At 60.8% G+C, this 57,671-nt stretch carries 46 protein-coding genes and 1 pseudogene (1 of these 47 running past the window's edge); 16 read left to right on the top strand and 31 right to left on the bottom strand.

The features are described from left to right. From JFT87_RS23975 to JFT87_RS23945, 7 genes are all read right to left on the bottom strand, one after another. Positions 1 to 440, bottom strand: the 5' portion of a protein-coding gene (locus JFT87_RS23975) for an exonuclease domain-containing protein (protein ID WP_201205435.1). The gene continues 103 nt to the left of window position 1, outside the view; only the first 440 of its 543 coding nucleotides appear in the window; its start codon is at positions 438 to 440; its stop codon lies off the left edge, out of view. 125 nt (positions 441 to 565) lie between these two features. Further along, positions 566 to 2,527, bottom strand: a complete 1,962-nt coding sequence (locus JFT87_RS23970; protein WP_201205433.1) for an acetyl/propionyl/methylcrotonyl-CoA carboxylase subunit alpha — start codon at positions 2,525 to 2,527, stop codon at positions 566 to 568. A 119-nt stretch (positions 2,528 to 2,646) separates the two neighbouring features. Next, positions 2,647 to 3,444: an enoyl-CoA hydratase/isomerase family protein gene (locus JFT87_RS23965; protein WP_201205431.1), complete on the bottom strand. Its 798-nt coding sequence runs from the start codon at positions 3,442 to 3,444 to the stop codon at positions 2,647 to 2,649. Continuing rightward, positions 3,441 to 4,598 (bottom strand): citronellyl-CoA dehydrogenase, encoded by a 1,158-nt coding sequence (gene atuD / locus JFT87_RS23960; protein WP_201205429.1) that lies wholly within the window; start codon positions 4,596 to 4,598, stop codon positions 3,441 to 3,443. Before atuD ends, JFT87_RS23965 begins: the two co-directional genes overlap by 4 nt. Positions 4,599 to 4,628: 30 nt before the next feature. Then, the gene (atuC, locus tag JFT87_RS23955) at positions 4,629 to 6,245 is read right to left on the bottom strand and encodes a geranyl-CoA carboxylase subunit beta (RefSeq protein ID WP_201205427.1); all 1,617 of its coding nucleotides are present in this window, start codon (positions 6,243 to 6,245) and stop codon (positions 4,629 to 4,631) included. A gap of 3 nt (positions 6,246 to 6,248) precedes the next feature. Continuing rightward, entirely contained in the window at positions 6,249 to 7,118 is an 870-nt protein-coding gene (locus tag JFT87_RS23950) for an SDR family oxidoreductase (protein WP_201205425.1), read from the bottom strand. 12 nt (positions 7,119 to 7,130) lie between these two features. Further along, on the bottom strand, positions 7,131 to 8,921 hold the full coding sequence (locus JFT87_RS23945) for an acyclic terpene utilization AtuA family protein (protein ID WP_201205423.1): 1,791 nt from the start codon (positions 8,919 to 8,921) through the stop codon (positions 7,131 to 7,133). A 190-nt stretch (positions 8,922 to 9,111) separates the two neighbouring features. Between JFT87_RS23945 and JFT87_RS23940 the strand changes: the two genes are divergently transcribed. The 3 genes from JFT87_RS23940 to JFT87_RS23930 all read left to right on the top strand — a co-directional run bounded on the left by JFT87_RS23940 (position 9,112) and on the right by JFT87_RS23930 (position 11,728). After that, complete coding sequence (locus JFT87_RS23940) at positions 9,112 to 9,738, top strand: TetR/AcrR family transcriptional regulator (RefSeq protein WP_201205421.1); 627 nt, start codon at positions 9,112 to 9,114, stop codon at positions 9,736 to 9,738. A 94-nt stretch (positions 9,739 to 9,832) separates the two neighbouring features. Then, entirely contained in the window at positions 9,833 to 10,627 is a 795-nt protein-coding gene (locus JFT87_RS23935) for a substrate-binding periplasmic protein (protein WP_201205419.1), read from the top strand. 87 nt (positions 10,628 to 10,714) lie between these two features. Beyond that, a complete protein-coding gene (locus JFT87_RS23930; protein WP_201205417.1) occupies positions 10,715 to 11,728 on the top strand; it encodes a GNAT family N-acetyltransferase in 1,014 nt (337 codons plus the stop codon). 126 nt (positions 11,729 to 11,854) lie between these two features. Here the strand turns inward: JFT87_RS23930 and JFT87_RS23925 are convergent, their stop codons facing one another. Continuing rightward, complete coding sequence (locus JFT87_RS23925; protein WP_201205415.1) at positions 11,855 to 12,403, bottom strand: RNA polymerase factor sigma-70; 549 nt, start codon at positions 12,401 to 12,403, stop codon at positions 11,855 to 11,857. Positions 12,404 to 12,772: 369 nt separating this feature from the next. Here JFT87_RS23925 and JFT87_RS23920 point away from each other — a divergent pair, with 369 nt between their 5' ends. Beyond that, a complete protein-coding gene (locus JFT87_RS23920) occupies positions 12,773 to 25,756 on the top strand; it encodes a non-ribosomal peptide synthetase (protein WP_201205414.1) in 12,984 nt (4,327 codons plus the stop codon). 173 nt (positions 25,757 to 25,929) lie between these two features. Further along, complete coding sequence (locus tag JFT87_RS23915) at positions 25,930 to 26,745, top strand: alpha/beta fold hydrolase (protein WP_201205413.1); 816 nt, start codon at positions 25,930 to 25,932, stop codon at positions 26,743 to 26,745. A gap of 162 nt (positions 26,746 to 26,907) precedes the next feature. Here JFT87_RS23915 and dsbG read toward each other — a convergent pair whose 3' ends face one another. The 4 genes from dsbG to JFT87_RS23895 form a co-directional block, all read right to left on the bottom strand. Then, on the bottom strand, positions 26,908 to 27,678 hold the full coding sequence (dsbG, locus tag JFT87_RS23910) for a thiol:disulfide interchange protein DsbG (protein ID WP_201205412.1): 771 nt from the start codon (positions 27,676 to 27,678) through the stop codon (positions 26,908 to 26,910). Then, a complete protein-coding gene (locus tag JFT87_RS23905) occupies positions 27,654 to 28,520 on the bottom strand; it encodes a TlpA disulfide reductase family protein (protein ID WP_201205411.1) in 867 nt (288 codons plus the stop codon). The genes dsbG and JFT87_RS23905 overlap by 25 nt, the downstream gene beginning before the upstream one ends. Continuing rightward, the gene (gene dsbD / locus JFT87_RS23900; RefSeq protein ID WP_201205410.1) at positions 28,520 to 30,256 is read right to left on the bottom strand and encodes a protein-disulfide reductase DsbD; all 1,737 of its coding nucleotides are present in this window, start codon (positions 30,254 to 30,256) and stop codon (positions 28,520 to 28,522) included. The genes JFT87_RS23905 and dsbD overlap by 1 nt, the downstream gene beginning before the upstream one ends. Before the next feature lie 124 nt (positions 30,257 to 30,380). Further along, positions 30,381 to 31,088 carry a hypothetical protein gene (locus tag JFT87_RS23895; RefSeq protein WP_201205409.1) on the bottom strand — a complete coding sequence of 236 codons (708 nt, stop codon included), beginning with the start codon at positions 31,086 to 31,088 and terminating at the stop codon, positions 30,381 to 30,383. Between the two features lie 270 nt (positions 31,089 to 31,358). On the opposite strand from JFT87_RS23895, the gene JFT87_RS23890 reads away from it, so the two are divergent. The 5 genes from JFT87_RS23890 to JFT87_RS23870 all read left to right on the top strand — a co-directional run bounded on the left by JFT87_RS23890 (position 31,359) and on the right by JFT87_RS23870 (position 35,920). After that, entirely contained in the window at positions 31,359 to 32,039 is a 681-nt protein-coding gene (locus JFT87_RS23890) for a response regulator (protein ID WP_201205408.1), read from the top strand. Next, positions 32,036 to 33,361 carry an ATP-binding protein gene (locus tag JFT87_RS23885; RefSeq protein ID WP_201205407.1) on the top strand — a complete coding sequence of 442 codons (1,326 nt, stop codon included), beginning with the start codon at positions 32,036 to 32,038 and terminating at the stop codon, positions 33,359 to 33,361. Before JFT87_RS23890 ends, JFT87_RS23885 begins: the two co-directional genes overlap by 4 nt. Positions 33,362 to 33,568: 207 nt before the next feature. Beyond that, the gene (locus JFT87_RS23880) at positions 33,569 to 34,054 is read left to right on the top strand and encodes a GNAT family N-acetyltransferase (RefSeq protein ID WP_201205406.1); all 486 of its coding nucleotides are present in this window, start codon (positions 33,569 to 33,571) and stop codon (positions 34,052 to 34,054) included. Between the two features lie 143 nt (positions 34,055 to 34,197). Next, on the top strand, positions 34,198 to 35,610 hold the full coding sequence (locus JFT87_RS23875; protein ID WP_201205405.1) for an aspartate aminotransferase family protein: 1,413 nt from the start codon (positions 34,198 to 34,200) through the stop codon (positions 35,608 to 35,610). A gap of 82 nt (positions 35,611 to 35,692) precedes the next feature. Next, positions 35,693 to 35,920, top strand: coding sequence for an MbtH family protein (locus tag JFT87_RS23870; protein WP_201191179.1), 228 nt, complete (start codon positions 35,693 to 35,695; stop codon positions 35,918 to 35,920). 187 nt (positions 35,921 to 36,107) lie between these two features. On the opposite strand, the gene JFT87_RS23865 is transcribed toward JFT87_RS23870, so the two are convergent. The 11 genes from JFT87_RS23865 to soxR all read right to left on the bottom strand — a co-directional run bounded on the left by JFT87_RS23865 (position 36,108) and on the right by soxR (position 44,907). After that, positions 36,108 to 37,013 (bottom strand): metal ABC transporter substrate-binding protein, encoded by a 906-nt coding sequence (locus tag JFT87_RS23865; RefSeq protein WP_201205404.1) that lies wholly within the window; start codon positions 37,011 to 37,013, stop codon positions 36,108 to 36,110. Further along, positions 37,014 to 37,913 (bottom strand): metal ABC transporter permease, encoded by a 900-nt coding sequence (locus JFT87_RS23860; RefSeq protein WP_201205395.1) that lies wholly within the window; start codon positions 37,911 to 37,913, stop codon positions 37,014 to 37,016. After that, positions 37,913 to 38,671, bottom strand: coding sequence for a metal ABC transporter ATP-binding protein (locus JFT87_RS23855; protein WP_201206731.1), 759 nt, complete (start codon positions 38,669 to 38,671; stop codon positions 37,913 to 37,915). The genes JFT87_RS23860 and JFT87_RS23855 overlap by 1 nt, the downstream gene beginning before the upstream one ends. An 86-nt stretch (positions 38,672 to 38,757) precedes the next feature. After that, positions 38,758 to 39,684 (bottom strand): metal ABC transporter substrate-binding protein, encoded by a 927-nt coding sequence (locus JFT87_RS23850; protein ID WP_201205393.1) that lies wholly within the window; start codon positions 39,682 to 39,684, stop codon positions 38,758 to 38,760. A gap of 35 nt (positions 39,685 to 39,719) precedes the next feature. After that, on the bottom strand, positions 39,720 to 40,295 hold the full coding sequence (locus JFT87_RS23845; RefSeq protein ID WP_201205391.1) for a DUF6162 family protein: 576 nt from the start codon (positions 40,293 to 40,295) through the stop codon (positions 39,720 to 39,722). Between the two features lie 2 nt (positions 40,296 to 40,297). Beyond that, on the bottom strand, positions 40,298 to 40,627 hold the full coding sequence (locus JFT87_RS23840; protein ID WP_201205389.1) for a hypothetical protein: 330 nt from the start codon (positions 40,625 to 40,627) through the stop codon (positions 40,298 to 40,300). Next, positions 40,624 to 41,166: a thiamine pyrophosphate-binding protein gene (locus tag JFT87_RS23835; protein WP_201205387.1), complete on the bottom strand. Its 543-nt coding sequence runs from the start codon at positions 41,164 to 41,166 to the stop codon at positions 40,624 to 40,626. The genes JFT87_RS23840 and JFT87_RS23835 overlap by 4 nt, the downstream gene beginning before the upstream one ends. Further along, positions 41,163 to 42,365 carry a PepSY-associated TM helix domain-containing protein gene (locus tag JFT87_RS23830; protein WP_201205385.1) on the bottom strand — a complete coding sequence of 401 codons (1,203 nt, stop codon included), beginning with the start codon at positions 42,363 to 42,365 and terminating at the stop codon, positions 41,163 to 41,165. Before JFT87_RS23830 ends, JFT87_RS23835 begins: the two co-directional genes overlap by 4 nt. A 366-nt stretch (positions 42,366 to 42,731) precedes the next feature. Next, positions 42,732 to 43,607, bottom strand: a complete 876-nt coding sequence (locus JFT87_RS23825; RefSeq protein WP_201205383.1) for an alpha/beta fold hydrolase — start codon at positions 43,605 to 43,607, stop codon at positions 42,732 to 42,734. Between the two features lie 243 nt (positions 43,608 to 43,850). Continuing rightward, entirely contained in the window at positions 43,851 to 44,309 is a 459-nt protein-coding gene (locus JFT87_RS23820; RefSeq protein ID WP_201191158.1) for a VOC family protein, read from the bottom strand. 145 nt (positions 44,310 to 44,454) lie between these two features. Beyond that, positions 44,455 to 44,907, bottom strand: a complete 453-nt coding sequence (gene soxR, locus JFT87_RS23815; RefSeq protein ID WP_201205381.1) for a redox-sensitive transcriptional activator SoxR — start codon at positions 44,905 to 44,907, stop codon at positions 44,455 to 44,457. 93 nt (positions 44,908 to 45,000) lie between these two features. On the opposite strand from soxR, the gene JFT87_RS23810 reads away from it, so the two are divergent. Beyond that, the gene (locus tag JFT87_RS23810; RefSeq protein WP_201205379.1) at positions 45,001 to 45,372 is read left to right on the top strand and encodes an antibiotic biosynthesis monooxygenase; all 372 of its coding nucleotides are present in this window, start codon (positions 45,001 to 45,003) and stop codon (positions 45,370 to 45,372) included. 4 nt (positions 45,373 to 45,376) lie between these two features. Here the strand turns inward: JFT87_RS23810 and JFT87_RS23805 are convergent, their stop codons facing one another. From JFT87_RS23805 to msuE, 4 genes are all read right to left on the bottom strand, one after another. After that, a complete protein-coding gene (locus JFT87_RS23805) occupies positions 45,377 to 46,480 on the bottom strand; it encodes a sigma-54 interaction domain-containing protein (protein WP_201205377.1) in 1,104 nt (367 codons plus the stop codon). Between the two features lie 25 nt (positions 46,481 to 46,505). Further along, a complete protein-coding gene (locus JFT87_RS23800; protein WP_201205375.1) occupies positions 46,506 to 47,693 on the bottom strand; it encodes an acyl-CoA dehydrogenase family protein in 1,188 nt (395 codons plus the stop codon). A gap of 122 nt (positions 47,694 to 47,815) precedes the next feature. After that, positions 47,816 to 48,955, bottom strand: coding sequence for an FMNH2-dependent alkanesulfonate monooxygenase (gene ssuD, locus JFT87_RS23795; protein WP_201205373.1), 1,140 nt, complete (start codon positions 48,953 to 48,955; stop codon positions 47,816 to 47,818). A 10-nt stretch (positions 48,956 to 48,965) separates the two neighbouring features. Further along, a complete protein-coding gene (gene msuE, locus JFT87_RS23790) occupies positions 48,966 to 49,529 on the bottom strand; it encodes an FMN reductase (protein WP_201205371.1) in 564 nt (187 codons plus the stop codon). A 389-nt stretch (positions 49,530 to 49,918) separates the two neighbouring features. Here msuE and JFT87_RS23785 point away from each other — a divergent pair, with 389 nt between their 5' ends. The 4 genes and pseudogenes from JFT87_RS23785 (at position 49,919) to JFT87_RS23770 (ending at position 54,141) form a co-directional block, all read left to right on the top strand. Next, positions 49,919 to 50,188: a hypothetical protein gene (locus tag JFT87_RS23785; RefSeq protein WP_201205369.1), complete on the top strand. Its 270-nt coding sequence runs from the start codon at positions 49,919 to 49,921 to the stop codon at positions 50,186 to 50,188. Between the two features lie 101 nt (positions 50,189 to 50,289). Then, positions 50,290 to 50,904 carry a LysE family translocator gene (locus tag JFT87_RS23780; RefSeq protein ID WP_201191143.1) on the top strand — a complete coding sequence of 205 codons (615 nt, stop codon included), beginning with the start codon at positions 50,290 to 50,292 and terminating at the stop codon, positions 50,902 to 50,904. A gap of 205 nt (positions 50,905 to 51,109) precedes the next feature. Beyond that, a pseudogene (locus JFT87_RS23775) lies at positions 51,110 to 52,266 on the top strand (aminotransferase class V-fold PLP-dependent enzyme). A gap of 66 nt (positions 52,267 to 52,332) precedes the next feature. Next, a complete protein-coding gene (locus JFT87_RS23770) occupies positions 52,333 to 54,141 on the top strand; it encodes an aminopeptidase P family protein (RefSeq protein ID WP_201205367.1) in 1,809 nt (602 codons plus the stop codon). 43 nt (positions 54,142 to 54,184) lie between these two features. Here the strand turns inward: JFT87_RS23770 and JFT87_RS23765 are convergent, their stop codons facing one another. After that, positions 54,185 to 54,787, bottom strand: a complete 603-nt coding sequence (locus JFT87_RS23765) for a 2-hydroxychromene-2-carboxylate isomerase (RefSeq protein ID WP_201205365.1) — start codon at positions 54,785 to 54,787, stop codon at positions 54,185 to 54,187. Between the two features lie 37 nt (positions 54,788 to 54,824). Further along, positions 54,825 to 55,553, bottom strand: a complete 729-nt coding sequence (locus JFT87_RS23760; protein ID WP_201205363.1) for an SDR family oxidoreductase — start codon at positions 55,551 to 55,553, stop codon at positions 54,825 to 54,827. Between the two features lie 92 nt (positions 55,554 to 55,645). Here JFT87_RS23760 and JFT87_RS23755 point away from each other — a divergent pair, with 92 nt between their 5' ends. Then, positions 55,646 to 56,224, top strand: coding sequence for a TetR/AcrR family transcriptional regulator (locus JFT87_RS23755; RefSeq protein WP_201205361.1), 579 nt, complete (start codon positions 55,646 to 55,648; stop codon positions 56,222 to 56,224). On the opposite strand, the gene JFT87_RS23750 is transcribed toward JFT87_RS23755, so the two are convergent. Together JFT87_RS23750 and rhtA are read right to left on the bottom strand one after the other, a co-directional pair. Beyond that, on the bottom strand, positions 56,211 to 56,492 hold the full coding sequence (locus JFT87_RS23750; RefSeq protein WP_201205359.1) for a hypothetical protein: 282 nt from the start codon (positions 56,490 to 56,492) through the stop codon (positions 56,211 to 56,213). The two genes, JFT87_RS23755 and JFT87_RS23750, sit on opposite strands and share 14 nt — an antisense overlap. 168 nt (positions 56,493 to 56,660) lie before the next feature. After that, complete coding sequence (gene rhtA / locus JFT87_RS23745; RefSeq protein WP_201191129.1) at positions 56,661 to 57,548, bottom strand: threonine/homoserine exporter RhtA; 888 nt, start codon at positions 57,546 to 57,548, stop codon at positions 56,661 to 56,663. Positions 57,549 to 57,671: the final 123 nt, after the last annotated feature.

Genomic DNA, 57,671 nt, shown 5'->3' with positions numbered 1-57,671 from the left:
CCGTTGAGCCCCAGCGGTCGATCCAGTCGACGCGCCTTGGCGAATCGCTGCTTGAGGTTCATGTGCGGCACTTGGCTCAAAAAGCTGTCGAGTTGCAGGCGTTGCCATTCCTGAACCAATTGTTGGCGGTCGTAATCGCCCCAGCTGGCCCAGCCTTCCAAGCGCGAGTGATGCTGGGTGAGCCAGTGCTCGAACGCGTCCCAGACCTCGACCAACGGCTGCGCCGCATCGATGTTGGCCTGGGTGATGTGGGTCAGTTCCCGGCAAAACGGCGTCAGCAAAGGCCGGCGCGTCGGGCGTACGAAACGCTGGAACTGATCCAGTTCTCGACCTTTTCGGTCCACCAGGGTGGCACCGATTTCGATGATTTCCATTTCTGTGACTGGCCAGCCGCCCTCATCGGTGGTGGCTTCCAGATCAATGACCAACCAGTGAGGCATCGCAGGGTTCCTGGTATCCGCGTCCCGATAGGGCTTGAGCGTAGCCAAACCCGGCGGATCCGCCTAGGGGGCGTTCTCAATTAGTTTCCGCGCGTGGAAACTAATTGAGAACGCCCCCTGGCACCTTATTCGACCTCCAACAAAATCTGACGATTTTTAACCTGATCGCCAACCCTGACTTGCAAGCGTTTGAGCACGCCGTCGATCCCGGATTTGAGCGGATGCTCCATTTTCATGGCCTCCAGCACCACCAGCAATTGCCCCTTGCTGACCGTGCTGCCCTCGCTGACCAATACGTCGATGATCGCCCCGTCCATCGGTGCCTTGAGCGTGCCGGAGCCGACGCTAGCCTGGCTGCTGACCGGCAACTGAGTGCGATCCACCAGCCGCAGGCTGCCGGGGCGGGTGAACAGCCAGAGTTGCCCGGCGTCGAGGCGATAGGCGTGACGCTGGCGGATGCCGTCGATTTCCAGGGTGGTCCAACGGCTGTCGCAGTGGATGAGCTTCAATTCGAGCGTCCGGTCGCCGATCCGAAGCCGGAAGGGCGCGTCAGGCACCGCGTTCAGTTCTACGGTCCAGTCCTGGTCCTCTACACCGATGCGATAGTGCAATGGCACGCTGGCGTTGTTGCGCCAACCGGCCAAAGGGGCCGCGTGATGTTGCGCTGATGCCTGATAGAACAGCGCCGCCGCGATGGCCAGTTCTTCGGCGCTCGGGACGTGGGCATGCAGGCAGGGGTGGTCGGCGAAGTGCGTCGGGATAAAACCGGTGCTGAATTCGCCACGGATGAATTGCGGATGCTCCAGCAGGCTGGCGAGCAGGCGTTGATTGCTCTGAATGCCCAGCAGCACGCTGTCCTGCACCGCCCGCAATAACTTACGCCGGGCTTCTTCGCGAGTGGCGCCGTGGGCGATGAGTTTGCCCAGCATCGGATCATAAAAGACGCTGACGTTCTGGCCTTCGATCAGGCCATGGTCGATTCGTACGCCGTGTTGCAGCGCCGGCTCCCAGGCGTCGATATGCCCGGTCTGCGGCAGGAATCCTTGGGCAGGGTCTTCGGCGTACAGGCGCACTTCAATGGCATGCCCATTGAGCTGCACCTGATCCTGACGCAGCGGCAGCGGCAGGCCTTCAGCGACGTGCAGTTGCCAGGCAACCAGGTCCAGGCCGGTGATCAGTTCGGTCACTGGGTGTTCCACCTGCAGTCGGGTATTCATCTCCAGAAAGTAAAACTGCCCGCGAGCATCGAGCAGGAACTCCACCGTGCCAGCGCCCACATAATTCACCGCTCGCCCGGCCTTGAGCGCCGCTTCGCCCATGGCTTGGCGCAGTTCGACGGTCATGACCGGGCAGGGCGCTTCCTCGATGACTTTCTGATGCCGGCGCTGGATTGAACAGTCGCGCTCGCCAAGGTAGATCAGGTTGCCGTGCTGATCACCGAACACCTGAACCTCAACGTGACGCGGATCGATCAGCGCCTGTTCGAGGATCAGCTCATCGCTGCCAAACCCGTGCAGGGCCTCGGAACGTGCGGTGCGCAGTTGCTCCAGCAGATCACCCGCGTCGTGTACCAGGCGCATGCCGCGTCCGCCACCACCGGCGCTGGCCTTGATCATCAGCGGATAGCCGATGCGTTCGGCTTCACGGATCAGGGTCGCGTCGTCCTGTTTGGCACCCTGATAGCCTTTGATGCAGGGAACGCCCGCGTCGATCATGGCGAGTTTTGACAGGCGCTTGCTGCCCATCAGCTCGATGGCTTCGGGGCTCGGGCCGATGAAGGTGATGCTGGCTTGCTGGCAGGCGAGGGCGAAGCCGGCGTTTTCCGAAAGGAAGCCGTAGCCGGGGTGTATCGCATCGGCGCCAGTGCGGCGGGCGGCATCGATGATTGCCGGGATGTTCAGGTACGACTGCTGTACAGGCGCCGGGCCGATGTTCACGGCTTCGTCGGCGATTTGCACGTGCAGGGCATCAGCGTCGGCGTCGCTGAAGACGGCGACCGTGCGGTAGCCCAGGGTCTGGGCGGTGCGCTGGATGCGGCAGGCGATTTCACCGCGGTTGGCGATCAGGATTTTGCTGAATCCGGGCATGGGGCGTTCCCTTTTGTTGTGCGGTGAATGTGATGGCCTCTTCGCGGACAAGCCTCGCTCCTACAAGGTTTGTGAACGACACATAACCCCTGTGGGAGCGAGGCTTGCCCGCGAAGCTTTTAAGAGGCCCACCCCGGTTTACGTTTTTGCACGAATGCCATGGTCCCTTCGATACCCTCGTCCCCGGTCACCGCCTCGCTAAACCACTCGGCCGCCTGATCCAGCAGCGCATCGCAAGTCGGTCCGGCACTTGCCAGCAAGAGCTTTTTGGTCAGCGCATTCGCCCCCGGCGCGCAGCACAACACATGGGCCAGCACTTCATCAAGACGCTCGGCCAGGGCTTGCGCGTCATGCTCGACAAAATGCACCAGGCCCATTCGCCGGGCGTGGGTGCCGTCGAATCGCGCTGCGGTCAGGGCCAGTCTTCGGGTCTGGGTCAGACCGATGCGTTGGACCACGAACGGTGCGATCTGCGCCGGTAGCAGGCCGAGGCTGGTTTCCGGCAAGCCGAACTGCGCTTGATGGTCGGCCAGCGCAACGTCGCTGACACAGGCCAGCCCCAAGCCACCGCCCAACACTGCGCCTTGCAGCACCGTGATCACCACTTGCGGAGCATGTTGCACTTCTTGCAGCAGCGCACCGAACGCTCGATTCAGGTCGCGATAAGCGCTCGGGCCTTGAGCCCGGGCGTTGGCCATGTCCTTGATGTCGCCGCCCGCGCAGAAGTGTCCGCCGGCACCGCCGATCACCAAGGCGCGAACGGTTCGGTCCTCGCTCACCGCCGCCAGCACCGCGCGCAGTTCGGCGACCATCTGCAAGCTCATGGCGTTGCGGCTTTCCGGGCGATTGAGAGTGATGTGCAGCACGCCATTGTGGGACTCGAGCAGCAGTGTCTGGCAAACCGGCAGGCTGTTCATTTCTTTTTCCCGGGCAGGGTGCCCATGAGTTTGCAGATGATCCCGAGCATGATTTCGTCAGAGCCGCCGCCGATCGACACCAGCCGCACGTCGCGGTAGGCCCGGGCTACCGGGTTGTCCCACATGAAACCCATGCCGCCCCAATATTGCAGGCAGCTGTCGCTGACTTCCCGGCCGAGCCGGCCAGCCTTGAGTTTGGCCATCGAAGCCAGGCGCGTGACGTCCTGACCTTTGATGTACTGCTCGGTCGCCTGATAAACCAGCGCCCGCAGGCATTCGATTTCGGTTTGCAGCTCAGCCAGGCGAAAGTGAATGACCTGGTTGTCGATCAGCGCATTGCCAAAGGTTTTGCGCTCCTTGCAGTACTCGATGGTGCTATCGACGCAGTACTCCAGGCCTTTGATCATGTTCGCCGCGCCGAACAAGCGTTCCTCCTGGAACTGCAACATCTGCATCATGAAACCCGCGCCTTCATGGCCGATGCGATTGCGTTGCGGCACGCGTACGTTGTCGAAAAACACCTGGGCGGTTTCCGAACTGCGCATGCCGAGCTTGTCCAGGTGCGAACTGAGGCTGATCCCGGGTGCATTCATCGGCACCATGATCAGCGACTTGTTGATGTGTGGTTTATCGTCCGAGGTGTTGGCCAGCAGGCAGATGAAATCAGCACTCGGTGAGTTGGTGATCCACATCTTGCTGCCGTTGATTACGTAGTCGTCGCCATCCTTTCGGGCGGTGGTTTTCAACCCGGCGACATCGGAACCGGCGCCGACTTCCGAGACGCCGATGCAGCCGACTTGTTCGCCGGTGATCGCCGGGCGCAGGAACTCTTCACGCAGTTCATCGGAGCCGAAGCGGGCGAGGGCCGGGGTGCACATGTCGGTCTGCACGCCGATGGACATCGGGACCCCGCCGCAATGGATGGTGCCGAACTCTTCGGCGGCGACGATCGAATAGCTGTAGTCGAGGCCCATGCCACCGAATTTTTCCGGTTTGGAGATGCCCAGCAGGCCAAGATCGCCAGCCTTGCGGAAGATCTCGTGGATCGGAAAGCGCCCGGATTTTTCCCATTCCTTGACGTGCGGGTTGATCTCGTGATCGACGAATTGGCGAACGGTACGGCGCAGGGCTTCGTGTTCCGGGGTGAAGATCATTGTTATTGTTCTCCGAGAGGTCCGAGGCGGTCAGAACCGGCTGACGCCGAAGCTGTTGGGTTGCAGGTTGCGCATGTCCGCTTCTTGGCAGATATCCAGCAAATACCCGAGCAAGGTGCGGGTATCCCGCGGATCGATCAGCCCGTCGTCCCACAAACTGGCGCTGCCGTAGAGCGCGGTGGATTGGCTGTCGAGTTTTTGCGCGGTGACTTGCTCCAGCATGTCGAGCATTTTCGGGTCCGGCACCAGGCCATCCTTGAGCTGCTTGGCCTCGGTGACGATCCGCAGCACCTTGCCGGCCTGAGCGCCACCCATGACTGCAGTGCGGCTGTTGGGCCAGGCGAAGATGAACCGCGGATCGAGGCCACGGCCGCACATCGCGTAGTTGCCGGCACCGTAGGAGCCACCGACGACGATGGTCAGTTTCGGCACTCGGGCGTTGGCCACCGCTTGAATCATCTTCGCGCCGTGCTTGATCACCCCTTGCTGTTCCGATTCGGTGCCGACCATAAACCCCGTGGTGTTGTGGAAAAACAGCAGCGGCGTCTGGCTCTGGTCGCAGAGCTGAATAAACTGCGCCGCTTTGCTCGCACCCTTGGGCGTGATCGGACCGTTGTTACCGATAAAGCCGCAGGCGCGGCCCTGAATGTGCAGGTGGCCGCAAACAGTCTGCTGATCGAACTCTCCCTTGAATTCGAGGAAGTTCGAGCCGTCAGCAATCCGGGCGATGATTTCACGCACGTCGTAGGGTTTTTTCGGATCATCCGGGATCAGCCCCAGCAGTTCGTTGATGGGGTAGAGCGGTTCTTTCCACTGACGTTCGGGTAACCATTGCAGTTGATCGTTCCACGGCAACAGACTGAGAATTTCGCGCACCTGGCGCACGCCGTCGGCATCGTTCTCGGCCAGGTATTCGGCGGTGCCGGCGGTTTGCGCGTGCATCTCGGCGCCACCCAGTTCCTCATCGCTGGCGACTTCACCGGTGGCGGCCTTGAGCAGCGGCGGGCCGGCGAGAAACAGCTTGGCTTTGCCGCGCACCACCACCACGTAATCCGACAACCCCGGCTGATAGGCACCGCCCGCCGTGGCCGAGCCGTGGACCACGGTGATCTGCGGTAAACCCATGGCCGACATCCGCGCCTGATTGGCAAAGCTGCGGGCGCCTTCGACGAAAATCTCGGCGGCATAATTGAGGTTGGCGCCACCGCTCTCGGCGAGGGTGATCACCGGCAGTTTGTTTTCCATGGCGATCTGTTGCAGGCGCAGGGACTTTTTCAAACCGCTGGGGGAAATGGTCCCGCCCTTGATCGCACTGTTGTTCGCCACCACCAGCACCCGCACGCCGGAGACGTAGCCGATCCCGGCAATCAAGCCGCCGCCGGCGGAACTGCCGTCCTTGTCGTCGTGCAATTTGTAGCCGGCCAGGCTCGCCAGTTCGAGGAACGGTGCACCGGGGTCGAGCAGCAGATTGAGGCGCTCACGGGGCAGCAACTGCCCGCGTTTGTCGAATTTTGCCTTGGCTTCGGCGGCCTTGTTCAGCAGGTTTTGTTCGAGCTGGCGGACGTGCTCGATGCCGACCAGCATCGCCGCTCGATTGCGGGCGAACTGTTCACTGAAAGGGTCGATTTGCGACTGGATAACCGGCATGGCTTATTCCTTGTCCTTGAGCACGTCCGGCAAATACGCCCGGTGAAAGCCGTTATACGATTCGCTGTTTTGTGCCTTGTGGATCGGCCACGCCCGACCGCCAAGGCTCGCGGCACCGTCGATGCGCAAGGTGCTGCCGCTGACAAACGCCGCTGCGGGGCTGAGTAGAAAAACAATCGCTGCACTGACTTCCGATTCGGTGCCGATGCGCTTGAGTGGCACATGTTCGCGCAGGGTCGGAATCACGGCCTTGAACGCGCCTTCGTAAGTGTCCATGCCGCTGGACGCGATCCAGCCCGGCGCCACGGCGTTGACCCGCACCCCGGCATAACCCCATTCGAACGCAGCAGTCTTGGTCAGATTGTCCATGCCCGAGCGCGCCGCGCCCGAGTGGCCCATGCCGGGCATGCCGCCCCACATGTCGGCGAGCATGTTGACGATGCTGCCGCCGTGCTTGCTCATGGACTGGTTGAAGACTTCTCGGGCCATCAGGAAACCGCCCACCAGATTGGTGCGCATCACGGTTTCGAAACCCTTCTGGTTGATCGAGGCCAAGGCCGACGGGAACTGCCCGCCGGCATTGTTGACCAGGCCGTGAATCGGTCCGTATTGGCGGATCAACTCACTGACCAGATGCTTGACCGCGTCTTCCTCACGAATGTCGCAGACCTTCCAGTCAGCCTTGCCACCGTCTTCGATAATCTCGATGGCAACGCTTTTGAGTTTCTCGGCCTTGCGTCCCACCAGCAGCACATGGGCGCCGAGCGCTGCCAGTTCGTGGGCGGTGCAACGGCCAATGCCGCTGCCGCCGCCGGTGACAATGATGGTCTGGCCAGCGAACAGGTCGGGTTTGAAAATCGAGTCGTAAGCCATGGCAGCGGTCCTCTAATTGACCTGGTCGGCGATGCTCTGGGGCACCGGAATCTGGATCTCCAGCAGTTGCTGGGCGAAGGCCTTGCCTTGCGGGTCGATCCGCAGACTGGCCACGCCACCACCGCCGAGGGCGTTTTCCAGCAGAAAATTCAAACTGTGGGTGCCGGGCAGGTACCAGCGCCCGACACGTCCGTGGACCGGGTCGAGCACGTGGCTCATCCAGTCGACGATCACCGCCGGCGTCAGTGCCTCGGCGATCCATGGCAGGTATTCGGGCTTGCGCGGCAGCACGCCGATGTTGCTGTGGTTGCCCTTGTCACCGGAGCGCGCCACAGCCAGTTTCACCAACGGCACACTGGCGTCGGCACGTCCTTGCGGTTTTGGTGGCGCCTGAGCAATCGGCAAATCTGCGCTGTCCAGAACAGCCAAAGCGGGCAGGGCACAAGGATGGCGCTCACCGGCCATATCGATCTGCAAGGTGCAGGTACTTTTGTCGATCAGGAACGAAAACAGCCGGATCAGCGGATACACCGTCGGACGCCCGCCGACGATCCCGGTAAGCCCCGGTGCCATGCCAGTGGCGGCCTGGGCGATTTCCCGGGAAAACACAATCAACGCTTGTTTGCTTGGATGGCGCACGGCGAGTTTGATCACCACTTCGCGGCTGTCCTGGCGCTGGCCGTGGGGCCCGTAGGTGGCCTCGGTGCCGAGCAGTTCGATGTTCACTTCGCTGTAGGGTGCCCAGCCGCGCTGGCTGAAGATCTCTGAAGTCTTGTTGATGATCGCTTCGCTGACACGCCGGGCCTTGTCCACCGCATCGATCCCGGCGATCAGGCAACTGGCGGTGCAGCGGAAACCGTCCGGGTAAGTGGCGCTGACCTTGTACTGATCGGTGGGCGGCAAGCCTTTGGCGCCGTGCACCTGAACCGCATTTTTACCCTGTTGCTGAAGTTTGACCTGACTGAAGTCGCAGACCACGTCCGGTAGCAGATAGGCCCGCGGGTCGCCGATTTCATAGAGCATCTGTTCGCCGACGGTCAGTGGCGTGACCAGCCCACCGGAGCCTTCGGGTTTACTGACGATGAACTGGCTGTCGGCGCTGACTTCGACGATGGGGAAACCGATGTGCTCGTAGTCCGGCACCTCGCGCCAATCGGTGAAGTTGCCGCCGGTGCACTGGGCGCCGCATTCGATGATGTGCCCGGCCAGTGCGGCCTGGGCCAGTTTGTCGTAGTCGTGCCAGGACCAGCCGAATTCATGTACCAGCGCAGCGCTGACCACGGCGCTGTCGACCACCCGCCCGGTGATGACGATATCGGCGCCCAGGCGCAGGGCTTCGACGATGCCCGGCGCGCCGAGGTAAGCGTTGGTCGACACACACATCGGCGGCAATGGCGCGTCGCTGAACATTTCGTGAATGCCTTGACTGCTCAGCTGTTTGAATTGCGGTTGCAGGTCATCACCCAACAGCACGGCGATTTTCAGCGCCACACCGGCCTTGTCGCACGCCGCTTGCAGGGCTGCCGCGCAGGCTTGCGGATTAACCCCGCCGGCATTGCTGATGACGCGAATTTTATGTTCGGCGAGTTGAGTGAGGAGGGGGCTGAGCACTTCAATGAAGTCACTGGCGTAACCGGCCTGGGGATCTTTCATCCGTGCGCCGGCCATGATCGACAGGGTGATCTCGGCCAAATAATCGAACACCAGGTAGTCCAGGCGCCCGCCTTGCACCAGTTGCGCGGCGGCGGTTGAGGTGTCGCCCCAGAAGGCACTGGCACAACCGATGCGGATAGTTTTTGGCACGGTCAACTCCATGGTCATGTCCGACAGAAGTGGCTTGAGACTACCAAGCAAGCGCTTGGTTTGTAAACGCCTGAAATATCTTCTTCCCAAGCGCTTGCTTGGTCGCCCCGCCCAGCTTAAATTGCCCGCGCAACCCCGCTGTTTTAACGGCGAGTAGCGTATTTGACTGAACGACTGTAGGAGAGAACGGGTGGACGAGCAAAAAGCCCTGAGGGTGATGCGCGAATTGGTCGATAACGGCCAATTGACCGACCCGGACAGCGCCCGTGGCAAACTGCTGCAAGTGGCGGCTCACCTGTTCCGCAACAAAGGCTTTGAACGCACCACCGTGCGCGACCTGGCCGGCGCGGTGGGCATTCAGTCGGGCAGTATTTTTCATCACTTCAAAAGCAAGGACGAGATCCTGCGCGCCGTGATGGAGGAAACCATTCGCTACAACACCGCGCTGATGCGCGCCGCCCTGGCCGACGCGGCCAACGTGCGTGAACGGGTGCTGGCGCTGATTCGTTGCGAGTTGCAGTCGATCATGGGCGGTAGCGGCGAAGCCATGGCGGTGCTGGTCTACGAATGGCGGTCGTTATCCGAAGAAGGGCAGGCCCAGGTACTGGCGCTGCGGGACATTTATGAAGACATCTGGTTGCATGTGCTGGGTGAGGCCAAGGACGCCGGTTTTATTCGCGGTGATGTGTTCATCACTCGACGGTTCCTGACGGGCGCCTTGTCCTGGACCACCACCTGGTTTCGCGCCGGTGGCAGCATGAGCCTTGATCAATTGGCTGATGAAGCGTTGATTCTGGTGCTTGAGGAGAAGCCATGAGACGTCTATCTCAACAATAAACTGGATAAACAGGCGAAACCGCCTAGCTTGAATGAATTGATGGGTATTTTTTTTCGGGGAGTGGGTTTTTTTGATGTCTTCGCCAATTTGGACGGTCTCGCGGTTATTGCTGACGGCACTTGCGGTGGTCTGGGTAATGCCTTCCCAGGCTGCGCAACAGGTGCGGGTCGGTGCGGCGCATTTCCCGCCTTACACCGTGCGCCCGGAGTCCGGGGCCGACACCGGTCTGCTGCCGCAACTGGTCGAAGCCTTGAACCAGTTGCAAACCGATTACCAGTTTGTACTGGTGCCCACTTCCATTCCCCGGCGTTTCGGTGATTTCAAGCAAGGTCGCGTCGACATGGCGATCTTCGAGAACCCGGATTGGGGCTGGAAGGACATTCCTCACACTACCGTCGACATGGGTCTGGAAGACGCCGAGATTTTCGTTGCGCAACGCGAACCTGATCGTCGTGAAAGTTACTTTGCCGACCTCGCCGGCAAGCGCCTGGCCCTGTTCAGCGGTTATCACTACGAATTCGCCAACTTCAATGCCGACCCGAAATTCCTCGCGCAGAACTACAACGCCACGCTGACCTATTCCCACGACAGCAACCTGCTGATGGTGCTGCGCGGGCGCGCGGACATTGCCTTGGTGACGCGCTCTTACCTGTTCGATTACCTGCTGCGCAACGAGAAGGTCGCCGATCAGTTGCTGGTGTCCCAGCGCATCGATCAGGTCTATCACCATTACGCACTGCTCAGTCCGGCTGCACCGATCAGTGGCCCGGCGTTTAGCAAGTTGTTGCAAGGCTTGCGCGATAACGGCCAGATGCTGAAGATTTTCGAGCCGTACAAGATAGCGGTAGTGCCGGTGCCTCGTCATTGAGGCACTGATTTCTCCTCGAAGCCTAAATTTCTCCTCTCGGCTCACGTCCCATCGTTGAACTGTCGACGATTACTGTGAGCCCGACCCATGTCCAATCTGAATGACCTGACTACCCTGGCCTTGCCGTCAGGGCGCAGTCTTGTAGCCGATGAAACCGAAAGCCGCCTGAGCCTCAGCCTGGAAGGGCAGCCGCTGATCCGCTTGCGTCTGAGCCGCGAGCCCAAGTTGCACATCGAAGTCGATGAGCGCTTTGGTTTGCCTGCCAGTCAGGCGTTCTGGGCCGCTTGCTATTGGTTGTTTGCCCGTGACCCGGGCTGCCAGCAGTTGACCTGGCGTCTGGATGAAGCACCGACCGAAGCCTTGCTCAGCGGTTTGCTGATCCCGACGGACGTGGTTGGCGAGTATCGCTGTGAGCGCACCTTGTTCTGGCAGTTGCCGCAGCCGTGGTTGGGGCAATCACTGACCGGCAGCTATCCGCAGCAGATGGTCATCAGCGGTGGCAAGCGTCATCCATTACGCCCGGCCAAACCACGTGGCGAGGTCTATCGACGTTTCGATGCGCGACTCGGTGCGTGGGTTTCCTTGCGTACAGTGGAAATCGAAAATGACCTGACGCGGTTTAATCGCTGGCAGAACAGCCCGCGGGTGGCGAGTTTCTGGGAAGAAGAGGGCAGCCTCGAGAAGCATCGCGAGTACCTGAGCAAACTCGATGCCGACCCGCACACCTTGACGCTGATCGGTTGTTTTGATGATCAGCCATTCGCTTACTTTGAAGCCTACTGGGCCAAGGAAGATCGCATCGCGCCGTTCTACGACGCCGGCGATTACGACCGCGGCATTCACATGCTGGTGGGGGAAGACGCGCATCGCGGCCCGCATAAAGTCGCGAGTTGGTTATCGGCGCTGGTGCATTACCTGTTTCTCGACGATCCACGCACCCAGCGCGTGGTTGCCGAGCCTCGCGCCGACAACGCGAAGATGATCGGGTATATGCACAACCAGTGTTTCCACTGCGAAAAAGAGTTCGACTTCCCGCACAAGCGCGCGGCGTTGATGGTGTTGGGGCGTGAGCGGTTTTTTGATCGGTGCAAATTGGCGTGAGGTGTAGGACTCAAGATCCGTTGCGATCTTGAGTCCGCCATCGCGAGCAGGCTCGCTCCCACAGGGATTGCGCTGAACCTGTGGGAGCGAGCTTGCTCGCGATTGGGGGCGATGAAATTTCGGATCTTACCGACGGGCAAACGTATCCGCACGACTGCCCGACACTTTGCGGCAGTGCACCAACGCATCCCGAATCATGAAATTCACCAGGGTCGGCGAGACGCCGAGTTCCTTGGCGATGTCCTTTTGCGGCACGCCGTGCAGGCGGTACATCTCGAAGGCGTAGCGCGTGCGGCTCGGCAGTTCGGTCAGCGCGTCGGCGATGTGTTCCAGGGTCGAGAAGTTGATGTGCGAGGTTTCCGGCGAAGCGCCCTGAATCACCACGTTCAGACCTTCTTCTTCTGGGCCCGAGTACTTCAGCTCCAGCGCCTGTTTGCGGTAGTGGTCGATCGCCAGGTTACGCACGATCTGGAACAGGTAGCTCAGCTGGGCCTTGAACGAAGAGGTGATCTGCGGCGCCGATTGCAGCCGGAAGAACGCGTCTTGCACCACGTCTTCAGCCCGCGACCGGCAGCCGGTAATGCGGGCTGCAATTTTGACCAGAATCAGTCGGTTGTCGACAAAGGCCTGAAGTAGCGGTGAATCGCACCTGCCTGTGGATACTTGTTCCGTCATGGAAATCACCTTGCTGCAAATAGGGTTGTGGGACGACAAGCGTTTCGGAGCCGTCCTACACATCGAGCGCCAAATTATGTTGAATGATAATGATTGTCAATTGAGAAAGAGAATTAATGCTCCACAAAAGTGCAGAGTGCGAACTGCGACACGCAGGCAAGCCCGGCCCGGTTGGGTTCAAGCCTGCGGACTAATTATTTAAAGACATCAATCGTTCTCATTGGTGAATGGGTCCGGATACGTTCCGGCCACAACAGCATTCTCAAGCCTTGCGCGGTCGGCGAAGACCGCGTCCTGCACGCCCTCTAAATGAGCGTGACGTACGAAAACCGATTTCAACTTGCAAGCCGAATTCAGGCAGGAAACCTCATGACCGACGCGTTCGAACTCCCCAGCACACTGGTCCAAGCCCTTCAGTGCCGCGCGGCCCTGACGCCGGACCGCGTGGCTTTGCGGTTTCTCGCTGAAACCCCGGATCAGGCCGTAGTGCTCAGTTATCGCGAGCTGGATCAGCGGGCGCGGACGATTGCCGGCGCGTTGCAGGCTGAGGCTGCATTGGGTGATCGCGCGGTGCTGCTGTTTCCCAGCGGCCCGGATTACGTCGCGGCGTTTTTTGGTTGCCTGTATGCCGGAGTGATTGCGGTGCCGGCCTATCCGCCGGAGTCGACCAAGCGTCATCACCAGGAACGTCTGCTGTCGATCATCAGCGATGCCGAGCCGCGCTTGCTGCTGACCAGCGTCGGCCTGCGCGATGCCTTGCTGCAAATCGACGGGGCGCCACCGTTGCTCTGCGTCGATACCCTCGACGCTGCGCTGGCTGATGGTTGGATTGCGCCGGACCTTGAAGACGACCACATCGCCTTCCTGCAATACACCTCCGGTTCCACCGCGTTGCCTAAAGGTGTGCAAGTCAGCCACGGCAATCTGGTGGCCAATGAACTGCTGATCCGCCATGGCTTCGGCATTGATCTGAATCCGGACGATGTGATCGTCAGCTGGTTGCCGCTGTACCACGACATGGGCCTGATTGGCGGCCTGTTGCAGCCGGTTTTCAGTGGCGTGCCATGCGTGTTGATGTCGCCGGCCTACTTCCTCGGCCGGCCGTTGCGCTGGCTCGAAGCGATCAGCGAATACGGCGGCACCATCAGCGGCGGGCCGGACTTTGCCTATCGGCTGTGCAGCGAGCGGGTCAGCGAATCGGCGCTGGAACGCCTCGACCTGAGCGGCTGGCGCGTGGCGTATTCCGGGTCCGAGCCGATTCGTCTTGATACGCTGGAACGCTTCGCCGAGAAGTTCGCGACGTGCGGCTTCACCCCGGACAGCTTCATGGCGTCTTACGGTTTGGCGGAAGCCACGCTGTTCGTGGCCGGCACGCCTCGCGGTCAAGGCATCGGTAACCTGAAGGTGGACGATCAGGCCTTGGCACAAAACCGTGCCGAACCGGGCGAGGGCGCAGCGATCATGAGTTGCGGCGTCAGCCAGCCGGATCACGCGGTGCTAATCATCGATCCGCTTGTGCTCACCGAACTGGCGGATAACGCCGTTGGCGAAGTCTGGGCCACCGGGCCGAGCATCGCCCACGGCTACTGGCGCAACCCCGAGGCCAGCGCCAAAACCTTCGTTCAGTATGCCGGCCGCACCTGGCTGCGCACCGGTGACCTGGGCTTTATGCGTGACGATGAACTGTTTATCACCGGGCGCCTGAAAGACATGCTGATCGTTCGCGGCCACAACCTGTATCCGCAAGACATCGAGCGAACCATCGAGCGCGAAGTGGAAGTGGTGCGCAAAGGTCGCGTCGCTGCATTCGCCGTCAATATCGACGGCCAGGAAGGCATCGGCATTGCTGCGGAAATCAGCCGCAGCGTGCAGAAAATCCTCCCGCCCGAGGCGCTGATCAAAGCCATCCGCCAAGCGGTGGCCGAGGCGTATCAGGAAGCGCCGAGCGTGGTGGTGCTGCTCAATCCGGGTGCGTTGCCGAAGACCTCCAGCGGCAAACTGCAACGCTCGGCGTGCCGCAATCGTCTGGCGGACGGCAGCCTCGACAGCTATGCGTTGTTCCCGTCGGCAAACATTGAAAGCGAGTCCTCAGCGCAATCCGCTTCCGAGATGCAAAGCCTGATCTCGAAGATCTGGTGCGAGCAACTCTGCGTCAAACAGGTCAACGCCGACGACCACTTCTTCCTGCTCGGCGGTAACTCCATCGCCGCCACCCAAGTGGTTGCGCGTTTGCGTGAAGAACTCGGCCTGGAGCTGAACCTGCGCCTGCTGTTCGAGGCCCCGACCCTCGGCGCCTTCGCTGATGCTGTCGCTCGACTGCAACAGGACGGCGGCCTCGCCCAAGGCACGATCACCGCGTTGTCGCGCACCGAAGCGATGCCGCAATCCCTGGCGCAAAACCGTCTGTGGATCACCTGGCAACTTGATTCGCAGAGCAGCGCCTACAACATTCCCGGCGCCTTGCGTCTGCGTGGCGAGCTGGACGAAGACGCGCTGCGTGCCAGTTTCCAACAGTTGATCGAACGCCACGAATCCCTGCGCACGCGCTTCTTCGAGCGTGCCGGCGTGGCGCTGCAAAAGGTCGATGCGGCCGGTGAATTCAACCTGCAATTGATCGACATCAGCGACCTGCCCGCTGCCGAACGAGAGGCTCGTGCGCAACAAATTCGTGAGGACGAAGCGCACACCCAGTTCGACCTGGAAAAAGGCCCGCTGCTGTGGGTAACCCTGGTGCGCCTCGACGACGAGGACCATCAGTTGCTGGTGACGATGCACCACATCATCGCCGACGGCTGGTCGCTGAACGTATTGATCGACGAGTTCTCGCGCCTGTACGCAGCGGCATCCCAAGGGCAAAAAGCGACCCTCCCGGCATTGCCGACTCAATACGCCGACTACGGCAGTTGGCAGCGCCAATGGCTGGCGCAAGGCGAGGGCGAGCGGCAACTGGCCTACTGGAAAAACCAGTTGGGCGATGAATATCCGGTGCTGAACCTGGCCACCGATCATCCACGTTCCGCGCAACAGACACACAGCGCCGCGCGGCATACCGTGCGTTTGGGCGTGAGCTTGAGCGAGGCGATCCGCCAGACTGCCCAGGCCCACGAAGCCACGCCATTCATGCTGTTGCTCAGTGCGTTCCAAAGTCTGCTGCACCGCTACAGCGGCCAGCGTGACATTCGCATTGGCGTGCCGAACGCCAACCGTCCGCGCCTGGAAACCCAAGGGCTGATCGGCTTCTTCATCAACACCCAGGTTCTGCGCGCCGAGGTTGATTCACGGCTGCCATTCGTTAAGCTGCTGGCGCAAACCCGCCAAGCCGCGTTGGGCGCGCAAGCCCATCAGGACCTGCCGTTCGAGCAACTGCTCGAAGCCTTCGCGCAAGCTCGGGAATCCGGTTTGTTCCAGGTCATGTTCAACCACCAGCAACGGGACTTGGGCGCACTGCGCCGTTTGCCGGGACTGCTGGCCGAAGAATTGCCGTGGCACAGCCGCGAAGCCAAGTTCGACCTGCAATTGCACAGCGAAGAAGACCGAAATGGTCGGCTGAGCCTGTCCTTCGATTACGCCAGCGAACTGTTCGATGCCGCGACCATCGAGCGTCTGGCCGAGCACTTCACTAACCTGCTGCGTGAAGTCTGCGAGCAACCGCAGCGTGCTGTCGGTGATCTGCAAATGCTCAATGCCATTGAGCACGATCAGCACACAGACTGGAGCGTCGCCCCGTGCGCCAAGGCTGAGCAATGGCTGCCAGAGCTGCTCAATGAACAACTGCGCCAGACCCCGGAACGCAACGCGCTGATCTGGGATGGCGGTCAACTGGACTTCGCCGAATTGCACGCCCAGGCCAACCGTCTGGCCCATTACCTGCGCGACAAAGGTGTCGGCCCGGATGTGTGCGTGGCCATCGCCGCCGAGCGTTCGCCGCAGCTGTTGATCGGCCTGCTGGCGATCATCAAGGCCGGCGGCGCCTACGTGCCGCTGGACCCGGATTACCCGGCTGATCGCCTGGCCTACATGCTCAGCGACAGCGGCGTCGAATTACTGCTGACCCAGACCGAATTGCTCGACCGCTTGCCAGCGACCGACGGCGTCAGCGTGATCGCCATGGACGCTCTGCACCTGGAGAACTGGCCGAGCCAGGCACCGGGCCTGCACCTGCACGGCGACAACCTGGCCTACGTGATTTACACCTCGGGCTCCACCGGTCAGCCGAAAGGGGTCGGCAACACCCACGCGGCCCTCGCTGAACGCCTGCAATGGATGCAGACCACTTATCGTCTGAATGAAACCGATGTGCTGATGCAAAAAGCGCCAATCAGTTTCGACGTGTCGGTGTGGGAGTGCTTCTGGCCGTTGATCACAGGCGCGCGTTTGCTGATTGCCGGGCCCGGCGAACACCGCGACCCACATCGCATTGCGCAACTGGTTCAGCAGTATGGCGTGACCACGCTGCACTTCGTCCCACCACTGTTGGCGCTGTTTATCGAAGAGCCACTGACCGCCGAATGCACCAGCCTGCGCCGGGTGTTCTCCGGCGGCGAAGCCTTGCCCGCCGAACTGCGCAACCGCGTACTTGAGCAACTGCCAGCGGTGCAATTGCATAACCGTTACGGCCCGACCGAAACCGCGATCAACGTCACCCATTGGCATTGCACCAGCGCCGATGGGGAGCGCTCGCCGATTGGCCGGCCGTTGGGCAACGTGGTCTGCCGCGTGCTCGATAACGACCTCAATCCTGTACCGGCTGGCGTGCCGGGAGAGCTGTGCATCAGCGGTATCGGCCTGGCCCGAGGCTACCTCGGTCGTCCGTCCCTGACTGCCGAACGTTTTGTCGTCGATCCATTGGGCGAGCAGGGCGCGCGGCTGTACCGCACCGGCGACCGGGCACGCTGGACAACTGATGGCGTGATCGAATACCTCGGGCGCCTCGATCAGCAGGTCAAACTGCGTGGCTTCCGGGTTGAGCCGGAAGAAATCGAAGCACGCCTGCTGGCTCAGGACGGCGTCGCTCAAGCTGTGGTGCTGGTGCGCGAAACAGCCGCTGGCGGGCAGTTGATCGGTTACTACACCACCACCGATTCCTCGGAAGACATCGATGTGCAAAATCAGCGCCTGAACACTGCGCTGGTTGCCGAGCTGCCGGAATACATGGTCCCGGCGCAACTGATGCGTCTGGATGAAATGCCGTTGAGCCCGAGCGGTAAACTCGATCGCCGCGCCTTGCCGGAACCGCAGTGGCAGGTTCGTGAACACGTCGAACCGGTCAGCGCACTTGAGCAACAAATCGCCTGCATCTGGCGCCAAGTATTGGGCCAAAACCAGATCGGTCTGCGCGACGATTTCTTCGCCCTCGGCGGTCATTCGCTGTTGGCCACACAAATCATTTCCCGCACCCGTCAAACCTGCGACGTCGAATTGCCGCTGCGGGCGCTGTTCGAAAACAGTGAGCTGGGGGCGTTCGCCGAACAGGTCCGGTTGATCCAGGCCAGCGGTAAAACCAACCAGCAGCCGCCGATCGAGAAAGTCGATCGCAGCCAACCGGTGCCGCTGTCCTATTCCCAGCAGCGCATGTGGTTCCTTTGGCAAATGGAGCCGGACAGCCCGGCCTATAACGTCGGCGGCATGGCGCGGTTGCGCGGGGTGCTGGATGTCGGGCGTTTCGAAGCGGCGCTGCAAGCGCTGATCATCCGTCACGAAACCCTGCGCACCACGTTCCCGAGCGTCGATGGCGTGGCCCGGCAACAGGTGCACGTCGACACCGGCATACGCATGGACTGGAAGGACTTTACCTCTCTGGATGCCGACGGCCGCGAGTGGCAGGTCCAGCAACTGGCGGACGATGAGGCGCACAAGCCATTCGATCTGGAAACCGGCGCGCTGCTGCGCGCCTGTCTGGTCAAGACCGGCGAAGAAGAACACTACTTGGTGTTGACCTTGCACCACATCGTCACCGAAGGCTGGGCGATGGACATCTTCGCCCGTGAACTGAGCGCGCTTTACGAAGCCTTCGTCGATGACCGCGAGTCGCCGCTGGAACCGCTGCCAGTGCAATATCTGGATTACAGCGTCTGGCAGCGGCAGTGGCTGGAATCCGGCGAGCGTCAACGCCAACTCGACTACTGGACCGGGCAACTCGGTCGCGAACATCCGTTGCTGGAATTGCCTGCTGACCGTCCGCGTCCACCGGTGCAAAGCCATCAGGGCGAACTGTTCCGTTTCGACCTGAGCGATGAGCTAGCTGCACGGGTTCGTGCCTTCAATGCGCAAAACGGTCTGACCCTGTTCATGACCATGACCGCCGCCCTGGCCGTGCTGCTTTACCGCTACAGCGGCCAGACTGATCTGCGCATCGGCGCGCCGGTAGCTAACCGCATTCGCCCGGAAAGCGAAGGGCTGATCGGCGCGTTCCTCAACACCCAAGTGCTGCGTTGCCAGCTCGACGGACAGATGTCCGTCGGTGAGTTGTTCGAGCAGGTTCGCCACACCGTGATCGAAGGTCAGTCCCATCAGGACCTGCCGTTCGATCATCTGGTGGAAGCCTTGCAGCCACCGCGCAGCGCCGCTTACAACCCGTTGTTCCAGGTGATGTGCAACGTCCAGCGCTGGGAATTCCAGCAGAGCCGCACGCTGGCCGGCATGACCGTCGAGTACCTGGCCAACGATGCCCGGGCGACCAAGTTCGACCTCAACCTGGAAGTCACCGACCTCGATCATCGACTCGGTTGCTGCCTGACTTACAGCACCGATTTGTTCGATGAACCGCGCATTGCACGGATGGCAGGGCACTGGCGCAACCTGCTGGAGGCCTTGCTGGCCGATCCGCAACAACGCCTCAGTGAACTGCCGTTGCTTGAAACCACGGAACAGAAAAACCTGCTGGACAGCCTCGGCATCGAGCCGGGCGAGCAGCGTCTGGACCAGTGCATTCATCACCTGTTCAGCGAACAAGCGTTGGCCCGCAAAGACGCGCCGGCCCTGACTTTCGCCGGGCAAACCCTGAGTTACGCCGAACTCGACAGCCGCGCCAATCGCCTGGCCTGGATGCTGCGCGAGCGCGGTGTCGGCCCGCAAGTGCGGGTGGGCCTGGCGCTGGAACGTTCGCTGGAAATGGTCATCGGCCTGTTGGCGATCCTCAAGGCTGGCGGCGCTTACGTGCCGCTGGACCCGGAATACCCGCTCGATCGCCTGCATTACATGATCGAAGACAGCGGCATTGGTCTGCTGCTCAGCGACGCGGCGATGTTCAAGGCCCTCGGTGAATTGCCATCGACCGTAGCCCTCTGGTGCCTCGAAGAAGACACCGCCGAACTGGCCAACTACCCGGCCAGCGAGCTGCCGTTTATCAGCCTGCCGCAGCATCAGGCGTACCTGATTTACACCTCCGGCTCCACCGGCAAACCGAAAGGCGTGGTGGTGTCCCACGGCGAAATCGCCATGCACTGCCAAGCGGTGATCGAGCGTTTCGGCATGCGCCCCGACGACTGCGAACTGCACTTCTATTCAATCAACTTCGACGCCGCCACCGAGCGTCTGTTGGTGCCGCTGTTGAGCGGTGCCCAAGTGGTGTTGCGCGCTCAAGGGCAATGGGACGCTGAAGAAATCTGCGGCCTGATTCGTAGGCATCAGATCAACATCCTCGGCTTCACCCCCAGTTACGGCAGTCAGTTGGCGCAGTGGCTGGCGACCCAGGGCGAAACCTTGCCGGTGCGCATGTGCATCACCGGCGGCGAAGCCCTGACCGGCGAACACTTGTCGCGGATTCGCGCGGCGTTCAAACCGAGTGTGTTCTTTAACGCTTACGGCCCGACTGAAACTGTGGTCATGCCACTGGCCAGTCTTGCGCCTGAGGAATTGGAAGAAGGGTTGGGCAGCGTGCCGATTGGCAGCGTGATTGGCGCGCGGGTGGCTTACATTCTCGACGCCGACCTGGCCTTGGTGCCGCAAGGCGCGACCGGCGAATTGTTCGTCGGCGGCGCGGGTTTGGCGCAGGCGTATCACGACCGTCCGGGCATCACTGCCGAACGTTTTGTCGCTGACCCGTTCGCCACCGATGGCGGGCGCATGTACCGCACCGGCGACCTGGTGCGCCAGCGTGCCGATGGTTTGGTGGAGTACCTCGGTCGTATCGACCATCAGGTGAAAATTCGCGGTTTCCGCATTGAACTGGGCGAGATTGAAACCCGTCTGCTGGAACATGCGTCGATCCGTGAAGCCGTGGTTCTGGCGTTGGATGCCCCAAGCGGCAAACAATTGGTTGGCTACCTAGTCACCGACGTCGCCGAACAGGAGGAAGCGCAACAATCCGCATTGCGCGAAGCATTGAAGGCTCACCTCAAATCCCAGCTGCCGGACTACATGGTGCCGACGCACCTGATCCTGCTGGCGAGCATGCCGCTCACAGCCAACGGTAAACTTGACCGCCGCGCACTGCCGGCACCGGACCCGGAGTTGAACCGTCAGCACTACGTGGCGCCGAGCAATGAGCTGGAGCTGACATTGGCCGGCATCTGGTGTGAAGTGCTGAACGTCGCGCAGGTCGGCCTCAACGACAACTTCTTCGAACTGGGCGGCGACTCGATTCTGTCGATCCAGGTGGTCAGCCGGGCGCGGCAGCAGGGCATTCACTTCAGCCCGCGTGACCTGTTCCAGCACCAGACTGTGCAGACACTTGCTGCTGTGGCCAGCCGCACCGAGCAAGTGACCGCCGAGCAAGGTTTGCTCACCGGTGAATCGCGTTTGACGCCGATCCAGCACTGGTTCTTCGACACCGACATCCCCGAGCGTCAGCACTGGAACCAGGCATTGCTGCTGGAACCCACCGTGGCGCTGGAGCCCCAACGCCTGGAGCAATCGCTGCTGGCGGTGATCGAACAACACGACGCCTTGCGCCTGCGCTTCACCCAATCCGGCGCGCAATGGCACGCCGAACACCAAGCGGTCAATGACATCCCAGTGCTGTGGCAGATTCGCGTCGCATCGATGGGCAAGTGCACGGCGCTGTTCGCTGATGCCCAGCGCAGTCTGGATCTGGAGCAAGGGCCACTGATGCGTGCCTTGCTGGTCGATGGACCTGAAGGCCAACAACGGTTGTTCATCGCCATTCACCACTTGGTGGTGGACGGCGTTTCGTGGCGAGTGCTGCTGGACGATCTGCAAACGGTCTACCGTCAACTCGATGCTCAGCAGTCGGTCAAATTGCCGGCCAAAACCAGTGCCTTCAAGGACTGGGCCGCACGCTTGCAGGCCTATGCCGGCAGCGAATCACTGCGCGAAGAACTGGGCTGGTGGCAGGCGCAACTGGCCGGGTCAAGCGCCGGTCTGCCGTGTGATCGCCCCCAGGGCGGCCAGCAAAATCGTCGTGCACAAACCGTCAGTGTGCGGCTGGATGCCGAGCGCACCCGGCAATTGCTGCAACTGGCACCGGCCGCGTATCGCACGCAGGTCAACGACCTGTTGCTGACCGCGCTGGCCCGCGTGCTGTGCCGCTGGAGCGGCCATGAATCGGCGTTGATTCAACTCGAGGGGCACGGCCGCGAAACTCTGTTCGACGAGATCGACCTGACTCGCACCGTCGGTTGGTTCACCAGTGCTTACCCACTGCGCTTGGTGCCAATGGACGAGCAGGGCGCCTCGATCAAAGCGATCAAGGAACAACTGCGCGCCGTGCCGCACAAAGGTCTGGGCTATGGCGCGCTGCGTTACCTCGCCGATGAGCTGTGCCGCCAGACCCTGGCCGCGTTGCCGGTGGCGCCGATCACCTTCAACTACCTCGGCCAGTTCGACCAGAGTTTCGGTGCGGACGCCTTGTTCCGTCCGCTCGATGAGCCGGTCGGCGCGGCCCACGATCCACACGCGCCACTGCCGAACGAGCTGAGCGTCGACAGTCAGGTCTACGGCGGCGAACTGGTATTGCGCTGGACCTTCAGCGCCGAACGCCACGACTCGCAAACCATCAGCGACCTGGCGCAGGCTTACGTCGGTGAGTTGCAAAGCCTGATCGAGCATTGCCTGCAAGACGAGGCCGGAGGCCTGACGCCGTCGGACTTCCCGCTGGCCAGACTGACCCAGCCGCAACTCGATGCACTGCCGATCCCGGCGGCCGTCATCGAAGACGTCTACCCGCTGACCCCGATGCAGGAAGGCATGCTACTGCACACTTTGCTGGAACCGGGCACCGGCCTCTACTACATGCAGGACCGCTACCGCATCAACAGCGAACTCGACCCCGAGCGTTTCGCCCAGGCCTGGCAAGCGGTGATCGCCCGTCACGAAGCCTTGCGCGCCTCGTTCTGCTGGAACGTCGGCGAAGACATGCTGCAAGTGATCCACAAGCCAGGCAGCACGCCCATCGAGTACCTCGACTGGACTGCAATTGCCGATGCCGAGCAAGAACCGAAGCTGCAAGTGCTGCTCAAAAGTGAGCGTGAAGCCGGGTTCGATCTGCTCAACCAGGCACCGTTCCACCTGCGTTTGATCAAGGTTGGCGAGGCGCGTTACTGGTTCATTATGAGCAACCACCACATCTTGATCGATGCGTGGTGTCGCTCGCTGCTGATGAACGATTTCTTCGAAATCTACACGGCGCTAGGCGAAGGGCGCGAAGCACAGTTGGCCGTGCCGCCGCGTTATCGCGACTACATCGGCTGGCTGCAACGCCAAAGCCTTGCCGAAGCGCGGCAGTGGTGGAAAACCAACCTGCAAGGCTTTGAGCGGACCACGCCGATACCAAGTGACCGGCCGTTCCTGCGTGAACACGCTGGCGACAGCGGCGGCATGGTAGTGGGCGACCGCTACACCCGACTCGATGCCCGGGACGGTGCGCAACTGCGTGAACTGGCCCAGGCTCATCAGTTGACCATCAACACCTTCGCCCAAGCGGCGTGGGCCTTGGTGCTGCGACGCTTGAGCGGTGATCGCGACGTGCTGTTCGGTGTCACGGTGGCCGGGCGCCCGGTGGACATGCCGCAGATGCAGCGCACCGTCGGGCTGTTCATCAACAGCATCGCGCTGCGGGTGAAGATGCCGGAAGACGATCAGCGTTGCAGCGTGCGTCAGTGGCTCAGCGGTTTGCTCGACAGCAACATGCAACTACGTGAGTACGAATACCTGCCGCTGGTAACGATTCAGGACAACAGCGAACTGCCCAAGGGCCAGCCGCTGTTCGACAGCCTGTTCGTGTTCGAAAACGCTCCGGTGGAAGTCTCGGTGCTGGACCGTGCGCAAAGCCTCAACGCCACCTCGGATTCGGGCCGGACCCACACCAACTTCCCGCTGACGGCGGTTTGCTATCCGGGCGATGACCTCGGTTTGCACCTGTCCTACGATCAGCGCTATTTCGACGAATCCACGGTCGAGCGCATGCTCGGTGAGTTCAAGCGTTTGCTGCTGGCGTTGGTAGCGGGCTTCCATGGCGACATGGCTGACTTGCCGTTGCTGGGCGCGGAGGAGCAGGACTTCTTGATCCACGGCTGTAACCAGAGCGAACACGACTACCCGCTGGAGCAAAGCTACGTCGAGTTGTTCGAAGCCCAGGTTGCCCAGCATCCGCAGCGCATCGCCGCCAGTTGCCTCGACCGTCTGCACAGTTACGTCGAGCTGAACCAGCGCAGTAACCGCCTCGGTCATGCGTTGATCGCGGCCGGCGCCGGGCTGGATCAACCGGTGGCGTTGCTGGCGGAACGTAACCTCGATCTGCTCGGCATGATCATCGGCAGCTTCAAGGCCGGTGCCGGTTACCTGCCGCTGGACCCAGCGCTGCCGAGCCAGCGTTTGAGCCGGATCATCGACCTGAGTCATACACCGTTGCTGGTCTGCACTAAGGCTTGCCGTGAACAAGCGGTGGCGTTGCTGGAAGAGTTTGGTTGCGCCCATCGACCTCGATTGCTGGTCTGGGAGGAGGTGCAGGCGAGTGATGCCTCGGTGCAAAACCCGGGCATCTACAGCGGGCCGGATAACCTGGCCTACGTGATCTATACCTCGGGCTCCACCGGTTTGCCGAAAGGTGTGATGGTCGAGCAGCGCGGCATGCTCAATAACCAGTTGAGCAAGGTGCCGTACCTGAGCCTGAGCGCTGCGGATGTGATCGCGCAAACCGCCTCGCAAAGTTTCGATATTTCGGTCTGGCAGTTCCTCGCCGCGCCGCTGTTCGGCGCGCGAGTGGATATCGTGCCGAACACCATCGCCCATGATCCGCAGGGCTTGTTGGCTCACGTCCAGAGCCAGGGCATCACCGTGCTCGAAAGCGTGCCGTCGCTGATCCAGGGCATGCTCGCCCAGGACCGCATGAGCCTCGACGGCCTGCGCTGGATACTGCCGACCGGTGAAGCGATGCCGCCGGAACTGGCACACCAATGGTTGTTGCGCTACCCGGGTATCGGGCTGGTCAACGCCTATGGCCCGGCGGAATGCTCGGACGATGTGGCGTTCTTCCGCGTCGATATGGCCTCGACCCGCGGCAGTTATTTGCCGATTGGTACGCCAACCGACAACAACCGTTTGTACCTGCTCGATGGCGCGCTGGAACTGGTGCCGTTGGGTGCGGTGGGTGAGTTGTGCGTCGCGGGGACCGGCGTCGGTCGCGGTTATGTCAGTGATCCGCTGCGCACCGCCCAAGTGTTTGTGCCGAACCCGTTTGGCGAGCCCGGTGACCGGTTGTATCGCACCGGCGACCTGGCCCGTCGGCGCAGTGACGGCGTGTTGGAATACGTTGGCCGCATCGATCATCAGGTGAAGATTCGCGGTTACCGCATCGAGTTGGGGGAAATCGAAGCGCGCCTGCACGAACAACCGGAAGTCCGCGATGCGGCGGTTGGCGTGCAAGAAGGTGTAAACGGCAAGCACTTGGTCGGCTATCTGGTCGCGGCGAATTCAGCGCTCAACCCGAGTGAACGACTGGAGCGTATCAAGCAACGTCTGCGCGCCGAATTGCCGGAATACATGGTGCCGCTGCACTGGTTGTGGCTCGAAAAAATGCCGCTGAACGCCAACGGCAAACTTGATCGCAAGGCGCTGCCGGCGCTGGAGATTGGCCAGTTGCAGAGCCAGGATTATCTGGCCCCTCGCAATGAACTGGAGCAGACCCTGGCTGACATTTGGGCTGAAGTGTTGAAGGTGGAGAAAGTCGGCATTCGCGACAATTTTTTCGAGCTGGGCGGCCATTCGCTGCTGGCGACACAAATCGCCTCGCGGGTGCAAAAAGCCCTGCAACGTAACGTGCCGCTGCGGGCAATGTTCGAGTGCAGCACGGTGGAAGCGTTGGCCGAATACATCGAGGGGTTGGCGGCGAGTGATATCACCGAAGAGAAAGTTGATCGACTGAATGATCTGATGGCGGAGTTGGAGGGGCTGTAGTTCTCTGGCGCCTGTACCGGCCTCTTCGCGAGCAAGCCCGCTCCCACAGGGGAACGCATTCCAATGTGGGAGCGGGCTTGCTCGCGAAAGGGCCGGCAAAAGCACCATAAGGTTGACTGTAGATCGCCAGCGGCACAGTCTGCCCATGCCATTTTTTGGAGAGGAGACATTCGATGCCCTTCGCAACAATAGACGGACAACCCCTTCACTACACAGATCAAGGCTCTGGCCCGGCAGTCCTGCTGGCTGGCAGCTACCTGTGGGACCAGGCCATGTGGGCGCCGCAGATTGCCGCGCTGTCGCAGCAGTATCGGGTGATTGCCCTGGACCTCTGGGGCCACGGTGAGTCCGGACGGCTGCCCGAAGGCACAACGTCACTGGATGACATTGCACGTCAGGCATTGGCGCTGCTCGATCATCTGGACATCGATCGCGTCACCCTGGTCGGGTTGTCGGTCGGTGGCATGTGGGGCGTGCGTTTGGCGCTGTCGGCACCGCAGCGGCTCAATGGCCTGGTGCTGATGGACACTTACGTCGGCGTCGAACCCGAGCCGACTCGCCAATACTATTTTTCGCTGTTCAAACAGATTGAAGACACCGGCGTGATCTCGCCGCAACTACTGGACATCGTGGTGCCGATCTTCTTCCGTCCGGGCATTGATCCGCAGTCGGCGCTGTATCAGCAATTCCGCGCATCGCTGGCGGCGTTGCCCGCTGAACGTCTGCGCGAGGGCATCGTGCCGATGGGGCGGATTACGTTTGGTCGGGATGATCTGTTGCCGCGACTGGCTGAGTTGAATGCTGAAACCACGTTGGTGATGTGTGGTGATCAGGACAAGCCACGGCCGCCATCCGAGGCCCGAGAGATGGCTGAGCTGATTGGTTGCCCGTGTGCGTTGGTGCCGGAGGCGGGGCATATCTCCAATCTGGAGAATCCGGGGTTTGTGACGGAGGTGTTGTTTAGCTTCCTCAGTGAGCGCAACCGTTAGGCCGCGTTATCGTTCTTCGCGGGCAAGCCTTGCTCCTACAGGATTTTGTGACCGCTTCGGTCACCGTAGGAGCAAGCCTGTAGTGGTTCAGTTTTTTAAACCATTCCGTAGGAGCAAGGCTTGCCCGCGAAGAGGCCAGATCAGGCAATAAAGCTTTGTGCGTTATTTAGGTCCGAGAATCGACAACAACTTGTCCGGCGACGGCGCGCCTTGTTGTTGCTGCAACTCGCCCTTGTCATCCATGTAGAAAATCGCCGGGGTCGCTGACAACTCCAGGTCCTCCATCAATTTCATGTTCGCCGCGAGTTTCGCCTGAATCGCCGGTGGCACCTCTTTCAAGGCCTTGAGCGAACTGGCCTTGCCGGATTTCTCGTGTTCCTCCAGGGCTTTGCTTGGGTCCTTGGCGGCCAACAGCGCGGCGGATTTGCCCGGGCTGTCTTCGCGGATAATCCCGACCATGATGTGCCGCAATTGCACCTTGCCAGCCTTGACCCACGGCCGCGCCTGTTCCCAGAACATATTGCAGTAAGGGCAGTTCGGATCGCTGAACAGGTACACGACGCGCGGTGCGTCCTTGTTGCCGTCGCCGATCCAGTTGCTCGCTTCCATCTTGCCCCAGACTTCCTTGGCCATCGGCGCGTAGACCAGCTTCTGCAGCGGCGCGCTGCTCAGGTCATTGCCGTCAGCGTCGTACAGGTTACCGAGCAGCACGTGCTTGCCATCCGGGGTCAGGTACAGCGCCATGCCGCGGTTCTGGTATTGCGCCGCGTAACCACGCAAACCGTCCGGTGCATCGAACTGGCCGACAATTTTCGCGCCTTTGGCTTCGATCTTTTTGATCGCATCGGGCAGTTCTTCAGCAGCCTGTACCGACGGCAGGTGTAGCAGGGCAGCGCCCAGGGTCAGCGTCAGCAGGTGGCGGAGGCGAGGCATGGTAATTTCCTTGCAGAGGTAGCCGGTGCGGCAGGATTAGGGGTGTCGAAGTTTTCCAGGGCTCGGGCCAGGCTTGCTTGCGACAATTCGCCCAGATGGCTGCCCAGCAGGCGACCGTCGTGGCTATAAAACAGCGTAGTCGGCAAGGCCATGGAGCCGACGGCCTGACCCAGTCGGCCGCTGCCATCGAACAGCACATTGGACAGGCTCAGGCCCTGGGTTTCCAGGAAAGTGCTGACGCTTTGCATGCTTTCGGCCTGGTTGACGAACAGGAAGGTCAGGTCCGGGCGCTGTTGCTGGGCGTTTTCCAGCACCGGCATTTCCCGGCGGCACGGCGGACACCAAGTGGCCCAGAGGTTGATGACCAGCGGGCCACCCTGATAGTCGGCCAGTTGCACGGTTTCGCCGGCGGCATTGCGCAAGGTGATTTCCGGCAGGCGCGTGCCTTGTTCGTAAAGACTCAAGGAGAAGGTCGCCAGCAACCAGAACAGCAGGCCGCTGCCGACACCGAAACCCAGTGGCCGGCGCAAACCCGGTCGGCGCCAACCGCGATACAACGCGGCGAGCACCAGCACGATCACGCCCGGCCAAGCGAGAAAGCCGCCATCGCGCAGGTCGATGATCTGCCACGGATCGTTGCGGTACTGCGCCCAGTAGGCGACCACGAAACTGATCCGCGCCCCCAGCATGCCCAGCAAAAACAGGCCGAACAGCACCGACTCGGGGTTATCGCCGCCGCGCTTGGCCACTCGCCAGCCGACAAAGGTGGCCAGCGCCAGGGCACTGATCAGCAGCAGGTGATTAAGCGCGATGGCAAAGGTGCCGAGGGTAAAGGTCAGCATTAACGGGCATCTCGGGTGGTGGTCCAGCGTTGCAGGAAGGTGTCGGCATCGACCTCGCCGGTGATGCGCTGGCTGCGGCGCTCGACGCCGTCGGCACCAATCCACAGCAGGCTAGGCGGCCCCGGCACTTTATAACGGCCGAGCAGTTCGCGGCTGGCGGCATTGTCGGCGGTGACGTCCAGCCGTAGCAAGCGTACATCGCTCAGGGCTTCAAGCACCTGAGGTTTGGCGAAGACCTGTTTTTCCATGACTTTGCACGACACGCACCAGTCGGCGTAATAATCCAGCAACACCCATTGGCCCTGCGCCTGCGCGGCATCCAACTCCCGTTGCAGTGACGCAGGGTCCTTGATCGTGGTGAACGCATCATGGCCGACCGGGCTGGCGGTATTGCTGGAACTGGAACCGGCATAAACCTGCAACGGCTTGAACAGATCATCGCTGCCGCCCGCTGCACCGATCATCAACAGGCTGCCCCATATACCCAGCAGCAGCGAACTGGCGCCGAACACATGGGCGACGCGACTAAAGCCTTCCGCCTGTTTCCAGGCGCTGTAGGCGGCGATCAACAGCAAGGCGCCGCACAGTCCGACCCACAGCGACTCGTCCAGCACCGGGCGCAGCATCAGCAGCGCGGTGGCGAGGAAGAGGAAACCGAACACGCCTTTGAGCAGGTTCATCCAGGCGCCGGGCTTGGGCAGGAAGCGGTTGCCGACGGTCACCAGCAACAACAGCGGCACACCGATGCCGATGCCCATGGCGAACAGAATCAGCCCGCCGTGCAATGCGTTGCCGCTCTGGGCGATGTAGAGCAGGGCACCGGCCAGTGGCGCGGTCATGCACGGACCGACCAACAGACCGGACAAGGCCCCCAGCACACCGGCCCCGATCAGGCTGCCGCCGCGTTGATTGCGCGAGACGTTTTCCAGCCGATCGCGCACGGCCACCGGCAGTTGCAGCTCAAAGAAGCCGAACATCGGCAGTGCCAACAACACAAATACCGCAGCGAAACTGCCCAGCAACCAGGGATTTTGCAGCAGTGCCTGAAGGTTGGCCCCCAGCAGAGACGCCAAAACGCCCATCGCCGCATACACCAGCGCCATGCAGACCACATAACTGCCGGCCAGCGCGAAACCGCGTTTGGGCGTTGCGCCGCTGCCAACGATCAAACCGCCCAGAATCGGTAGCATCGGCAAGGTGCAGGGGGTGAAGGCCAGCAGCAGACCCAGGCCGAAGAACACCAGCAAACTCCAGCCCAGCGCCCGCTGTTGCAGGTTGCTGGCAAGGGCTTGATCCGGTGCTTCGGTGCTGGCGGCGACGGCGGCTTTGCCACCCAGATCAATCACCCTTGTTTGCGGCGGATAGCACAGACCGGCATCGGCACAGCCCTGATAGCTGACCTTGATCTGCCCGCTGGCCGAAGCCGGGATTTTCACTTCCAGGCCTTGGCGATACACCGGTTGTTCGCCGAAAAACTCATCGCTGTGCGATTCGCCTTGGGGCAATGCCGGCTGTTGTTCTGCCGTCAGTCCATCGAATTTCAGGCGTTTCTGATACAGGTAGTAGCCGTCGGTGATCTGCCAGAACAACTGGGTTTCACCGGATTCCAGGCGCTCGGAGGTGAGCACGAACGCCTTGTCGACCGGGAGAAATTCCGGTTTCGTCTCAAACGGGTTGTTCCCGGCCTGGGCCAGACTCGAAATCAGCAAAGCAAATAATAGAAAAAAACGACGCATGGAGGAGCCTTGTCCCTGTGCAAGTGTGGCGAACAATGGGGGCTAGAGATTAACCGATGATTAACCTCGTCCGGAAACCCACTGTCCCGCCAGGCGCTTCATTTGTCCGGCGCCGTCGCGTAGCTCAGTCGCGCAACAGGCCTGGCCAACTGACGTCATCGACGTCGATCGGTCCTGCGAGGAGCCTGAATGTCATCAGGTTGTATCTTAGGTACTGGTTGCCCGTCAGAAAAATGTAGTAGTAACTGTCGGCCAGTGACCGGTCGTTCTGAACGGCAGTAATGATCCTGTGTTTATACGGTTCCAGTCCGGGCCAAGTGTCGTCAGTGATTTCGTTATGGAACAGTTTATGTTTGGCGGAAGTTAAATCCAGAGAGAGATACGAACCATCGTTAAGTAAAAATTCGAAGCCATAATGTTGTAATGCGGTTTGTCGCCAAGTGCCAGCGACGATGCGCTCAAAGTAGGGCTCAAGCATCCACCATGGCGATTTCAACAGGGGCATGAAACTGTTAGCTCTGTCGGCGTCCTGATCGTATTTGCAGACCATGGGTTGCTCGCCGTCATGATAGAAAAACCACGAGATATCGGAGTCAATCCCCAGGTACTCTACGCTTTTAAAGCCAGTGGTGGTAAATCCGAAGCGCAAATCCTTTACATAGGGATGAAAGCCATGCCAGTTGCTGGCATTGGCGGTAGTGGGATGTCCATCAATAACGCGGTTGTCCGCAATGTCGAAGCGGGAATAAGTATTGGTGTCTTTAAAGAAAAAGTAGATTTTGTCTTTTCCTGCGCGCCAGTCGACAGCGACGAAGTTTTTTAGTTGGGGCATGATTATGTCCTGATTGGAAGTTGTTAGTAGGGGGGTTGCTGTTGTTGACAATAATCTAATAATCGTTAAAAGGACCGTGGCCTGTTATACGGCTTGTTTCTATCTCGGATTATCAAGCGCGTGTTTAAAGAGTTGGCTGATGAAAAAGTGCAATTGAACAGGGGGTGCGGAACCCTATTTGCTGCTGCGCTTCTCGCCAGCGATAGCGCTTGCCATAATTGCCACTTAATCTTTCTCTGTTCGAATCGCCTTTTTGCTCATGGAGCACTCATGCACGTACTGGTATGCGAAGACGATGAGCTGATCGCCAGCGGCATTGTCGCCGGCCTCACCGCCCAAGGCCTGACCGTGGAGCACGTCGCCACTGCGTCTGCTGCACGGGCGATGCTCAAGGTCGCTGAATTCGACGTCATGGTGCTTGACCTCGGCCTGCCGGACGAAGACGGGCTCAAGCTACTTCAACAGCTGCGCAATAGCGGTCTGGAGATTCCGGTGCTGATCCTCACTGCCCGGGATTCGGTCACTGACCGCGTCGACGGCCTGCAAGCCGGCGCTGACGATTACCTGCTCAAACCCTTCGACCTGCGTGAACTCGCCGCGCGCCTGCACACGCTGTTGCGGCGGGTGGCCGGGCGCAGCGTCAACCTGATCGAACACGGCGCGCTGACATACGATCCAAGCAGCCGCGAAACCATGCTCGGCGGCCAGCCGGTTGACCTGTCGCGCCGCGAGCAATCGCTGTTGCAAGCCCTGTTGCACAACCGTGGCCGAGTGCTGTCCACCGAGCAATTGAAGGACAGCGTCTACGGCTTCAACGATGAACTGGAAAGTAATGCCCTCAATGTCCATATCCATCACCTGCGGCGTAAACTCGGCAATGGCATCGTCGAGACGGTGCGCGGCCTGGGCTATCGCCTGGGGCCGGCGGATGGCGGAGATCAATCGAAGTGATGAGCCTGCGTTTGCGCCTGAGCCTGACCCTCGGCGCCGCGTTTGCGCTGATCTGGGCGCTGGCGGCGGCCTGGATGCTCAGCGACCTGCGAAACCAGATGATGTTTTCCCTCGACCAGCGGCTGGTGGCGTCGGCGCGGATGGTCGCCGGGTTGATGGAGCAACTGCCGGCGCTGCCGACCAAGGGCGAAGGCACTCATTTCAGTGCTGAGCAATTGAATGTCCCCGGTGGCATGGCCTGTCAGGTCAGTTCATTGCGCGGCGAAATACTCGCGCGCAGTCACAACCATCCCGAACAGGCACTGGAAGCCGAGAAAATGGGCTTCCACGATCAGATGATTGATGGCGCGCCGTGGCGCAGTTTTACCCTGGCGCGCGGTGATCTGCGGATCACCACGGCGGATCGGCAGATCGAGCGCGAGGCGCTGAACATGTCGATCCTGCTGGCCGCGTCGGTGCCAGTCGGCGTAGCGTTGCTCGGTTGTCTGTGCCTGCTCTGGCTGGGCATCGGCCAGGGGTTGGCGCCGCTCAATCGCATGCGCGATGCTTTGATGCGCCGCAGTGCCGATTCCCTTGAACCGTTGCTGATCCAGCCGCTGCCCAGTGAGCTGCAACCGTTGCTGGATACCCAGAACCAGCTGTTCCAGCGTATCGGCAGGACCATCGAGCGTGAACGACGCCTGACCGGGGATGCGGCCCACGAGTTGCGCAGCCCGCTCACCGCGATCAAGACCCACCTGCAAGTGGCGCGCATGACCGACGGCGCAGCCCGGGATCAATCCCTGGCTCGGGCCGAGGAGGGCGCCGACCGTCTGCACCGCACCCTTGAACAATTGCTGTTGCTGGCGCGGGTCGAGGGCAGTCTGTCGTTCGATGACGGCGTTCAGTGCAGCGCCGAGCAAGTGGCAAAACTGGCGATTCAGGATGCCGCCAGTGGTGATCGCCAACGCATCAAGTTTCAGGTGCCGACGAAAGTCTCGGCCGCCCCGGTGCAAATGCCCGCGGTGCTGTCGATTGCTGCGTTGCGCAACTTGCTGGACAACGCTTTGCGTCATACGCCGAGCGACGGTGCCGTGGAGTTGAGCCTTGAAACCACCGATAACCGTGTGCGGTTCGTGGTGCGCGACCATGGGCCGGGAATTGCTGAGGCTGATCTTCAGCACCTGACCCAGCGCTTCTGGCGCAATGGCCAGAGCACCGGTTGCGGCCTCGGACTGGCGATTGTTCAGGCGATTGTTCAGCGTTGCGCCTGCACCTTGCGTTTCGACAGTCGCCCGGACGGGTTGCGGGTCGAGCTGACCATGCCGTTGCAACCGGCCTGACCCGTACAACCCCTGTAGGAATAAGGCTTGCCCGCGAAGGCGTCGGCACATTCAACATCGAATTGCGCGCCAGATTGTCCTCGCGGGCAAGCGTTGCTCCTACAGATCGGATTCTCATCAAATGTAACTTCTTGGCGTTCGCTATCCGGGCGAGGCGGGGGTAAGGTCAGCCCCAGCCTTGACTCAATGGATTGAGGGAACAGCGCCATGGAAGCACCCATCTGCATTCGTCCGGCCGTCCTGGCCGACGCCGGCATCATCAGCCGCATCACCGAGCGCTCTATTCGCGTCGGTTGCGCATTCGATCACCGCAACGATCCCCAACGGGTTGACGACTGGCTCGCGCAACTGTCTGCCGAGAACATCAGTGGCTGGCTGGCCGACCCGCATTTTTATGTGAATGTCGCACTGCTGCGGGACAAACCGGTCGGCGTCGGCATGGCCACCACCACCGGGGATATCGCTTTCTGCTACGTGCAACCGGAATGGTTTCGCCGAGGCGCGGGGCGCGCGCTGATGGAAGATCTTCAGGGCTGGCTGCGCATTCGTGGCGTGCTTCACATCAACCTCATCAGTACCCGCACCGGCGAGGCTTTTTATCGCCGTCTGGGCTATCGCGAATCGGCGCAACCCATCACTCACAAAGGCTTGCAGACCCTGGCGATGCGCAAGTCATTCGACTCATCGGCCTGACAACTCGATCAAGGGTCTAAATCCTCAAGCCCCCGATGCGTTTCCAGAACAGGAAAACCTGCAAGTGCGCCCCGTGACCGGAACGCGCACCTGCCCGGTGTGCAGTTTTGGTCACTATCTACAGCGTATTGAGGGGTCGAGAGATGTCAGTCGCTACCAGCCTTATCGAAGATCAGCCGGCCCGGGTTGCCCCGACGCCTGCCGAGACGCTTTACCAGTTCAACGAATCGCCATTACTGGCCCGTCAGAGCCAGCAGGAATCGAATGCCCGCAGCTACCCGCGACGGATTCCCCTGGCGCTCAAACGCGCCAAGGGCATTTATGTCGATGACGTCGAGGGCCGTCGCTTTATCGATTGCCTGGCAGGCGCCGGGACGCTGGCGCTGGGGCATAACCATCCGGTGGTGATCGAAGCGATCCAGCAAGTGCTGACCGATGAGTTGCCGCTGCACACCCTCGACCTGACCACGCCGGTCAAGGATCAATTCGTCCAGGACCTGTTCGGCCTGCTACCGCCGGCCCTGGCCGCTGAAGCAAAAATCCAGTTCTGCGGCCCGACCGGCACCGACGCCGTGGAAGCGGCGCTGAAACTGGTGCGCACCGCCACCGGGCGTAGCACCGTGTTGTCGTTTCAGGGCGGTTACCACGGCATGAGTCAGGGCGCGCTGAGCCTGATGGGCAGCCTGGGGCCGAAAAAGCCCTTGGGCGCGTTGCTCAGCAATGGCGTGCAATTCATGCCGTACCCTTACGACTACCGCTGCCCGTTCGGGCTCGGCGGTGCGCAAGGGGTTCAGGTCAACCTCAACTACCTGGAAAACCTGCTCAACGACCCCGAGGCCGGCGTGCAATTGCCAGCGGCGGTGATCGTTGAAGTGGTGCAGGGTGAGGGCGGGGTGATCCCGGCGGATCTCGACTGGCTGCGCGGCTTGCGGCGCATCACCGAGCAGGCGGGCGTGGCGCTGATCGTCGATGAAATCCAGAGCGGTTTTGCCCGCACCGGCAAGATGTTTGCCTTTGAACATGCCGGGATCATTCCGGACGTGGTGGTGCTGTCCAAGGCCATCGGCGGCAGTCTGCCGTTGGCGGTGGTGGTTTATCGCGACTGGCTCGACACTTGGTTGCCGGGCGCTCACGCCGGGACCTTCCGTGGTAATCAGATGGCCATGGCCGCGGGTTCGGCGGTGATGCGTTATCTGGTTGAAAACAACGTGTGCGCGCACGCTGCGGCCATTGGCGAACGCTTGAGCGAACACCTGCGCATCCTGCAGCGGGACTTCCCGCAACTGGGCGATATTCGCGGTCGCGGCTTGATGCTTGGCGTCGAGCTGGTCGACCCGACGGGCACACCGGACGTGCAAGGTCATCCACCGGCGTTCGGTCGCCTGGCACCGCTGGTTCAGCGTGAATGCCTCAAACGCGGCTTGATCCTCGAACTGGGCGGCCGGCATGGCGCGGTGGTGCGCTTCCTGCCGCCACTGGTGATCACTGCTGCGGAAATCGACCAGGTCGCGGAGATTTTTGGCCGGGCGTTGACGGCAGCAATTGCCAGCCTCTAAATTTTTCAGCGACTCGAACGTTCCTTCTACATACCGGCTGTACACGCAGTGCAGCCCACCCCTATAGCGATGGAGACATAGCATGACGTCAGTATTCGACCGCGAGGACATCCTCTTTCAGGTCGTGGTCAACCACGAAGAGCAATACTCGATCTGGCCCGACTACAAAGCCGTACCCCAAGGCTGGCGCACCGTGGGCAAGAGCGGCCTGAAAAAGGAATGCCTGGCCTACATCGAAGAAACCTGGACCGACATGCGTCCACTGAGCTTGCGGCAGAAGATGGAAGAACAGGCGGCTGTGGCTCAGTAAGTCACGGTGTAATAAAAAGCCCGTTGAACCGATAAGGTCAACGGGCTTTTTATTGGCCTGGAATTTGTGTTGCCTGTCAGGACGTCTTCGCGAGCAAGCCCGCTCCCACATTGGAATTTCGTCGTGCCGTAGATCCAATGTGGGAGCGAGGCTGCCCGCGAAGAACGATAACGCGGTCCAACTGACGTTACGCCCCGCTCAACCCCTTGATCACCAAATCCACATTCCCCTCCAATTCGACCACCGGATCTTGCGCATCGGTACTCAACACCACCAACCGACTCCCTGCCTCGCTAATCACCGCTTTCAACGCCTGCGAAGGCTGACGATGATGCAACACCACCGCCACATCATAGGCCTTGAGTGTCGCGCCCAATTGCTTCAGCGCTTCAGGCGTCCACTCGGCATCCGGCCGCGTATCAAGGCCGACCAGTTCCAGGTTGAGCCCGCCGATCAGGTAGCCAAAGTGATCGCTCAGGCTCATCACCGTGAGGTTGTCAGCGCTGGCCAGCCGCGCTTCGCTATCGGCGCTGAGCTTGAGCAGACGTTGCTTGAGTGCCGCCAGGTTCGCTTCGATCTTCGGCTTGGCCTCAGGCGCCAGGCGCACCAGGTCCGCGGCCATCACGTCCGCCATGCGCCCCATGTTGTTGCTCGCCAGCCATGGCTGACTGTTCAAGCCGTCGACCTTGTTGCCCGGCTGCACGGCGATACCGGGCAGGGCGCCGTCTACTGGGCGGGCGGCGTCGATTTCAATGATGCGGATATTGCTGCGGCGGGAATTCGGGTACAGCGGATCGTCCGGCCACAGTGAGCGCACGCCAATGACTGCGTCGGCATCGGTCGCTAGCTTGCTCAGTTCTGGCGCGCCACGGCCGGTGAAATACGCGGTCTGGCGACTGCCCGGCAAGTTCGCCGGCGCTGCACGTTCGAGCTTGATGTCGGTGCCTTTGAGCAGCACCTCGCCCAGGCCGTAGGTAATTGGCAACGAGGCCAGCACCCGCAGCGGTTTGCTGCTGTCGGCGGCAATCAAGGGTGTGCTGACCACGCCGCATAGGGCTATGGCCAGGGTTAATTGACGCAGAGAAAATGACATTTATCCGAGATTCCCTTTCAGACTTGGGACGACGCCGCGCGCAATGGCGGACAGGGCGAAAGCAATACCGGCGACCAGAATGATCGCGGCGCCGGACGGGATCGGCAGGTCGAAGACTATCGGCGCCAGGATGCCGCACAGCGTGCTGACCGTGGCGATCAGCACCGAGCACCAGAAGAACCCCTTCAGCGACTGACTGAGCAACCGCGCGGCCGCCGCCGGAATCACCAGCAAAGCACCGACCAGAATCGCGCCGATGACTTTCACCGCGGCGACGGTGATCAGCGTCACCAGAATCACGAACAGATAATCCAGGGTCTTCACCGCCACGCCGCGCACCGCCGCCAGTTGCGGGTTGAAGCTGGCGAGCATGATGCGGTTGTACAGCGGCAGGGCGAGGGCCATGACCAGCGAACCGACAATCGCCAACACCAACAGGTCGTTACCGTTGACCGTCAGCACCGAACCGAACAGCACGTTTTCGAGGATATGCACATTGATCTTGCCCGCCAGAATCAACAGCAGGCTGGCGCCCAGCGCCAACGACACCGAGAGGAACACCCCGATCAGCGTATCCGGGGCCAGACCAGTGCGGTTTCGCAGGTAATTAAGCAGGATGCCGAACAGCAAACAGTAACCAAACAAGCTGCCATACGGCCCGGTGTAGGGTTCGCCAAGCAGAATCCCGATGGCCACGCCGGTCAGCGCCGCGTGGCCCACCGCTTCGGAGAAAAACGCAAAGCGCTTAACCACTACCAGCGTGCCTAACCCGCCCAGTACCGGGCCGATCAACAGGCCGGCGATCAGCGCGTTAACCACAAATCCATAAGCCAGCGCTTCCGGCAGATAACCCGAAGAGGCCCAGCCCTGGACCATCAAACGAAAGGCTTCATAACTCATCAGGCAGCGCTCCGTGGATGGGTCGAGAACAGGGTCAGCAGACGCTCCGGTGTCAGTGCCTGTTTCGGCGTCGCGTCAAACAGCACCCGGCGATTCAGCCCGGTAACCCGATCGGCCAAGCGTGCAACCGCTTCCAGGTCATGCTCGATCCACAGCACGGTGATGCCGCTTTGGCGCCAGTCACCCAGCAGTCGTTCGAACACCTGAATCCCGGCTTCATCCAGCGCTGACATCGGTTCGTCGAGCACCAACAAGTTCGGCGCCGGGATCAGGCCTTGGGCGAGCAACACTCGCTGACGTTCACCACCGGACAGCGCGCCCATGCGGCGCTTGCGTTTGTCCTGCATGCCGACCCGTTCCAGCGCTTCGCCAATCTCCGCTGCGTAGTGCTTGCTCAAACCGAGAAACGCCGGACGCCGCTGACACATCGCGGCCATGAAATCGTCGACGGTCATCGGCAAGCCCCGGTCGAACTCCAGCGCTTGCGGGACGTAACCGATGGTGCCGGGATCGCCGGGCCATTGCAGACTCAAGCGACCCTGATGCGGCATCTGCCCGAGCAGGGTTTTGATCAGCGAACTTTTGCCACCGCCGTTCGGGCCGACCAGTGCATGCACGCTGCCGGGCTGAACGGTGAAGGTGACTTGATCGAGGATCGTGGTGCGCCCCAGCGTCAGACTGACCTCCGCGAAATCCAGAGTCGGCCCCGAAACCTGTGGGAGCGGGCTTGCTCGCGAAAGCGGTTCATCATTCAACATTGATGTGGACTGACCCACCGCCTTCGCGAGCAAGCCCGCTCCCACAGGGGATTCGGGGTTGGTCGAACTGATGGTTTCTTTAGCCGTCATGAACCGGACTCCTGAATCGCCCGCACTACCGTGTTGAGGTTGCCGGTCATTTCTTTTTCGTACTTGTCGGCGGTGTATTCGCCGTAGGAAATGTGCGACAGCGGGTACAGCTTGACCCCGGATTCACGCTGAATGGTCTCGACGTAGGTGGACGGGAAATCCATCTCCGAGAAGATCACTTTCACGTCCAGCTCGCGCAGTTGATCGATGGTCTTTTTCAACTGGCTCGGGCTCGGTTCGATGCCGTGGGCCGGCTCGACCACGGCGGTCACTTCCAGGCCGAATTCGCGCAGCAAGTAGTCGTAGGCGGCGTGAACCGTGGCCACCCGCAGTTCGGCGTTCGGTGCCTGGGTCAGTTTGGCCAGGGCGTCGGCGCGCATCTGCCGCAGGCGTTTGCCATAGGCACGGGCGTTTGTGGTGTAGGTCTTGGCATTGTCCGGGTCGAGTTTGCCCAGTTCCCGGGCGATGTTATTGACCTGGGCAATCGAGGCGCTGATCGACAGGAAGGTGTGCGGGTTGACGACCTTGCCGGCGCCGCGCGCGGCGGTTCCGGTGGCGGCCAGCAGCGGCACGTTTTCGTTGGCCTCGATCACCGGAATGTTCGGTTTTTCGCTGGCGGCGATCATGCGGTCGGCGAAGTCATCGTGGCCGACGCCGTTGAGCACGATCACGTCGAGCCCGCCAATGCGCTTGATGTCTTCGGCACGTGGCTCGTAGGCGTGGGGATTGAAACCGGCCGGGATCAGCGGCACCACGTCGGCCTTGTCACCAACGATATTGGCCACGTAGCTGTAATAAGGGTGCAGGGTGATGCCGATGCGCAGGCGCTTGGCCTGATCGGCGCTGGCCAGTGGTGTCAGCAGCAGGGCAAACAGCCCGACAAGCAACCAGCGCAGTAATGAACATTGAGATGAACTAGGCATGGGCAAGCGGTCTTCTCTCGGGTGAAGGCGAGGGGTTAGTCCCGGTGCTGGCGGGTTACGCCGGCATCGAATTGCGCGACGATCTGCTGCCAGCCGGCGGCGGACAGGGCGGCATCGGTCAGTTCGGTCGGCGCCTGGAGACTGGCATCGCGGTTGAGCCAGATGTTCGGCGCAGCCTGGTCATCGGCACTCAGCAGCATCACGAACGAGCCGGCAACGGTGGTTGTCTGGCTAAGGCCGAAATAGGCGCTGTCGGCCAGCAATTGCCAGGCATGACCACCACGGCTGACCGAACTCGCGTCCTGGGCAAACGGGGCAAAACCTTCGTCCGCGAGGTTCTGAGGCGTCGGCAGGGTGTGTTGCTCTTCGCGCAACAGGCGGATTTCGTCGAGGGTCACGCGCAGGTCGGCATAGATGCCTTGTTCGGCGGCGCTGAGGTCGCGGCGCGCATCGAGTTGGTTGCCGGCGACCGGTTCCGGCTCATGGGAAACCCCGCGCCAGGCGACCACGGAGCCGGCAATCGCCAGAATCAGCAGGCACAACAGCAGCACATTGAGGGTTTCATGGCCGGCACCGGCCGGGCGGACGACGTGTGTGGTGGGCGTACTCATGCTCAGGGCGCCTCGATGTCGGCTTGGTCGATCTCGACCACGTGGCCGGGACCGGCGTCGAACAGCACATAAAACTCAGCGGCGGGTTTCTTGAAGATCAGGGTCGAGTCGGCCCCAAGCTTGCCCGGCAACAGAATGGTTTCGTCGTAGCCGATCACATCCAGCGTCACCCCCGGCGCGCTGCTGCCATCGGAAAAACCGCCAGTGCATTTGATCTGCTCGGCGTCGATGGCTTTGCATTCGCACATCGGGTTGTGGGCCATGGCGCTGGCGCTGAAACCGGTGCAGAGCACCAGTAACGCGGCGCGCAGAGGGCGAAAAGCGTTGCTCATGGTTTGCCTCCTTGTTTGTTCAGCCAAGCGATGGTGGCCGGCGATGCCTGGCTCAGCGGGATAGCGGCTTGATGCATGGCGCCGTCCCAGCCTTCCATGGTTATCCACAGCTCGGCGTCGGCCTGGGTTTTTTCCGGCACCGGTAACGAAGCACCCATGCGGTACGGTGTACCGAAGAAAATTACCCCGGCGGCGCGCAGGCTGCGGGGTTTGCCGATGCGCAGGTAAGTGGCTTTGACCTGTTCGATACAGGCGTCGCACAGCGCAGCGTTGAAGGCTTTTACGTGGCCGGTCGCGCCATCCCGACGCGGCGCTTCATCGCGCAACTCGGCCAGGCGCAGGCTCCAGGGACCGACCTGGATCTCGCCGATTTCGTGCTCGCCCAGCCCCGTGTCGCCGCGAATCAACGCGGCGTTGGTGAAGTATTTGGGCATGAACCCCAACGGGATCAGCAGCAACAGAATGTTCAGGTGAAAACGCCATTTGTGCCAAAGCACGTTCAGGCGCGAGGGCTGGGGGGCGGCAGTGGTTTTGCTCACAGGCTAGCCTCCGACGTCTCGCGGCTCATGCTCGGTTGCGCCGTGGCAGTGCGCTGTTTCTTGCTGCTGCGCTTAAGCGCATTGGCGGTGGCCAGGGCGGTGCGCTTGGTCCAGATCAGCAAGCCGCTGAGGACCATCATGCTCAGCACCAGGCCGAAGAAGAACCAGATCAACTTGATCCACAAACCACCGAAATCCCCGGTGTGCAATGGCCGCATGGATTCGGTGACGAACTCCAGCGTGGTGCGGTTCGAGAGCAGTCGCGAAGCAGCGATTTCGCCGTTGTACGGGTTGATGGTCGCCGTCTGGTACATCAGCGGATACCAACCACGGCCACCAATATCCAGGTGGCTGTAGGCGTTGCCCGGCAGGCTGATAAAACTGGCTTCCAGCCCCGGGATTTTTTGCATGGCGATTTCAATCGCCCGATCCAGCGGGATCTGCGGTGCCGGCGAACCATCCGGCGACAACGGCACGGCTTCACGGGCCATGGCCGGAATGATCGGTTCGCTGGAGATGGAAATCTGGTTGTCGAACAGCAGGGCTTCAATCAAAAACCAGGTACCGGTGACGGAAATGACCGCGATGAACCAGATCGACCAGATGCCGCTGAGTCGGTGAAAGTCGCCCCAGAAAATCCGCGCACCGTGACGAAAACGCAGGGTCGGCTTGAAGAAGCCTTTCCAGAATTTTTTGTAGACCACCAGCCCGGTAATCAGTGAAACCAGCAGCGGCAAGCCAAGGAACGACACCAGGTACCAGCCCCAACTGAAACCGTTGGTAAATGGCACCAGCCACCAGCCATGCAAGGCGCGGGTGAACGCCTTGAAGTCGAAGTCCGGTGCGGTGCCTTGAATCACCCCGGTGTAAGGATTGACGTAGACCGTCACCGAGCGCCCGTCGGGGTAGTTGACGTCCACGTCGAGGGCGAAGTGCGATTCGTCGGGGCGGTTGATGGCTGAGACGAGGGTCTGGGGTTCGGCTTTTTTCATGGCCGCGAGGATCTGGTCATAGCTGAGCCGCCGGGCATCGTCAGAAGGCGGGCTGGCGCGCATTTGTGGGTTGGCGAGCCAGACGATCTCCTGGCTGACGACGGCCAGGGTGCCGGTCACGCAGACGATCAAGACGAAAAACCAGATCGGCAACGCCAGCCAGCTATGGACCAGAAACCAGAGTTTTGAGCGGGATTTCTTCGACATGATTAAAGGTCTTGTATCGATGAGAGGGCCGTGCTGCGGGCTTCGTAGCGCGGTGACCCCTGAAAGCCCGGCCGTGGCTTTTGCCTACGCGGCCGGACTGCATCTATATAGGACGGATGAGCAGGGGAAATCCCGAAGGCGGAGATGAAAGAAAATGTTTCGCAGTTCCCCTTGTGGGAGCAGGCTGCCGGCGAATAAGGCGTGTGAGGTAATTCGTCTGTGCCTGACAGACCGCTTTCGCGGGCAAGCCTTGCTCGTACGTGCGCCAGTGTCGTTATGAAGGCGGATTCTGCTGTGGCGGGATATGCCACAACCGGCGCTGGCGGCATCAGCCGCCAGCGTGAGAGGGGGACTCTGAGGCTGGGTTCAGCGCAGGAAATCCAGGACTTCGGCGAGCAGCAGTTCGGGGGCTTCTTCGGCGATGTAATGGCCGGCGGGCAGTGCTTTGCCGCGCACGTCCGTGGCCACGCGTTGCCATTCCTTGAGCGGCTCGAAGCAGCGGCCGACCGTGCCTTCGGCGCCCCACAACACCAGCAGGGGAAGATTCAACTGATGGCCGGCGTCGATGTCGGCGCGGTCGTGGTCCAGATCAATGCTGGCGCTGGCGCGGTAGTCCTCGCAGATCCCGCGCGCGGTGCCGGGCAGTTTCAGGCAACGCAGGTATTCGCCAAACGCCTCGGCGGTGAACGGCTTGAGCCCGGCGCTGCGGCTGCCCATCACACTGCGCAGGTACGCTTCGGGATCGGCCTCGATCAGGGTTTCCGGCAACGGTGCCGGGCGGATCAGGAAGAACCAGTGCCAGTAGGCGCGGGCGAACGCTTCGTTGGTTTGCGCGTACATCGACAGGGTCGGGGCGATATCGAGCAGGACCATGCGTTGCACGGCATCGGGATGATCCAGCGCCAGACGATGGGCGACCCGGGCGCCACGGTCATGGGCCAGCACCGAGAACCGCTCGAAGCCCAAGGACTGCATCAGCGCCACACCGTCCTTGGCCATTTCGCGTTTGGAGTAGTGGGTGTGCTGATCGTTGGCCAGCGGTTTCGCGCTGTCGCCGTAACCGCGCAGGTCGGCGGCGACCACGGTGAAATGCTCGGCCAGTTGTTCGGCGATTTTGTGCCAGATGACGTGAGTCTGCGGGTGACCGTGCAACAACAGCAGGCCCGGCCCGATGCCGCCGATGCGGTAGGCGATGTCCACGCCGTTGACGTGGCGCTGGTCTTTCAGGAATCCGGCGAACATGGGGAGTGACTCCTTGTTGTAGTTGCCTGCATCCTGAAATTGTTGGCGCGTTAGGGCAAGGCGCAAAGCGTGGGGCGTTTGTTCATGAAGTGTGTTCGAGGAATATGCGCTGTCTGGAATGCCGCCTTCGCGAGCAAGCCCGCTCCCACAGTAGATCGGCTGTGTACACAAAATATGTGATCCACACCGATCCCCTGTGGGAGCGGGCTTGCTCGCGAAGAGGCCCGGTCAGGCACTGAAGACTCAACCCTGACTAAACATCTCCTTCGCCCTCTGCTCAATCTGCTCCTGCGTCAGGTCTTCCTTGCGTGTCGCCAGGAACCACAAATGCCCGTAGGGATCCTTCAAGGTCCCCGAGCGGTCGCCATAAAACTGATCCTTGACCTCGGACACCACCGTGCCACCGGCAGCAATTGCCTTGGCATAGGACTTGTCGACATCGGTCACATACAGGTGCAACCCCACGGACGGTGACTTGTCTGGGTTGCTCAACGGTCCTTGATCGCACGGCGTGCCGAGCATGATCGGGCAGTCGCCGATGCGCAGTTCAGCGTGGCCGATACCGCCGTCGGGCATGGACAGGCGCATGACTTCAATGGCGCCAAAGGCTTTTTTGTAGAACTCGATGGCTTCAGCGGCTTTCTGAATGCCCAGGTACGGGGTGATGCTGTGATAACCCTCTGGAATGGGTTTGACGCTCATGACGGTTCTCCCTGTTTTTTGTTTTGCGAGGTAAAGATTCACTATAGAACCGTCCTCGCCGCACGGATTTCCGCCCGACGAGCAGCAGGACGCGTGCGCATACTCTGTGGCTATGGGTAAATCCCCTTGCCACGGGCGTTCTCAGTCAATCTTTAGGGAAGTGCGGCCCCGGCCCCTGTTCCCCAAGCACATCGCCCTGATTGCGCAACGGGCAGGCTTCCATCGACAAACACCCACAGCCGATGCAGCCGTTGAGCCGGTCACGCAGCAGCGTCAACTGCTCGATCCGCTCATCCAGTTCCCGCCGCCACTGCTCGGACAACACCCGCCAGTCCGCCGCCGTCGGTGCGCGATCATCAGGCAGAATTTTCAGTGCCTCGCCAATCTCCGCCAACGGTATGCCCAGACGTTGCGCCACTTTGATCAGCGCCACCCGGCGCAACACTTCCCGCGGATAACGGCGCTGGTTGCCCTGATTGCGATGGCTCTTGATCAAGCCCTTGGTTTCATAGAAGTGCAGGGCCGTCACGGCCACGCCGCTGCGGGTGGCAACCTCGCCGACGGTGAGTTCTTTGTGCAGGTTCTGCGCGGTGATCATTGGAAAAACTCCTTGACCTCTAGTTAACTCGAGGTTTTACCCTGCAAGCCTTCGGATCGCAAGGTCCGGTTAACCGGTGAGTGGGGAGTCTTTATGCCGATGTCAGAGAAAAACCGCAGTTTCACCCAATTGATCGAATTCGAGATTGAACCGCATCAGCAACCGGCTCTAGTGTCGGCGCTGTCTGTCCAGACCGAGCGTCTGGCCCAGGATTTCAGCGGGTTTCTGAGTGCGAGCATCCAGGCCAGCGACGATGGTCGGCGGGTGCTCAATTACCTGCAATGGCAATCCCGCGAGGCGGGGGAAGCCGCATTCCAGCACTTTGAAAGCGGCGAGCAGGATTTCTGGCAACTGATCCGCGCCCACAAGGCGAAAGCCGTGACGTTCGGCTCATTCCAGGTGCTGCACAGCCTGGAGCGTAGTCACGACAACGCGCTGCACTGCAATTTGGTGCATTCCCGGTAAGCGCCTAGATCGACAACTGCATCAAGCGCTCGCCTTGCACGTTTTCCGTCGGGCGGCGTTTGTTCACTGCCAGTTCGCCGATCTTGATCAACCGCGTGCGGGTCACGTTGCGGCTCAAGCCCAGCAATGCGGCGGTGTGCACCTGGTTGTAATGGCTGAAGCGGTAAGCCGCGCGCAACAACGCGTCTTCGACTTTTTCGTGCAGCGCCCCGGCCTGTTCCTCGAAGAGCTTTTGAAAGGCTCGGTCGAGCAAGGCTTCCGGTGAGTCGTCGACGTTGCCGTGGTGATCGTCCTGACGCTCGATGCGCATGTTCGACAGGCGCAAGTCATCGCGTTCGATCACGCCGTTACGGCAGATCAGCAGGGTGTGGTGAATCACGTTTTCCAGTTCGCGGATGTTGCCCGGCCAACTGTAGCTGCGCAGTTTCAGTTCGGCTTCTTTGCTGATGGTGATCGTGCCGTAGCCGAGGCGCTGGCTGTAGGCTTCGACGAAGTGCCGGGTCAGCGGCAGGATGTCGCCGGGACGGTCGCGCAACGGGCTCAGCTCCAGGCTGACCACGTCGAGGCGGTAATACAGATCCTCGCGAAAGTGCCCGGCGTTGATGGCTTTCTCCAGTTGCACATTGGTCGCCGCCAGCACCCGTACGTCGATGGGAATGCTCTTGCGCGAACCGAGTCGCACCACTTCACGCTCCTGCAACACCCGCAACAACTTGACCTGAATCGCCATCGGCAAATCGCCGATTTCATCGAGGAACAAGGTGCCGCCATCCGCCTCTTCAAACCACCCGGCCTTGGCGCTGAGGGCGCCAGTGAAGGCGCCTTTTTCATGGCCGAACAGCTCGGCTTCGACCAGGGATTCGGAGAACGCGCCGCAGTTCACCGCCACGAACGGCCGGTTACGCCGGGCGCTGAGGTTGTGGATGTGCCGCGCCACCAACTCCTTGCCGGTGCCGGTTTCACCGATGATCAGCACGCTGGCTTCACTCGGGGCGACCTGTTGTAAATGCGCGAGCAACGCCTGGGATTTCGGATCTTCGAACACCTGCGCGGTGGCGCGGATCGACGTAGCGAGGGCGGGTGAGGGCGGTAGGGTCAGCAGTTGCATGGCAGCAGGCTCCATGAAGAGAAGGCTATGAATAGAAAGTCGGAATCGGCAGGGACTGGTTCAACGCCCAATCACCCAGTTCATGGAGTTTGTAATCCACCGGGTCGTGCAGGGTTTGCGTGCGCAGGTTGCGCCAGTGGCGGTCCAGTCGCAGCGAGGCGTGGGTCGAGCGCGCGCCGGTCACTTCGAACAAGCGGCTACAGAGTTCCAGGCCATTGCGGGTGGCAGCGACCTTGGCCGTGGCAATCGCTGTCGCCAGATGCCCGCGTTCTTCGGCGCTGAGATTCGGGCCTTTGGCCCAGGCCTTGTCGAGCAGTTCGGCGGCGCGTTCCACCAGCAATCGAACCCCTTCGAGAGCGACCCAGAATTCGCCGTAATGGCCGAGTACGTAGGGATCTTCACGCACATCCTGGGCGCTGGATTTATGCCAGGGTCGGGTTTCGGTGAGGGTGTATTGCCGCGCTTCTTCGAACGCCCCTTCGGCAATGCCAAGGAACATGTGGGTGAACGTCAGTTGAGCAATCAATGGCCGCAGGCACGCGAACGGTGTGCTCAACGGACCCGGATCCAGCAGCAGTTCCGATTCCTCGACCCGCACCCGTTCGAACGTCGCGCTGCCACTGTCGGTCTGGCGCTGGCCCATGTTGTTCCAGTCGTTGTGCAGGGTGATACCGCTGCGACCGCTGGGGATCGCGGCGATCAACAGCTTGCCGCCAGCACTTTCATCGACCGCCGAGGCGATCAGCATTTGTGAATCGCTGGCGCCGGAGCAGAAACTCTTCTTGCCGGAAAACTCGCGCCAGCCGCCGAGGTTCTTCACCACGGTGCGGGTGTCCAGCGGATTGAGGGCGTTGCCCCAGAACCAGTTCTTGCGCGCGGTTTGTTCGAACCACGGTTGCCACTGTTCGGGTTTGGCGAACAGGCGCACGGTGGCGAGCATCAGGTGATGGAAACCGAAGACATGGGCAATCGAGCTGTCGACCTTGGCGAACTCGCGCACGATGCTCAGGGTGTCACTCCAGCTGGCGCCGAGGCCGCCGTACTGGGTGGGAATGCTTAAGGCGAGCAGACCGCTGTGGCGCAAGGCATCACGTTCAGCCTTGGGCGTACCGCCGCGTTCGTCGCGCTCGACGGCGGTCAGGGCAAACTCGGCCGCCAACTGGCGAGCGGTGTGCAAAGGGGATAGCAGGGCGCTTTGTGGTTTGGCCGTCACACCCACACTCCTAAATTCAAACAGCCCCTGTAGGAGCTGCCGCAGGCTGCGATCCTTTGATCTGTTGTTAAAAAATCAAAGGCAAAGATTGCAGCCTGCGGCAACTTCTTAAGGGATTTGGGTCAGACTTTGGCCGGGAGTACGTCGTTGGCAATCATTTCGCCAAACGGCCCGGTGAGGTTGGTGACGCCCCGGCCAGCCAGGCTCGCATACGGTTCTGGCAGCAGCGGGAACACCAGCTCGGCAAAGCGATACGCCTCTTCCAGGTGCGGATAACCGGAGAAGATAAAGCTCTCGATCCCCAGGTCCGCGTACTCCTTGATCCTCGCCGCCACTTGTTGCGGATCGCCCACCAGTGCAGTCCCGGCACCGCCGCGCACCAGGCCGACACCGGCCCACAGGTTGGGCGCGATTTCCAGGTTGTCGCGACGTCCATCATGCAACGCGGCCATGCGCCGCTGGCCTTCGGAATCAAAACGCGAGAACGACTTCTGTGCGGCGGCGATGGTCTCGTCGCTGATGTGCTCAATCAGTTTGTCGGCAGCTTTCCAGGCCTCTTCGGCCGTCTCGCGAACGATCACGTGCAGGCGAATTCCGAACTTCACCGTGCGCCCGTTGCGTGCAGCACGCTCACGCACATCGGCGAGTTTTTCTGCCACGGCGGCCGGTGGCTCGCCCCAGGTAAGGTAAACATCGACCTGTTCGGCAGCGAGTTCATGGGCCGCTTCAGAAGAACCACCGAAGTACAGCGGCGGGTAGGGCTTTTGCACCGGTGGATACAGTGCTTTGGCGTTCTGCACTTTCAAGTGCTTGCCGTCGAAATCCACCGCCTCGCCTTGCAGCACCCGGCGCCAGATTTTCAGGAATTCATCGGTGACTTCGTAGCGTTCACTGTGGCTGAGGAAACTGCCGTCGCCACGGTTTTCGTCCGGATCACCACCGGTCACCACGTTGATCAGCAAGCGGCCGTTGGACAGGCGATCCAGCGTCGCCGCCATCCGCGCCGAAACGGTGGGCGAAATGATCCCCGGCCGAATCGCCACCAGATAGCGCAGGCGCTCGGTCAAAGGCACCAGCGCCGAGGCGATTACCCAGGAGTCCTCGCAAGAACGCCCGGTGGGGATCAGCACACCGTGATAGCCGAGGCTGTCGGCGGCCTGCGCAACCTGTTTCAGATAGTTCAGCGTGACCGGGCGCGCACCTTGGGTGGTGCCCAGATAGTGGCCGTCGCCGTGGGTCGGCAGAAACCAGAAAACATCCATGCACGACTCCTCAGGCGATCTTCAGCAACGGTTTGATTTGCGTAGCGAACAGCGGCGCAGCGCGTTCGGCGGCCAGGCGAATGCGTGCTTTCAGCGCTTCGCTGGTGATCTGGTAATCGGCGAAATCGGCTTCGGTGGCGTACACGCCAATCGGCAGGGTGACGGCCTGGAAGAAGCTCAGCAGTGGGCGCAACTGATGATCGAGGACCAGCGCGTGCCGTTCGCTGCCACCGGTGGCTGCGAGCAGCACCGGGGTGTCGATCAGTGCATTGAGGTCGATCAGGTCGAACAGATGCTTGAGCAGGCCCGGATATGAGCCGCGATACACCGGCGCGGCAACGATCAGCAGATCGGCCTGTTCGATGGCTTGCAACTCGGCCTCGACTTCAGCGCTCAGCTCTTGACGCGAGAGGGCACTGCCGAGCGGGCGGGCGATATCGCCGAGTTCGATCAAATGGCTCTCGATCGGCAAATGCCCGGACAGTTCGGACAACAGCGCTTGGGTCAGCACCAATGTGCGAGAAGGACGCCAGGTGCCACCGGACAAGGCGACGACTTTCAGGGGACGCGACATGATCAATTCCTTTTTCAACAGTTGCTCAGTGAGCAGTGAATGAGTCACTGGACTTGAGCAAGTGCTGTACCAATTCCTGTGAGTCCCGGTTTACGGGGCTTACAGCGCTATGCCAAAGCCTGCGTGTGTGAGTTTCAGCGCGGTTTGTTGAATTGCTGTTGGCTGGGCAACAGTTGCTGGAGCAACAGTGCCGAGCGCATGAGGGGATTTATAAAGGCTGATGGTTATTCCGTAAAAGAACCTTAATCGATATTTATAGATCTTTTGGAGATATAAGAACAAGCGTGTCGAATTTCTGATAGCCACTATTGAGAGCGTTGATTTTTGCGCGAGCTTTGCCGGGCGTAGCCTTGCTCCATCAACCCCCATTGCTCGCCAGGACGCTCCCCATGAATCGGTTACTCGCTGTTTCCTTGCTGCTCGCCGTCTCCGTACTCACTGGATGTGCAAGCCATGTTTCCCCGGAATTGCGTCCCTACACCGCCGAAGAAACCAAGGAACTGGCGCTGGAAGCCTTGAACCGCCGGGGTTTGTCCTTCGATGAATACCAAATGAAAAAAGCTGCATTGCTCGGCCAGCCACAGAAGTCATACGGTTTTGATAGCCAAGGCGAAATGAACGCCGAGCGTGCCGTACACCTTCACGGTCGCCCAAGCTGATTCGCGACTGTACTGCTCGAACTTTCACGTAACTGTCCGTGGGTTTTGCGCAAGGCGTGCGATAGGGTCAATACCTGACTGACCCTGACGGACTGCCACCGATGACGCTCTCGCTCGATCTGCTGCTGGGCTTCGCCCTGTTTGCCCTCGTCACCTCAATTACTCCCGGCCCGAACAACACCATGTTGCTGGCATCGGGCGTGAACTTCGGCTTTAATCGCACCATCCCCCATATGCTCGGCATCACTTGCGGCTTCTTTGTCCTGGTGGTCGCGGTGGGTTTCGGCCTGGGCGCGGTGTTTCAAACCTATCCGTTGCTCTACACGGTTTTGCGTTACGTCGGCGCGGCGTACTTGCTCTACCTGGCGTGGAAGATCGCCCATTCCGGTCCCGTCTCCGAGAGCGAAAAGGGCGAAAGTAAACCGATCAGTTACCTCAGCGCTGCGGCGTTTCAGTGGGTCAATCCCAAGGCCTGGATCATGGCCATCGGTGCCATCAGTACCTACACGCCGATGCAGGGCTACTTCACCAATGTGATCGTGATTGCGGCAGTGTTCGCCTTGATCAACCTGCCTAGCGTTGGTGTCTGGGCGGGTTGCGGTACTTTGTTGCGCAATGTGTTGAAGGATCGCCGTTGGTTGCGGATCTTCAACTGGGGCATGGCCCTGCTGCTGGTGGCTTCGTTGTATCCGTTGTTGATCGAAAGCTTTCGCTGACGCATTGCTTCAACCGGTTGGCCGATGCCTGTTAAGCTCGACTTCAGGAGCGTTCCTACGCACTTTTAAATGAAGTTGTTCTTCTTTAACGGCCTCCGATCAGGTATTGATGACGCTCTCGAACCAACGCGCAGCTCACAAGGCTGCGTTGTGCCGTTTGCAGACACGAGCCTCCTGATCCCGGAACACGCTCTGCGAGTCTTTTATGAACACACGTCCGTTGTATTTCGATTACGCCGCCACCACCCCGGTGGACGAGCGGGTCATCCAGGTGATGATCGAGTGTCTGGGGTTTCACGGTAATTTCGGCAACCCGGCCTCAAGCTCCCACGCCTTCGGCCAGCAAGCCTGGCACACGGTCGAGCAGGCCCGCCGGCAGGTCGCCGAACTGGTCGGTGCCCAGGCCGAACAGATCGTCTGGACTTCCGGTGCGACCGAGTCCAACAACCTCGCCCTCAAAGGCGTGGCCCAGGCGCGCGGTGTGCCTGGCGGCCACATCATCACCAGTCAGATCGAACACAAAGCCATCCTTGATACCGCCCGCCAGTTGCAGGACGGCGGCGTCGCCGTGACCTATCTGGTGCCGGACGCCGAAGGCCTGATTACGCCGCAAGCGGTCAGTGAAGCCATGCGTGACGACACCTTTCTGGTGTCGCTGATGCTGGTCAACAATGAGCTGGGCACCGTCAACGATGTGCAGGCCATTGGTGAAGTGGTGCGCAGTCGCGGGGCGCTGTTCCACGTCGATGCGGCGCAGGGCGCCGGCAAAGTCGCGATCGATCTGGCGCAGTGGCCGGTCGACCTGATGTCGTTTTCGGCGCACAAACTCTATGGGCCCAAAGGCATTGGTGCGTTGTATGTCGGCCCGCGAGCGCAGCAACGTTTGCACGCCCAGATTCACGGTGGCGGTCACGAAGGTGGCTTGCGTTCCGGGACTTTGGCAACCCACCAGATTGCCGGCATGGGCGCGGCGTTTGCCTTGGCCGCATCGGCGTTTGATGAAGAGAAAAAACCATCGTCGCTTTGCGCGAGCGTTTGCTCGAACAACTGCTGAGTCTGCCCGGCGTGCGCCTCAACGGCAGCGTTGGCCAACGTATCCCGCACACCTTGAGCCTGACGTTCAGCGAGGGTGAGTTCAACAGCACCGCGCTGGGCCATTCGATCGCATTTTCCGCGACCTCGGCCTGCAACTCCGCCAGCAATGCTCCGTCCCATGTGTTGCTGGCGCTGGGGCACGACGCTCGCTCGGCCGGCCGTACCATTCGCTTGAGCCTGGGGCGTTTCACCACCGAGCAAGACATCGATCAAGCGGTCGAACTGATTAAAGCGGCTTGCGCCAGTGCGCCGGCATTCTGGCAATAAGGCTATGAAAGCGCCGACTCAGATCGGCACTCAACAATAATGATGAAGTGGTTAGCAGGAGACATGATGAGTACGCAGCCTTTGATCAATGGATTGGTACCCCAGCGCCTGGCGCAAACCCGCGAGCTGATGAGCCGGGAGGGTATTCATGCCCTGCTGGTGCCGTCGGCCGACCCGCATTTGTCGGAATACCTGCCGGGTTACTGGCAAGGTCGGCAATGGCTGTCGGGCTTCCACGGCTCGGTCGGCACCCTGATCGTCACGCCGGATTTTGCCGGTGTCTGGGCCGACAGTCGTTATTGGGAGCAAGCGAGCAAGGAGCTCAAGGGCAGCGGCATCGAACTGGTCAAGCTGCAACCGGGTCAACCCGGGCCGCTGGACTGGCTGGCGGAACAAACCCCTGAAGGTGGCGTCGTTGCCGTCGATGGTGCAGTGATGGCTGTGGCGTCGGCGCGGACGCTGGGCGGCAAACTCGAAGAACGCGGTGCCCGACTGCGCACTGACATCGATTTGTTGAGCGAAGTCTGGAGCGACCGTCCGACGCTGCCGAACGAGCCGATCTATCAACATTTGCCGCCGCAAGCGACCGTCAGTCGTGGCGAGAAACTCGCCAAACTGCGCGAAACCTTGCAGGCGCGCGGAGCTGACTGGCATTTCATCGCCACCCTTGACGATATCGCCTGGCTGTTCAACCTGCGCGGCGGCGATGTGTCGTTTAATCCGGTGTTCGTGTCCTTCGCCTTGATCAGCCAGAAGCAGGCCACCTTATTCGTGGCCCTGAGCAAAGTCAGCGCCGAACTGCGTGCGATCCTCGAACAGGACGGCGTGACACTGCGCGACTACAGCGAAGTGGCCGATGCCCTGCGCGCCGTGCCGAGCGGCGCGAGCCTGCAGGTCGATCCGGCCCGCGTTACTGCCGGTCTACTGGATAACCTGAGCAGTGGCGTGAAACTGCTGGAAGGCCTGAACCCGACTACTTTGGCCAAATCACAAAAAAGCCTGGCCGACGCTGAACACATTCGTCAGGCCATGGAGCAGGACGGCGCGGCGCTGTGCGAATTTTTCGCCTGGCTGGAGTCGGCATGGGGCCGCGAGCGCATCACCGAACTGACCATCGACGAACACCTGACCGCCGCCCGTACCCGGCGTCCGGATTATGTGTCGCTGAGTTTCAACACCATTGCCGCATTCAACGCCAATGGCGCGATGCCGCACTACCACGCCACTGAAGAAGAACACGCAGTTATCGAGGGTGACGGCCTGTTGTTGATCGACTCCGGCGGCCAGTACCTGGGCGGCACCACCGACATTACGCGGATGGTTCCGGTCGGTACGCCGACCGATGAGCAGAAACGCGATTGCACGCGGGTGCTCAAGGGCGTGATCGCGTTGTCCCGTGCGCAATTCCCTCGGGGCATTCTGTCGCCGCTGCTGGACTCCATCGCTCGCGCGCCGATCTGGGCGGAGAGCGTGGATTACGGTCACGGCACCGGTCATGGCGTCGGTTACTTCCTGAACGTTCATGAGGGCCCTCAAGTGATTGCCTATCAAGCCGCAGCCGCACCGCAAACTGCGATGCAGCCGGGGATGATTACCTCCATTGAGCCGGGGACTTATCGTCCGGGTCGTTGGGGCGTGCGGATCGAAAACCTGGTGTTGAACCGTGAAGCAGGCAAGAGCGAGTTCGGTGAGTTCCTGAAATTCGAAACCCTGACCCTGTGCCCGATCGACACTCGATGCCTTGAGCCGTCGTTGCTGACGCTGGACGAAAAACAGTGGTTCAACGCCTATCACGCCGAAGTGTGTGAGCGCTTGAGCCCGTTGCTCGACGGTGCTGCCCTTGAATGGTTGAAAACCCGGACCGCAGCTATTTAAGCAGTCGACGCTCGGGCGCTGACGTCAGCGCTCGAGCGGTGGCTTAGATCGAGTTGTGGCGCAATGCCTCTTCGACGAAGTCCAAGCGGTCCTGGCCGAAGAACAGTTGATTGTCGATAAACATGCTCGGTGCGCCGAATACGCCGCGTCGCACGGCTTTCTCGGTGTTGTCCTTGAGGGCGGCTTTGACTTCCTCGTCGGCGGTCAGGGCCAGTACCTCGTTCGGGTCGAAACCGTTCTGCGTCAATACGGCCGCGACGGTCGCCGGATCATTGAGACTGCGACCTTCGACCCAGAGGGCGATGAACAGGCAATCGATGAACGCCTGGAAACGCTCGGGATGGCGCAATTGCATGCCGGTGACGGCGCGCATGAGCATCAGTGTATTGATCGGGAAATGCGGGTTGAACTTCAGCGGAACGCCGTAGCGTTTGGCGTAGCGGTCCAGGTCCTGAAACATGTAGCGACCCTTGGCTGGGATGGTCGCCGGTGAAGCGTTGCCGGTGGCTTTGAAGACGCCGCCCAGCAGCATGGGAATGTAGATCAGTTGGCTGCCGGTCTGCGCGCAGATCTTCGGCAGTTGGGTGTACGCCAGATAGGTGGCGGGGCTGCCCAGATCGAAGTAAAACTCCACGGTTTTGCTCATGGTCAATGCGCTCTGCTTATTGTTGTTGGGGGAGGGCTTACCAGCGTTCGCTCCAGGGGCGCAGGTCGAGCTCGAAGGTCCAGGCGTCCCGAGGCTGACTGTGCAGGTACCAGTAGTTTTCGGCAATGTGCTCGGGGTTGAGAATGCCGTCCTGATCTTTGGTCGCGTACTTTTCCGGGAAGTTGTCACGGATAAAGTCGGTGTCTATGGCACCGTCGACCACGATGTGGGCGACGTGGATGTTCATCGGTCCCAATTCTCGGGCCATGCTTTGGGCCAGGGCGCGAATGCCGTGTTTGGCGCCGGCGAACGCTGCAAACCCTGCCGCTCCACGCATGCCAGCGGTGGCGCCGGTAAACAGGATCGTTCCCCGTTGGCGTGTGGCCATGCGCTTGGCCACTTCGCGAGCGTTGAGGAACCCCGAGAAACAGGCCATTTCCCAGATCTTGAAATACTTGCGGGCGGTTTCTTCGAGAATGCTGCACGGCACATTGGCGCCGATATTGAACACGAATGCTTCGATGGGGCCGATCTGGGTTTCGATTTGCTCGACCAGCGCAATCACGTCCTCTTCCTTGCGCGCGTCACAGGCGAAACCGTGAGCTTCGCCACCACTGGCCTTGATGGCATCCACCAACGGCTGGAGTTTGTCGGCGCTGCGTCGGGTGACGCAGGCGATAAAACCTTCTTGCGCAAAGCGTTTGGCAATAGCGCCACCGGTAGCATCCCCAGCGCCGACAATCAGTACGACCTTCTTGTTATTCATGGGTAGATCCCTTTGGTAAACGATCGTTAACTAAACGAACGTTATGCTACGATCCGGCTAACGTCAAGGTGATCAATCCTGAGGACAAGGCAATGCGTTACTCGCCCAATCACAAGCTGGAAACCAAAGAGAAATTGCTGGAAAGCAGTGCGGTGTCGGCCAAGAAGTCTGGTTTTGCAACGGTCGGTGTCGATGGTTTGATGAAGGCGATCGGCTTGAGTGGCGGGGCGTTCTACAGTCACTTTTCGTCAAAGGATGAACTGTTTGCGGCGATCGTCGAGCGAGAGTTGTGCCAAAGCCTGGCCCGGTTAGGCGGTCATGGTGAGCAGGATCGCGCAAGGCTGGAGCGTTGCCTCAAGCACTACCTGAGCATGGCCCATGTCGAGCAGCCTGAGTCCGGGTGTGCATTGCCTGTGTTAGGTGCGGAGATTGCCCGCTCAGACATCGTGGTACGCCAGCAGGCAGAGATCTGGATTTGTCGGCTTCAGGAGAGTTGGGCGCGGATTCTGGATAGCGACAGCCTGGCGTGGGCGATTCTGTCGCAATGCATCGGTGCGTTGGTCGTGGCGCGAATGTTGGCCACTGCGGACATCCAGCGCACCGTGCTGCAGTCCTGTCACGATGAGATTGGCCGCCAGATCGCCGGGCGGCCTCAGGCTATTTGCAAATGACGATCATGCTGCGACTGGTGTAGCCGGCAGGATTAAGGCCGAACGGATAGTCGCCAGGCTCTTCCACCGCGTCCCCCGACTTGGCGATAACCTTGTAGCCCTTTGGCGCACACGAGTCGGCGGCGCTGGTGTAGCACTTGTCCCAAGACGATGAGAGCCCCGAACAGTTGATATGCAGCCCTTTTTTGCCGTGTTTGACCTGGGTTTTAGTGGTCGCCGCGCAGCCCGCAACTGCGAGAACGGCGATCAGTATCAAAATTCGTTTCATTGCTGTCCTTATAGCGGCCCGGATCTTTCGCCCAAGTCTGGCTGCATTCGCTTTCGTTTGACGCGCTCTAATGTCCCTATCTGAAAAAAGTCCATGTGTGGCACTGGGTTGCGGGCCTAAACATGGCCTAATTGAGCGGCAAATGCCAGAGCTTCGTCAAATCCTGTATCAATCTGCAGCGACCGCCGGCTTGGCGGCACTGCCCATGGTCATGGTCGCGCCGACTGAGGCAAGAATGATGCACATGATGGCCATCCACTGTGATAACGAAAGGTACTCGTGGAGGAAAAGCAGGCCCGACAGCGCGCCGAATGCCGGCTCAATGCTCATCAATGTGCCGAAGGTGCGTGCTGGCATTCGGGTCAGAGCGACCATTTCCAGTGTGTAGGGCAGGGCGGTGGAAAGAATGGCAACGCCGATTGCCACGGGGATCAGTGACGGCGTCAGCAAAGCAGCACCTGCGTGAACAATCCCGATAGGCGCGACGAACAGTGCGGCAATCATGACGCCCAGCGCGGCGGTGGTTACGCCATTGTCAGCCCCTGCCTTCTGGCCGAACAGAATGTACAGCGCCCAGCAGGCACCGGCTCCCAATGCATAGCCAGCCCCCACCAGATCAATTCCGGCCGTTGTGGCGCCCGTCGGTATCAATAGCAGTAAACCCACAGCGGCAAGTGCGATCCACAGAAAGTCGATGGCGCGACGTGAGGCATAGATCGCGACGGCCAGCGGCCCGGTGAACTCCAGGGCTACGGCAATGCCGAGCGGGACAGTACGCAGGGACATATAGAAGAGGAAGTTCATGCCGCCCAGCGCCATCCCGTAGATGATGACGGTGCGCAAGGATTTTGCGGTGAGCTTCGCTCGCCATGGACGCAATAGCAGCAGCATGATCACGCTGGCAAATACCAGTCGTAGGGTGGTGGTCCCTTGAGCACCGACTACAGGAAACATGCTTTTAGCCAGGGACGCGCCGGACTGGATCGATGCCATGGCTATTAATAGCAGGCCAACCGAAAAGAGGGTCGAGGCAAGGCTGCGGGGTTGGTCATTCATTGCAAGGCATCGTCCGAAGTGGGTAGCGAAAGTATTGCTATATGGTTTGGGCAATATACTGCGCATTCGTTGTGGTCGCGTCTATATATAAGCAGGCTTTTTAGAAGAGTTGATAGAAAGACA

Origin of the sequence: Pseudomonas sp. TH15 (assembly GCF_016651105.1) — a bacterium.
GTDB lineage: Bacteria > Pseudomonadota > Gammaproteobacteria > Pseudomonadales > Pseudomonadaceae > Aquipseudomonas.
The sequence above is the reverse complement of the archived record's forward strand: the minus strand, read 5'-3'. Positions and strand labels throughout refer to the sequence as shown.

Excerpts from the sequence above, each read along its gene's own strand:
- JFT87_RS23925 (WP_201205415.1), bottom strand. The coding sequence starts at position 12,403 with ATGACGGAACAAGTATCCACAGGCAGGTGCGATTCACCGCTACTTCAG.
- JFT87_RS23780 (WP_201191143.1), top strand. The coding sequence starts at position 50,290 with ATGACGCTCTCGCTCGATCTGCTGCTGGGCTTCGCCCTGTTTGCCCTC.
- JFT87_RS23755 (WP_201205361.1), top strand. The coding sequence starts at position 55,646 with ATGCGTTACTCGCCCAATCACAAGCTGGAAACCAAAGAGAAATTGCTG.
- JFT87_RS23820 (WP_201191158.1), bottom strand. The coding sequence starts at position 44,309 with ATGAGCGTCAAACCCATTCCAGAGGGTTATCACAGCATCACCCCGTAC.
- dsbD (WP_201205410.1), bottom strand. The coding sequence starts at position 30,256 with ATGCGTCGTTTTTTTCTATTATTTGCTTTGCTGATTTCGAGTCTGGCC.
- JFT87_RS23905 (WP_201205411.1), bottom strand. The coding sequence starts at position 28,520 with ATGCTGACCTTTACCCTCGGCACCTTTGCCATCGCGCTTAATCACCTG.
- JFT87_RS23810 (WP_201205379.1), top strand. The coding sequence starts at position 45,001 with ATGCCGATGTCAGAGAAAAACCGCAGTTTCACCCAATTGATCGAATTC.
- msuE (WP_201205371.1), bottom strand. The coding sequence starts at position 49,529 with ATGTCGCGTCCCCTGAAAGTCGTCGCCTTGTCCGGTGGCACCTGGCGT.
- JFT87_RS23750 (WP_201205359.1), bottom strand. The coding sequence starts at position 56,492 with ATGAAACGAATTTTGATACTGATCGCCGTTCTCGCAGTTGCGGGCTGC.
- JFT87_RS23920 (WP_201205414.1), top strand. The coding sequence starts at position 12,773 with ATGACCGACGCGTTCGAACTCCCCAGCACACTGGTCCAAGCCCTTCAG.
- JFT87_RS23805 (WP_201205377.1), bottom strand. The coding sequence starts at position 46,480 with ATGCAACTGCTGACCCTACCGCCCTCACCCGCCCTCGCTACGTCGATC.
- JFT87_RS23870 (WP_201191179.1), top strand. The coding sequence starts at position 35,693 with ATGACGTCAGTATTCGACCGCGAGGACATCCTCTTTCAGGTCGTGGTC.
- JFT87_RS23855 (WP_201206731.1), bottom strand. The coding sequence starts at position 38,671 with ATGTTGAATGATGAACCGCTTTCGCGAGCAAGCCCGCTCCCACAGGTT.
- dsbG (WP_201205412.1), bottom strand. The coding sequence starts at position 27,678 with ATGCCTCGCCTCCGCCACCTGCTGACGCTGACCCTGGGCGCTGCCCTG.
- ssuD (WP_201205373.1), bottom strand. The coding sequence starts at position 48,955 with ATGGATGTTTTCTGGTTTCTGCCGACCCACGGCGACGGCCACTATCTG.
- JFT87_RS23970 (WP_201205433.1), bottom strand. The coding sequence starts at position 2,527 with ATGCCCGGATTCAGCAAAATCCTGATCGCCAACCGCGGTGAAATCGCC.
- JFT87_RS23860 (WP_201205395.1), bottom strand. The coding sequence starts at position 37,913 with ATGAGTTATGAAGCCTTTCGTTTGATGGTCCAGGGCTGGGCCTCTTCG.
- JFT87_RS23825 (WP_201205383.1), bottom strand. The coding sequence starts at position 43,607 with ATGTTCGCCGGATTCCTGAAAGACCAGCGCCACGTCAACGGCGTGGAC.
- JFT87_RS23865 (WP_201205404.1), bottom strand. The coding sequence starts at position 37,013 with ATGTCATTTTCTCTGCGTCAATTAACCCTGGCCATAGCCCTATGCGGC.
- JFT87_RS23890 (WP_201205408.1), top strand. The coding sequence starts at position 31,359 with ATGCACGTACTGGTATGCGAAGACGATGAGCTGATCGCCAGCGGCATT.
- JFT87_RS23950 (WP_201205425.1), bottom strand. The coding sequence starts at position 7,118 with ATGGCTTACGACTCGATTTTCAAACCCGACCTGTTCGCTGGCCAGACC.
- JFT87_RS23935 (WP_201205419.1), top strand. The coding sequence starts at position 9,833 with ATGTCTTCGCCAATTTGGACGGTCTCGCGGTTATTGCTGACGGCACTT.
- JFT87_RS23840 (WP_201205389.1), bottom strand. The coding sequence starts at position 40,627 with ATGAGCAACGCTTTTCGCCCTCTGCGCGCCGCGTTACTGGTGCTCTGC.
- JFT87_RS23850 (WP_201205393.1), bottom strand. The coding sequence starts at position 39,684 with ATGCCTAGTTCATCTCAATGTTCATTACTGCGCTGGTTGCTTGTCGGG.
- JFT87_RS23930 (WP_201205417.1), top strand. The coding sequence starts at position 10,715 with ATGTCCAATCTGAATGACCTGACTACCCTGGCCTTGCCGTCAGGGCGC.
- JFT87_RS23895 (WP_201205409.1), bottom strand. The coding sequence starts at position 31,088 with ATGCCCCAACTAAAAAACTTCGTCGCTGTCGACTGGCGCGCAGGAAAA.
- rhtA (WP_201191129.1), bottom strand. The coding sequence starts at position 57,548 with ATGAATGACCAACCCCGCAGCCTTGCCTCGACCCTCTTTTCGGTTGGC.
- JFT87_RS23875 (WP_201205405.1), top strand. The coding sequence starts at position 34,198 with ATGTCAGTCGCTACCAGCCTTATCGAAGATCAGCCGGCCCGGGTTGCC.
- JFT87_RS23830 (WP_201205385.1), bottom strand. The coding sequence starts at position 42,365 with ATGTCGAAGAAATCCCGCTCAAAACTCTGGTTTCTGGTCCATAGCTGG.
- JFT87_RS23770 (WP_201205367.1), top strand. The coding sequence starts at position 52,333 with ATGAGTACGCAGCCTTTGATCAATGGATTGGTACCCCAGCGCCTGGCG.
- JFT87_RS23845 (WP_201205391.1), bottom strand. The coding sequence starts at position 40,295 with ATGAGTACGCCCACCACACACGTCGTCCGCCCGGCCGGTGCCGGCCAT.
- JFT87_RS23965 (WP_201205431.1), bottom strand. The coding sequence starts at position 3,444 with ATGAACAGCCTGCCGGTTTGCCAGACACTGCTGCTCGAGTCCCACAAT.
- JFT87_RS23880 (WP_201205406.1), top strand. The coding sequence starts at position 33,569 with ATGGAAGCACCCATCTGCATTCGTCCGGCCGTCCTGGCCGACGCCGGC.
- JFT87_RS23765 (WP_201205365.1), bottom strand. The coding sequence starts at position 54,787 with ATGAGCAAAACCGTGGAGTTTTACTTCGATCTGGGCAGCCCCGCCACC.
- JFT87_RS23915 (WP_201205413.1), top strand. The coding sequence starts at position 25,930 with ATGCCCTTCGCAACAATAGACGGACAACCCCTTCACTACACAGATCAA.
- atuC (WP_201205427.1), bottom strand. The coding sequence starts at position 6,245 with ATGCCGGTTATCCAGTCGCAAATCGACCCTTTCAGTGAACAGTTCGCC.
- JFT87_RS23760 (WP_201205363.1), bottom strand. The coding sequence starts at position 55,553 with ATGAATAACAAGAAGGTCGTACTGATTGTCGGCGCTGGGGATGCTACC.
- atuD (WP_201205429.1), bottom strand. The coding sequence starts at position 4,598 with ATGATCTTCACCCCGGAACACGAAGCCCTGCGCCGTACCGTTCGCCAA.
- JFT87_RS23785 (WP_201205369.1), top strand. The coding sequence starts at position 49,919 with ATGAATCGGTTACTCGCTGTTTCCTTGCTGCTCGCCGTCTCCGTACTC.
- soxR (WP_201205381.1), bottom strand. The coding sequence starts at position 44,907 with ATGATCACCGCGCAGAACCTGCACAAAGAACTCACCGTCGGCGAGGTT.